The 43,254-nt window shown below is 71.3% G+C and carries 41 protein-coding genes and 1 pseudogene; 19 read left to right on the forward strand and 23 right to left on the reverse strand.

Annotation, left to right across the window (positions count from 1 at the left end; genetic code table 11):
- Positions 1-48: 48 nt before the first annotated feature.
- Both E1292_RS24905 and E1292_RS24910 read right to left on the reverse strand, forming a co-directional pair.
- Entirely contained in the window at positions 49-3,102 is a 3,054-nt protein-coding gene (locus tag E1292_RS24905; protein ID WP_132597633.1) for a WD40/YVTN/BNR-like repeat-containing protein, read from the reverse strand.
- 57 nt (positions 3,103-3,159) lie between these two features.
- Positions 3,160-4,146 carry a CPBP family intramembrane glutamic endopeptidase gene (locus E1292_RS24910; RefSeq protein WP_132597634.1) on the reverse strand — a complete coding sequence of 329 codons (987 nt, stop codon included), beginning with the start codon at positions 4,144-4,146 and terminating at the stop codon, positions 3,160-3,162.
- Positions 4,147-4,244: 98 nt separating this feature from the next.
- Between E1292_RS24910 and E1292_RS24915 the strand changes: the two genes are divergently transcribed.
- The gene (locus E1292_RS24915) at positions 4,245-4,976 is read left to right on the forward strand and encodes a hypothetical protein (RefSeq protein ID WP_132597635.1); all 732 of its coding nucleotides are present in this window, start codon (positions 4,245-4,247) and stop codon (positions 4,974-4,976) included.
- The gene (locus tag E1292_RS24920; RefSeq protein ID WP_132597636.1) at positions 4,973-5,518 is read left to right on the forward strand and encodes a DUF6529 family protein; all 546 of its coding nucleotides are present in this window, start codon (positions 4,973-4,975) and stop codon (positions 5,516-5,518) included. Before E1292_RS24915 ends, E1292_RS24920 begins: the two co-directional genes overlap by 4 nt.
- On the opposite strand, the gene E1292_RS24925 is transcribed toward E1292_RS24920, so the two are convergent.
- Positions 5,508-6,440 (reverse strand): HpcH/HpaI aldolase/citrate lyase family protein, encoded by a 933-nt coding sequence (locus tag E1292_RS24925; protein ID WP_132597637.1) that lies wholly within the window; start codon positions 6,438-6,440, stop codon positions 5,508-5,510. The two genes, E1292_RS24920 and E1292_RS24925, sit on opposite strands and share 11 nt — an antisense overlap.
- Before the next feature lie 49 nt (positions 6,441-6,489).
- On the opposite strand from E1292_RS24925, the gene E1292_RS24930 reads away from it, so the two are divergent.
- On the forward strand, positions 6,490-6,858 hold the full coding sequence (locus E1292_RS24930) for a hypothetical protein (protein WP_132597638.1): 369 nt from the start codon (positions 6,490-6,492) through the stop codon (positions 6,856-6,858).
- Here E1292_RS24930 and E1292_RS24935 read toward each other — a convergent pair.
- Complete coding sequence (locus tag E1292_RS24935; RefSeq protein ID WP_132597639.1) at positions 6,842-7,804, reverse strand: EamA family transporter; 963 nt, start codon at positions 7,802-7,804, stop codon at positions 6,842-6,844. The genes E1292_RS24930 and E1292_RS24935 overlap by 17 nt on opposite strands.
- Before the next feature lie 96 nt (positions 7,805-7,900).
- On the opposite strand from E1292_RS24935, the gene E1292_RS24940 reads away from it, so the two are divergent.
- Together E1292_RS24940 and E1292_RS24945 are read left to right on the forward strand one after the other, a co-directional pair.
- Positions 7,901-9,109, forward strand: coding sequence for a magnesium transporter MgtE N-terminal domain-containing protein (locus E1292_RS24940; protein WP_246090309.1), 1,209 nt, complete (start codon positions 7,901-7,903; stop codon positions 9,107-9,109).
- A complete protein-coding gene (locus E1292_RS24945) occupies positions 9,099-9,566 on the forward strand; it encodes a DUF1003 domain-containing protein (protein WP_132597640.1) in 468 nt (155 codons plus the stop codon). The genes E1292_RS24940 and E1292_RS24945 overlap by 11 nt, the downstream gene beginning before the upstream one ends.
- On the opposite strand, the gene E1292_RS24950 is transcribed toward E1292_RS24945, so the two are convergent.
- The gene (locus E1292_RS24950) at positions 9,550-10,011 is read right to left on the reverse strand and encodes a MarR family winged helix-turn-helix transcriptional regulator (protein WP_246083835.1); all 462 of its coding nucleotides are present in this window, start codon (positions 10,009-10,011) and stop codon (positions 9,550-9,552) included. The two genes, E1292_RS24945 and E1292_RS24950, sit on opposite strands and share 17 nt — an antisense overlap.
- Positions 10,012-10,171: 160 nt before the next feature.
- Here E1292_RS24950 and E1292_RS24955 point away from each other — a divergent pair, with 160 nt between their 5' ends.
- The gene (locus E1292_RS24955) at positions 10,172-11,308 is read left to right on the forward strand and encodes an Mrp/NBP35 family ATP-binding protein (RefSeq protein WP_132597641.1); all 1,137 of its coding nucleotides are present in this window, start codon (positions 10,172-10,174) and stop codon (positions 11,306-11,308) included.
- A gap of 31 nt (positions 11,309-11,339) precedes the next feature.
- Here the strand turns inward: E1292_RS24955 and E1292_RS24960 are convergent, their stop codons facing one another.
- From E1292_RS24960 to sigE, 6 genes are all read right to left on the reverse strand, one after another.
- Positions 11,340-11,954, reverse strand: coding sequence for an NAD(P)-dependent oxidoreductase (locus E1292_RS24960; protein WP_132597642.1), 615 nt, complete (start codon positions 11,952-11,954; stop codon positions 11,340-11,342).
- Positions 11,951-12,418, reverse strand: a complete 468-nt coding sequence (locus E1292_RS24965) for a MarR family winged helix-turn-helix transcriptional regulator (RefSeq protein WP_220447051.1) — start codon at positions 12,416-12,418, stop codon at positions 11,951-11,953. Before E1292_RS24965 ends, E1292_RS24960 begins: the two co-directional genes overlap by 4 nt.
- A 166-nt stretch (positions 12,419-12,584) precedes the next feature.
- Positions 12,585-12,947: a sec-independent translocase gene (locus E1292_RS24970; protein WP_132597643.1), complete on the reverse strand. Its 363-nt coding sequence runs from the start codon at positions 12,945-12,947 to the stop codon at positions 12,585-12,587.
- 452 nt (positions 12,948-13,399) lie between these two features.
- Positions 13,400-15,265, reverse strand: a complete 1,866-nt coding sequence (locus tag E1292_RS54010) for a trypsin-like peptidase domain-containing protein (RefSeq protein ID WP_132597644.1) — start codon at positions 15,263-15,265, stop codon at positions 13,400-13,402.
- 167 nt (positions 15,266-15,432) lie between these two features.
- Entirely contained in the window at positions 15,433-15,960 is a 528-nt protein-coding gene (locus E1292_RS24980) for an anti-sigma factor family protein (RefSeq protein ID WP_132597645.1), read from the reverse strand.
- Position 15,961: 1 nt separating this feature from the next.
- Positions 15,962-16,594 carry an RNA polymerase sigma factor SigE gene (gene sigE / locus E1292_RS24985; protein ID WP_132597646.1) on the reverse strand — a complete coding sequence of 211 codons (633 nt, stop codon included), beginning with the start codon at positions 16,592-16,594 and terminating at the stop codon, positions 15,962-15,964.
- Between the two features lie 185 nt (positions 16,595-16,779).
- Here sigE and E1292_RS24990 point away from each other — a divergent pair, with 185 nt between their 5' ends.
- The gene (locus tag E1292_RS24990; protein WP_132515092.1) at positions 16,780-17,418 is read left to right on the forward strand and encodes an O-methyltransferase; all 639 of its coding nucleotides are present in this window, start codon (positions 16,780-16,782) and stop codon (positions 17,416-17,418) included.
- 6 nt (positions 17,419-17,424) lie between these two features.
- Here E1292_RS24990 and E1292_RS24995 read toward each other — a convergent pair whose 3' ends face one another.
- Positions 17,425-18,834: a leucyl aminopeptidase gene (locus tag E1292_RS24995; protein ID WP_132597647.1), complete on the reverse strand. Its 1,410-nt coding sequence runs from the start codon at positions 18,832-18,834 to the stop codon at positions 17,425-17,427.
- Positions 18,835-18,913: 79 nt separating this feature from the next.
- Entirely contained in the window at positions 18,914-19,081 is a 168-nt protein-coding gene (locus E1292_RS25000) for a DUF3117 domain-containing protein (protein WP_020545024.1), read from the reverse strand.
- A gap of 181 nt (positions 19,082-19,262) precedes the next feature.
- Here E1292_RS25000 and E1292_RS25005 point away from each other — a divergent pair, with 181 nt between their 5' ends.
- Together E1292_RS25005 and E1292_RS25010 are read left to right on the forward strand one after the other, a co-directional pair.
- Complete coding sequence (locus tag E1292_RS25005) at positions 19,263-20,039, forward strand: PaaX family transcriptional regulator (RefSeq protein WP_132597648.1); 777 nt, start codon at positions 19,263-19,265, stop codon at positions 20,037-20,039.
- A complete protein-coding gene (locus tag E1292_RS25010) occupies positions 20,036-20,812 on the forward strand; it encodes an enoyl-CoA hydratase-related protein (RefSeq protein WP_132597649.1) in 777 nt (258 codons plus the stop codon). Before E1292_RS25005 ends, E1292_RS25010 begins: the two co-directional genes overlap by 4 nt.
- A 179-nt stretch (positions 20,813-20,991) precedes the next feature.
- Here E1292_RS25010 and E1292_RS25015 read toward each other — a convergent pair whose 3' ends face one another.
- The 6 genes from E1292_RS25015 to E1292_RS25040 form a co-directional block, all read right to left on the reverse strand.
- A complete protein-coding gene (locus tag E1292_RS25015) occupies positions 20,992-21,552 on the reverse strand; it encodes a DNA-3-methyladenine glycosylase I (RefSeq protein ID WP_132597650.1) in 561 nt (186 codons plus the stop codon).
- Positions 21,549-22,637 carry a hypothetical protein gene (locus tag E1292_RS25020; protein ID WP_132597651.1) on the reverse strand — a complete coding sequence of 363 codons (1,089 nt, stop codon included), beginning with the start codon at positions 22,635-22,637 and terminating at the stop codon, positions 21,549-21,551. The genes E1292_RS25015 and E1292_RS25020 overlap by 4 nt, the downstream gene beginning before the upstream one ends.
- A 60-nt stretch (positions 22,638-22,697) precedes the next feature.
- A complete protein-coding gene (locus tag E1292_RS25025; protein WP_132597652.1) occupies positions 22,698-23,282 on the reverse strand; it encodes an LOG family protein in 585 nt (194 codons plus the stop codon).
- An 11-nt stretch (positions 23,283-23,293) separates the two neighbouring features.
- Complete coding sequence (locus E1292_RS25030; protein WP_132597653.1) at positions 23,294-24,091, reverse strand: LOG family protein; 798 nt, start codon at positions 24,089-24,091, stop codon at positions 23,294-23,296.
- Positions 24,092-24,340: 249 nt separating this feature from the next.
- Positions 24,341-25,396: a succinyl-diaminopimelate desuccinylase gene (dapE, locus tag E1292_RS25035; protein WP_132597654.1), complete on the reverse strand. Its 1,056-nt coding sequence runs from the start codon at positions 25,394-25,396 to the stop codon at positions 24,341-24,343.
- Positions 25,396-26,229 (reverse strand): 2,3,4,5-tetrahydropyridine-2,6-dicarboxylate N-succinyltransferase, encoded by an 834-nt coding sequence (locus E1292_RS25040; RefSeq protein WP_132597655.1) that lies wholly within the window; start codon positions 26,227-26,229, stop codon positions 25,396-25,398. The genes dapE and E1292_RS25040 overlap by 1 nt, the downstream gene beginning before the upstream one ends.
- 37 nt (positions 26,230-26,266) lie before the next feature.
- Between E1292_RS25040 and E1292_RS25045 the strand changes: the two genes are divergently transcribed.
- A complete protein-coding gene (locus E1292_RS25045) occupies positions 26,267-27,082 on the forward strand; it encodes a hypothetical protein (protein WP_246090310.1) in 816 nt (271 codons plus the stop codon).
- Between the two features lie 7 nt (positions 27,083-27,089).
- Here the strand turns inward: E1292_RS25045 and E1292_RS25050 are convergent, their stop codons facing one another.
- From E1292_RS25050 to fdxA, 3 genes are all read right to left on the reverse strand, one after another.
- Positions 27,090-27,746: a DUF4178 domain-containing protein gene (locus tag E1292_RS25050; RefSeq protein ID WP_246090311.1), complete on the reverse strand. Its 657-nt coding sequence runs from the start codon at positions 27,744-27,746 to the stop codon at positions 27,090-27,092.
- A 90-nt stretch (positions 27,747-27,836) separates the two neighbouring features.
- Entirely contained in the window at positions 27,837-28,907 is a 1,071-nt protein-coding gene (dapC, locus tag E1292_RS25055; RefSeq protein ID WP_181958289.1) for a succinyldiaminopimelate transaminase, read from the reverse strand.
- Between the two features lie 100 nt (positions 28,908-29,007).
- On the reverse strand, positions 29,008-29,334 hold the full coding sequence (gene fdxA, locus E1292_RS25060; RefSeq protein ID WP_132335925.1) for a ferredoxin: 327 nt from the start codon (positions 29,332-29,334) through the stop codon (positions 29,008-29,010).
- 104 nt (positions 29,335-29,438) lie between these two features.
- On the opposite strand from fdxA, the gene E1292_RS25065 reads away from it, so the two are divergent.
- From E1292_RS25065 to E1292_RS25100, 8 genes are all read left to right on the forward strand, one after another.
- Complete coding sequence (locus E1292_RS25065; protein WP_132597658.1) at positions 29,439-29,669, forward strand: putative acetyltransferase; 231 nt, start codon at positions 29,439-29,441, stop codon at positions 29,667-29,669.
- Positions 29,670-29,686: 17 nt separating this feature from the next.
- A complete protein-coding gene (locus tag E1292_RS25070) occupies positions 29,687-30,757 on the forward strand; it encodes an ABC transporter substrate-binding protein (protein WP_246090312.1) in 1,071 nt (356 codons plus the stop codon).
- Between the two features lie 102 nt (positions 30,758-30,859).
- On the forward strand, positions 30,860-31,636 hold the full coding sequence (locus E1292_RS25075) for a class I SAM-dependent methyltransferase (RefSeq protein WP_132515105.1): 777 nt from the start codon (positions 30,860-30,862) through the stop codon (positions 31,634-31,636).
- A gap of 226 nt (positions 31,637-31,862) precedes the next feature.
- Positions 31,863-34,427, forward strand: a complete 2,565-nt coding sequence (locus E1292_RS25080; protein WP_132597659.1) for a hypothetical protein — start codon at positions 31,863-31,865, stop codon at positions 34,425-34,427.
- Between the two features lie 4 nt (positions 34,428-34,431).
- The gene (locus E1292_RS25085; RefSeq protein ID WP_132597660.1) at positions 34,432-36,264 is read left to right on the forward strand and encodes a UvrD-helicase domain-containing protein; all 1,833 of its coding nucleotides are present in this window, start codon (positions 34,432-34,434) and stop codon (positions 36,262-36,264) included.
- Positions 36,265-36,314: 50 nt separating this feature from the next.
- A complete protein-coding gene (locus E1292_RS25090) occupies positions 36,315-38,159 on the forward strand; it encodes a sigma factor-like helix-turn-helix DNA-binding protein (RefSeq protein ID WP_132597661.1) in 1,845 nt (614 codons plus the stop codon).
- A 20-nt stretch (positions 38,160-38,179) separates the two neighbouring features.
- Positions 38,180-39,535 carry a cysteine--tRNA ligase gene (gene cysS, locus E1292_RS25095; RefSeq protein WP_132597662.1) on the forward strand — a complete coding sequence of 452 codons (1,356 nt, stop codon included), beginning with the start codon at positions 38,180-38,182 and terminating at the stop codon, positions 39,533-39,535.
- Between the two features lie 130 nt (positions 39,536-39,665).
- The gene (locus E1292_RS25100) at positions 39,666-42,152 is read left to right on the forward strand and encodes a penicillin acylase family protein (protein ID WP_132597668.1); all 2,487 of its coding nucleotides are present in this window, start codon (positions 39,666-39,668) and stop codon (positions 42,150-42,152) included.
- 36 nt (positions 42,153-42,188) lie between these two features.
- Here the strand turns inward: E1292_RS25100 and E1292_RS25105 are convergent, their stop codons facing one another.
- Positions 42,189-42,611, reverse strand: coding sequence for a hypothetical protein (locus E1292_RS25105; RefSeq protein WP_132597663.1), 423 nt, complete (start codon positions 42,609-42,611; stop codon positions 42,189-42,191).
- Positions 42,612-42,686: 75 nt separating this feature from the next.
- On the opposite strand from E1292_RS25105, the pseudogene E1292_RS25110 reads away from it, so the two are divergent.
- A pseudogene (locus E1292_RS25110) lies at positions 42,687-43,254 on the forward strand (hypothetical protein); the annotation flags it as partial.

The raw sequence follows: 43,254 nt of genomic DNA on the forward strand, positions 1-43,254 counted from the left end.
CCCGGTAACCCGCGGCGCCGCCCGCCCCACTCGCCGGGCTCTCGACCCCTACCTGCTGGCGGACAGGCTGGAGGTCCACAGGATCAGATGGTCGGCGTTGTACGTCGTGGACCGGCCGAGGGCCACCACCTCCGCCCCCGACGCGTCCGTGGCCGAGACCGCCACCGCCGACAACCACTGCATGCCCTGCCCCGCCAGCCCGTCCTTCGTCAGCTCCATCCGGTTCCACGACAGCCCGTCCTGCGAGGTCCAGGCCGCGCTGTCGCCCTCGCCGGGCGCGCCGTGCCAGCCGACAGCCACCAGGCCCTCGTCGGCCGCCGCCAGGTCGTAGACCGCCGCCGCCTGCTCCGCGGGCAGCCAGGCCGTACGCCACGTGGCGCCGTCGTCGTCGGAGGCGGCCGCGAACGCCCGCCGCGCGCCGTCCACCAGCGCCGTGCCGATCGCCACCAGCTTGCCCTGGTACGCCGTGACCCGCCGGAGCCCGGCCGAGGTGGCGTCGGGCGGGGACACCGGGTCGCGAGCGGTCCAGTTCACACCGTCCTCCGAGTGCCACACGACGCTGTTCTCCTGGTCGGCGGCGCCCGAGCCGCCCACGGCCACGAAGCCGTCAGAACTGGCGACCGCGTCGTGGACGCGCACGCCGGAGCCGCCGTGCGGCAGCTTCTCCGACCTGGTGAACTTGCGCAGGTCAGGCGTGAACCAGATGGCCGCGCTGGACACGCCCGCCTGGTCCCTGGACTCGCCCACCAGGACGTAACCCTGTTCGCCCGCCGTCACCACGTGCGTCGTCAGGGACGGGTGGTCCTTGTCGCGGGCCAGGTCGCCGGAGACGTCGAGCCTCTTCCAGCTCTCGCCGTCGGCGGAGGTGACGAGGAGGGGGTCGGTGACGGCGACGTTCGTCTCGGTGGCGCCGACCGCCAGCCAGCCCCGCTCCCCATGCGTGACGTCCTCCAGCGACTGCCTGCCCGGCCCGCCGAGGCTCATCGACTTCCAGCTCTGCCAGTTCTTGATCGTCCACAGGCCGGCGTCGCCGGACGCCGAGCCGACGGCGACGTACCTGCCGGAGAAGCTGGTCAGCGCGGTCGTCTCGCGCGCGCTCCGCGCCAGGCCCTCGACCTCGCCGAGCTTGACGCGCGCCGCCTCGCCGCGCGGGGGCGCGGCCATGAGCACGAGCTGGTTGTCGACGTCGGACGCCGCCTGGTCGCCGCCGGCGAACAGGGTGCCGCCGTCGGAGATCGTGAACCCGCGCAGCGTCGCGCCCCGCAGGTCCGCGAAGTCGGCCCGCTTGTCCCAGTCGCGGGCGTTCGTACTGGTCAGCACGGTGTACTTGCCGAGGCCGGCCTGCGTGATCGCCGCGATCCCGGACTTGTGGGAGATCAGCGACTCCACACCTGGGCTCTCGCCGCTCAGGCCGCCGATGGTGCCGCACTGCTCCCACTGCGCCCCTGTCGGCGAGCAGTAGACGCGTACGTCGCCCGTGACCGTGCGCTGCCGCGTCGGCACCAGGACGAACTGCTTGGGCAGCATGCCCAGCGTCCCGGTGCGCGGCACGGCCTCGGGGAGCTGGAAGCCGGTCGCCTGCCAGTGACGCCCGCCGTCAGCCGAGCGCAGCACCCGCGATCCCTCGCCGACCGCGGGTTGCCCGATGGCCACGACCGTGTCGCCCCTGGCCACCACGGCTCTGATCTCCCGTACTTCCAGCCCTCTGGTCTCGATGCGCTCCCAGCCGGCGCCGTCGGTCGAGCGCCAGGCCGCGGGCCCTGACCCGCCGTCCTCCCCCGTCGTACGCCCCACCGCGACGAACCCCGAGGCCGTCCGTGCGATGTCGTGAATGTGGTCACCGGCCCGGAACGCGGTCCCTCCCGACGCCTCGACGGCCGTCCAGCTGAACCCGTCGGTGCTGGTCCACAGGCCGCGCTCGCCCGACAGGCCGTCGCCGCCGCTGGCCAGCCACCGCCCGTCGCCGCCCACCACCCGCTGGACCGTGGGCGAGGAGACGCCGCTCACCTGGCCGAGTTGCCAGGTCTTGCCTCCGTCCGGCGAGAACAGGAACAGCGGGCGCGGCGTGGGGCTCGTCGTGTCGCTGCCGACCGCCACCACCGCGCGGCCCGCCGAGGCCATGTCGTTGAGCTTCTGGTTGACGCCGTCGCCCGCGGCGGGGACGGTGAACAGCTCGTCGCCCGAACGCCCGGTGCCCGCCTCCAGGCGCAGGCCGGGGGCCTCGTCGCCGCTCCACTGCCACACGAGCACGCCGGCGGCCACCAGGACCGCCGCGGCCACGGTCAGCACGATGGGAGTCGCCCTGCTGCCGCGGCGTACGGGGCCCGCCCTGCGGACCGCGGCCGGCGCCGGGCCCCTGTGGTGCCTGCCGCTCGACCCCTGCGGGCGGGGCGGTCCGGTGGCGACGAGGAGGTCGGGGCGCGTGGGGCGGCCCGCGGGCGGCCGTCCGACGCGCCGTACCTCTGGCTCGTCGTCCTCCGGGTGCTGCTCCTCCCGCGGCTCGGGCACCGGCTCGGTCTCGGGAGGCTCCTCGACGGGGTAGACCCGGACGTACGGGGGGATGCGGGTGCCCTGGTAAGGCTCGGCCTCCTCCTCGCCCGGCTCCGGCCCGGGCTCCGGCTCGGGGGGCGGGCCGCCCGCGACCAGCTTGTCGGGGCGGTTGACGATGCGGCGGGGGCGGCGGCGCGGCTCCACCTCGGGCTCCGCGGTCGGCGAGCTGTACGGCCGGCGCCCCTTGGGCGGTTCCGGCGGCTCGTCGTCCGGGACCGGGGCGGCGAACGGCGGCATGTCCCAGGGTGACGCCAGCGGTAACCCCCTGGCCCGGTCGTCGGTGGGCCCTGGCGGCGAATGGCTGATTCTGGGCTCTTCAGAAGATTGCGGTTCCGACGCCCCTTCGGAACGCGGGTCGTCGTCACCCGGCGGTCGCCGTGGCGGTTCGCTGGGGCCGGAGGCCACGCGCCGTACCTCCTCGTCGAACGTGTCGTACGGGTCGAACTCGACGATCAATGCGGTCGTCCGGATCGGGTCTTTCCAGGCATGGGAACGGTCGAAACGACTACCTCCGGGAAACCCTCGCCGTCCCCACAGGATCCAGACCAGCATGACTCAGCCGGAATAGCGAGACCTCTCTAGCGAGATTCCCGGCACCCTACGCCTGATTTATCCAAAGACAGTGCTTATTGACCGCTTTTTGGCTAGATACAACACACCACCCGCGTAAACCGCGAGCTGCACCACGGTCCCCAGCAGCGCCTGCCAGGGCACCGGCACGTTCGGCTGGTCGAGGGCCTCCTCCAGGCTGCCGGCCGCCGCACTCAACCCGAAGGCGAGCAGGTTGTTCATGACGTGCAACGCGATCGCCGCCTCCAAACCCCCGGTCCGCACGGTCAGCCATCCCATCACCGCCCCGAACACGAAAACGTCGACCAGCCCGGCCGGCTGATAGCCGTGCAACGACGCGAACAACGCCGCCCCGATGAGGATCGACCAGATCGGATTGCGCACATGCGCGCCCACCGCCTGCAAGAACCAGCCACGGAAGACGTACTCCTCGGCGGCGGCCTGGAAGGGCACCAGCAGCAGGATCACGACCAGCGCCGGCAGGAAGCCCTCCCAACCGGCCCAGCTGAACATCTGGCTGCTCTCGCCCGACGCCGACATGACGAGCATCTGCGTGCCCTGGCCGGCCGCCAGCGCCACGACCGCCAGCGCCGCGCAGCGCCCCATCCACGACCAGCGCAGCCGCCCGGCCACGGACGAGAGCGTGCCGGGGCGGCGGCGCTGGATGAGCGCCACCGTGCCGAGCACGAGCAGGATCATCGGCGCGAGCGACAGCAGCAGCACCACCAGCGCGAACTCCGGATTGCCCGACAGCCGCCCGCTGGGCTCGATCGTGAACGGGATGCCGGCGAGCAGCGACACCAGCATGCCCGCGAACACCACCACCAGGCCGAGCGTGAAGAACCCGGCGGCGATGACGAGCGTCCCGACGATCGCCCGCCACGGATGGGACGCGGCGGTCCTGGCCATGTGGTCGTAGCGCGCCCCGCGCGGTGCCGGCAGGAACCAGGGCTGACGTTGCGGCGGGTACGGGTAGCCCGGCGGCGGCGCGCCGTACGGGAAGTGGGGCCCTGGGTTCTCCTGCATCCATACATTCTGTCCGCTTGATGCGCAATAGTTCACAGACGGCGCGCTCTTTTAGGCGGATGCTCGGGGTCGTAGGCATTCGACCCTGGGAGCAGTTCATGTCAAGGCTGGGACCTGTCATCACCCTCGCGGCGGGCGCGGTGCTCGCCGCGGGACTCGGTGTCGCCAGCATCAACGCGGCACCCGCGGCCGACAACACGGCCGCGAACACAGCCGCGGAGGCGCCCTCCACGGAGGAGACGACCCCCGCGCAGGAGAACGGCGCAGAGTCGCCCCCCGCGGCGACGAACACCGCGCAGCCCTCCCCCTCGCCCTCCCGCACCGAGCCCAGGAAGATCACCAGGGCGGACTACGGCGGGCGCGTCAAGGGCAACGGCGGCCTCATCGCCATCTCGATCAGGAACGGCAAGGCCATCGGCTACTTCTGCGACGGGCGGACCGAGGCCTGGTTCAAGGGCAAGGAGTCGGCGGGCGAGCTGTCGCTGACCGGCTTCGGCAGCGCCAAGGTCACGGCCGCGGTGGAAGGCGGCAAGGCCAGGGGCACGGTCGCCCTCGGCGGCGAGAAGTGGAGCTTCGTCGCGCCCACGGTCGTCAAGCCGTCGGGCCTCTACCGCGCCACCGCGATCGTCAGGGGTGCCAAGCTCAGGGCGGGCTGGATCGTCCTGAAGAACCCGCAGGGCGGCTTCACCCAGGTCGGCGCCGCCGTCCTCGGCGAGGAGCAGCTCGACATCCCGCGGCTGGACGGCGAGCGGCCCACCACCCCCCTCACCTTGGACGACACCACGGTCTACCCCAAGGACGTCGACGGCTTCATCGAGGAGATGTCATGACCGCCATCCACCAGCGGCCGTCCCGCAGCCTGACCCCGCTGCTCTGGCCGCTGATCGCCGGAGGGCTGGTCGTGGTCGCGCTCGGCGTCTTCGGGCGGGCCCACACGCCCACCGGGTTCGCGGTCGGCGTGGCCGGGTTCTCCGCCGCGCTGCCGATGAAGGTCTGGCTCACCACGGGCGCGTTCGTCCTGGCGATCGTGCAGGTGGTCTCGGCCCTGGCGCTGTGGGGCAGGCTCGGCGTCACCATCCCGCCCGCCGTGCACCGCTGGTCGGGCCGGATCGCGTTCCTGCTGACGATCCCCGTCGCCTTCCACTGCCTCTATGCACTGGGCCTGCAGTACGACGTGCCCAGGGTGCTGGTGCACTCGCTGCTCGGCTGCTTCTTCTACGGGGTGTTCACCGCGAAGATGCTCGCCCTGCCGAAGCGCGGCGCGCCCGGCTGGACGCTGCCGGTGCTCGGCGGGGCGGCGTTCACGGTGCTCGTCGGGCTCTGGCTGACCTCGTCGTTCTGGTTCTTCACCGCCATCGGCTTCAAGGTGTGAAGGAGGTCGTACGGGTGAGCCCGGCGGCCCGCCCCTTGGCCGCCACGACGAGCGCCATCTTGCGGGAGGCCTCGTCGATCATCTCGTCGCCCAGCATGACCGCGCCGCGCTTCTCGACCGAGGTGTAGTAGTCGTACGCCTCCAAGATGAGCTCGGCGTGGTCATAGTCCTCCTGCGCCGGCGAGAACACCTCGTTGGCCGCGTCGACCTGCGAGGGATGCAGCACCCACTTGCCGTCGAACCCGAGCGCGGCCGCCCTGCGCGCCACCTTCGTGAAGCCCTCGACGTCCTTGATCTGCAGGTAGGGGCCGTCGATCACCTGCAGGTCGTGCATCCTCGCCGCCATGAGCAGGCGCATGAGGATGTAGTGGTAGGCGTCGCCCTCGACGTAGCCGGGCGGCTGCTCGCCGACGACGAGCGTGCGCATGTTGATCGAGGCCATGAAGTCGGCCGGGCCGAACACCAGCGTCTCCAGCCGCCGCGACGACCCCGCGATGGCGTCGACGTTGACCAGCCCGCGCGCGTTCTCGATCTGCGCCTCGATGCCGATGCGGCCCACCTCGTGGCCCATGGCCTTCTCGATCTGGGTGAGCAGCGTGTCGAGCCAGACGACCTCGGTGGAGTCCTGGACCTTGGGCAGCATCAGGCAGTCGACGTACTCCCCCGCGCCCTCGACGACCTCGATCACGTCGCGGTAGGTCCATTGCGTGGTGAGGTCGTTGACCCGGACCACCCGCGTCTTGCCCGACCAGTCGCCCTCGCGCAGCGCGGTCATGACGTTCTTGCGCGCCTCCTCCTTGGCCTGGGGCGCGACGGAGTCCTCCAGGTCGAGGAAGACCTCGTCGACGGGCAGGGTCTGGGCCTTCTCGAGGAAGCGGGGGTTGCTGCCTGGCACGGCGAGCACCGAACGACGGGAGCGCATGCGGACACGGTACTCGTCCCCGGCCCGGCTCGGCCGTACAGTCGGAGCTGTGAGCGACAACACCCCTGCGATCGAAGAGGGCGCGAAGAAGTCGGGCATCCTCTGGCTCACCCTCGACCGCCCGCGCCTGGCCTGGCACTCCTGGCACGACGGCGCGATCTACGTGGTGACGGGAGGCGAGGAGCAGCAGCTGCCCGGCCTCGACTCCCTCGACCGGGTGCGCGTCACGCTGCGCAGCAAGGACAACGGCGCCAGGCTGGTGGAGTTCGACGCCGCGGTGTCGGTCGTCGACCAGGCCTCGGCCGGCGACGCCATGGCGGTCCTGGCGAAGGAGCGGCTCAACGCCCGCGACAGCGAGCACCTCACCGAGCGCTGGGCCCGCGAGTGCACCGTCGTGCGCCTCACCCCGGAGCGGTGACCGCGGCCGGCTCTTCGATGACCGGTTCGGGCTCCGCCGGGGGCTGGGCGGAGGCGGTGGCGGTCTGGGCGAGCAGCGCGCCCGAGAGCACGATCAGCCCGCCCACGATCTGGAACACGCCGAGCGTCTCCCCGACCAGCGCCCAGGCCACCACCGCACCCGCGATGACCTCCAGGGACGCCACCGTGGCGCCCACGGCGGCCGACAGCCGCCGCACGGCGTACATGCTCAGGATGTACGCGATCGAGGTCGCGACGACCGCCATGCAGAGGTAGGCCCCGAGCACCGGCAGCGTGACGGCGCCCTCCGGCGTGGCGGAGACCGTGAAGGCCTCCCAGGGGATGTTCCAGGGCCGCGAGAACGGGATCAGCAGGACGGCCGCGCCCAGCAGGCCCCAGGCGATCAGGCCCAGCGGGTCGATGTCATCGCCGAAGCCATCGCACATCAGGAAATATCCGGCGCAGCACGCCCCGGCCAGCAGGCCGAGCAGCAGGCCCAGCGCATCGATCCGCAACCCCTGCCAGGCCTCCACGACGATCGCGAGGCCCGCGACCGCCACGACCGCGCCGACGTACGCGGCCCGGGCGAGCCTGATCCTGCGCACGACCCGCACCCAGGCCACCACCATCACCGGCGCCATGAACTCCAGCAGCAGCGCGACCCCCACCGGCAGCCTGGTGATGGCCACGAAGTACAGGGACTGCACCCCCGCCACGCCCATGAGCGCGTAGAGGCCGAAGAACGGCAGTCTCGACCGGGGGATCCGCAGCGCGCGGGGCCTCACCACGGCGAGCACGGCCACGAGCAGCAGCCCTGCCCCCGCCATCCGCGTCCAGACGGCCTCCATCGGCGCCAGCCCGGCCGCGATGAGGTATTTGGCCATCGGCCCGGCGAACGCGAAACACCAGGACCCCACGAACGCGAGCGCCAGCCCCGCATATCTCATCGCACACCATCCGAACCGTAATGACCGTTAAGCAGGTTTGATACTGACATGTCCAGCGTTCGGGGCGCAATGGGAGCGCCCTGTTAGCCTGGCCACGTGCAGATCTTCGTGGGCCGGCTGCAGGGCACCCCGGTCTTCGACCCCGCCGGCGACCAGATCGGCCGGGTGCGCGACGTCGTGGCAGGCCTGCGCCTCACCCGCCGGCCCAACGTGCACGGCCTGGTGGTCGAGGTGCAGCCGCGCCGCCGGGTGTTCCTGCCCATCACCCGCGTACGCCGCATCGAGGCCGGCGCCGTGGTCTTCACCGGGCGGCTCAACATGCGCAGGTTCGAGCAGCGGGCCACGGAGACGCTGGTCATCGGCCAGATGCTCGACCTCACCGTGACCTGCGACGACCACCCGATGATCGTCTACGACGTGGCCATGGAGGAGGTCAAGCCGTCCACCTGGGAGATCACCAAGGTCGCGCTCCACCGGGGCCGCCGGCGCGACCTCCGGATCGTCGACTGGACCGACGTGTCCGGGTTCGACACGCTGCAGAAGGACCAGGGGGCCGCCGGCCTGATCGCCGCGTTCGAGTCGCTGCGGGCCGCCGACATGGCCAGCGCGCTGCACGGGCTGCCGAGCAAGCGCCGCGTCGAGATCGCCCGCGCCCTCAACGACGACCGGCTGGCCGACGTGCTGGAGGAGCTCCCGCCCACCGACCAGATCGGCATCCTCGGCACGCTGGAGCCCGAGCGGGCCGCCGTCGTGCTGGAGGAGATGGCGCCCGACGACGCCGCCGACCTGCTGCACGACCTGCCTCAGGAGCAGGCCGCCAGGCTGCTGGCGCTGATGGAGCCGGAAGAGGCCGCCCCGGTGCGGCGCCTGCTGACCTACCCCGTCGACAGCGCGGGCGGCGTGATGACCAGCGAGCCGGTGATCCTGCCGCCCACCTCCACGGTGGCCGAGGCCCTCGCCCACATCCGCCAGCAGGATCTGACGCCGGCCGTCGCGGCGCAGGTCTACGTCACCAGGCCGCCCACGGAGACGCCGACGGGCACCTATCTGGGCGTTTCGCACTTCCAGCGGCTGCTGCGCGAGCCGCCGTCCACGATCCTCGGCGGCGTGCTCGACCCCTCGATCGACCCCATCAAGCCGGAGTTCACGCTGCGCGAGGTCACCTCCTACATGGCCAACTACAACCTCGTGGCCGCCCCCGTCGTGGACGAGTTCGGCCGGCTCGTCGGCGCGGTGACCGTCGACGACGTGCTCGACCACTTGCTTCCCGAGGACTGGCGCGAAGGGGCCGACCATGACGTCTGAACGCCTCGACCAGCCCCGTGACCTGCGGCGGTCGTTGCGGCCGCACTACGACCCCGAGGCCTTCGGGCGGCTGTCGGAGCGGATCGCCCGGTTCCTGGGCACCGCCCGGTTCATCGTCTACATGACCGTCTTCGTGGCGGCCTGGGTGGCCTGGAACGTGGCCGCGCCCGAACCTCTGAAGTTCGACCCGTACCCGTTCATCTTCCTCACGCTGATGCTGTCGCTGCAGGCCAGCTACGCCGCGCCGCTGATCCTGCTGGCCCAGAACCGCCAGGACGACCGCGACCGCATCCAGTACGAGCAGGACCGCGAGACAGCCGAGCGCAACCAGGCGGAGATCGAATATCTGACCCGCGAGATCGCCGGGCTCCGCCTGGCCCTGAACGAGGTGGCCACCCGCGACTATCTGCGCTCCGAGCTCGGACGCCTGCTGGAGGAGCTCAGGGAGCGCCGGTGATGTCGAGCTTGGCGAGCATCGACCGCACCTCGCCGATCTCGTCAGGGCCCAGCATGTCGAGGAACTGGGTCCTGATGCCGCGCAGGTAGGTCGGCGTCGCCTCGGCCAGCCTGGCCTCCCCGCGCTCGGTCAGCACCGCGAACAACCCGCGCGCGTCGTCGGCGCAGGCCTCCCGCGCCACCAGGCCGTCGCGCTGCAGCCGGTCAATGAGCCTGGTCAGCCCGCTGCGGGAGAGCAGCACGCGGTCGGCGAGATCGTTCATGCGCAACCGCCGCTCCGGCGCCTCGGCCAGCTGCATGAGCACGTCGTACGACGCCAGCGGCAGGTCGTGGGCGACCAGCAGCTCCGCCTCCAGGTGACGGGTGATGCGCACCTGGGCCCGCTGCAACATCCGCCAGACCGCCAACTCGTCGGCGGTGAGGCCCTCGTGGCGCAGAAGAGTCACGGAGTAACCTTAGGACGTTGTTGCACGAACATCTAACAGCCCGGATTAACTCAGCGAGGCAGCCGGTTCATACGATGGAGGGGCATCCTCACTGGCGTCCAGCGCCTGTCACACATATACCGACAAAGGAGGGACGGCACTCCCTCGTGCCGAGACTTCGATGGCACTAACCCAGGAAAGCGTGACGGCCGCTCTCGCCACCGTCATCGACCCCGAGATCCGCCGCCCGATCACGGACCTCGGCATGGTCAAGAGCATCGAGATCGCTTCCGGCGGCGCGGTGCACGTCGGCGTCTACCTCACCGTGGCCGGCTGTCCGATGAAGGACACCATCAGCCGCGACGTGAAGAACGCCGTCAGCAAGCTCGACGGCGTGACGGACGTGCGACTCGAGCTCGACGTGATGAGCACCGAGCAGCGCAAGGCACTACAGACCAAGCTGAGAGGCAACCGGGGCCCGGAGAAGGAGATCCCCTTCAACCAGCCCGGCTCGCTGACCCGCGTCTTCGCGGTGGCCAGCGGCAAGGGCGGAGTCGGCAAGTCGTCCGTCACCGTCAACCTGGCCGCTTCCATGGCCGCGAGCGGCCTCAAGGTCGGCATCGTCGACGCCGACATCTACGGCCACAGCGTGCCCCGCATGCTGGGCGCCGCCGAGAAGCCCACCAAGGTCGAAGACATGATCATGCCGCCGGTGGCCCACGACATCAAGGTCATCTCGGTCGGCATGTTCAAGCCGGAGGGCAACACGCCGGTGGTGTGGCGCGGGCCGATGCTCGACCGGGCTCTGCACCAGTTCCTCGCCGACGTCTACTGGGGCGACCTCGACGTGCTCCTGCTCGACCTGCCCCCCGGCACCGGCGACATCGCCATCTCGGTGGCGCAGCGGCTGCCGTCGGCGGAGATCCTGGTCGTGACGACGCCCCAGATGGCCGCCGCCGAGGTGGCCGAGCGCGCCGGCTCCATCGCCGCGCAGACGCACCAGCAGATCGCCGGCGTGATCGAGAACATGGCGTGGCTGCCGTGCCCCCACTGCGACGAGCGCATCGCGGTGTTCGGCGAGGGCGGCGGCCAGACGGTCGCCGACGCGCTGACCCGCACCCTCGGCGCCAGGGTGCCGCTGCTCGGCCAGGTGCCGATCGACCTGCGACTGCGCGAGGGCGGCGACGAGGGCAAGCCCCTGGTCCTGACCGACCCCGACTCGCCGGCCGCCACGGAGCTGCGCTCGATCGCGGGCGCCCTGAGCAAGCGCTCATCAAGCCTCAAGGGCCTCCAGCTCGGTCTCGCGCCCCGCGGCTGACCCCACCCCGCCGCCCGGCCCGCGCGTGGGCTCAGGAGCCGCTGATGTTGAGCGCGGATCGGGCGGTATCGGACTCCTCGGCGAGGTCGAGGAGGGTGGCGGCGGTGTCGGCCCGGCTGTGCGGGCGGGGCTTCGCCAGCAGGCCGGTGCTGGTGGTGATGGCGCCGGTCGCAGGCCCGTCGACGAGCCGGTTCAGGCGGGCGACGGTCCAGTCGAGGTCGCAGGCGGAAACGATTTGCTCCATCCGCGACGCGTCGGCGTACGGCGTGGCCAGGACGCGGCGGAGGATCCACATCGGCACGCGGGGCCGCACGCCCACGATCGGATAGGCGCTGACGACGACCAGCCGGCGGACACCGGCGCCGGCCATGGCGGCGGTGACGACGCCGGCCGACTCGGCCGCCAGGTGGGGGTCGCGGCGGCCTCCTCCGGGCAGCAGCGAGATCACCGCGTCGGCGCCGGCCAGGGCGGCGCGCACCGTGTCCGGGTCGCGGCCGTCGTTGTGCACGACCTCGGCCGGCGATGGGACGCCGGCCAATGCGCCGGGGCGGCGGGTGAACGCGACGATGTGGTGACCGCGCCGCCGCGCCTCCGCCAGCAGGCACAGCCCAGTGCGGCTGGTCGCGCCCAGAACCACGATCCTCATGACGGCTTCTCCTTGTCGAGGTGGTGGAGCAGGGTCAGCAGCCGGCCGTGCAGCTGGGCGGTGTCGTCACTGGAGCTCCCGCCCAACGGAGCGAGGATGCGTTCGTCGAGGGCCACGACCTTCTCGCGGGCGGCCGCGACGAGCTCGGCTCCGGAGCCGGTGAGGGTGAGCCGGACGGCCCTGGTGTCGTCGGGGTCGTCCCGGCGCTCGATGAGCCCGGCCTGTTGCAGCGTGCGAGCGAGCTTGGAGACGTACATCGGTTCCAGGCCGGCGAAGTCGGCGAGCTGACGCTGGGAAGGGGGCGGCCCGCTGCGGGACAGCTGAGACAGGGCCGCCAGCAGGCCGTACTGCGCGTTGGTCAGCCCCAACGGGGCCAGTGCCCGATCGAGCGCGGTCCTGCAGCGCAACGCCACCTGCCAGATCAGCCATCCGGTCGAGGGCACCTGCTCCCGCTTGAGATCCATGGCAGATAGTAAACTCGGCTACTGTAATATTGGCAACTATCTGTCGTCGGCAAGCGCTGCCGCACCACCGGCTTCACCACTGGAACGTGCCATCACGGCCGGGACAAGGGCGCGAACGCCGTCGCGAGGCGGGTCGCTCCCAGGCCGGCGGGCGTTACCCCCGCCGTCAGGTGGCTTCGGAGTCGAAAGGGGGGAGTTCGCCGTAGCCGAGCTCGTCCGCCGGGTCGGGCGTGGCGGGGGCCGTGGTGACCGGTTCCAGCTCGCCCGGCTTGTTGTTCCAGTCGTCCTCGATGTCGTCGAGGAGATGCTTGCGGACGAACGTACGCGGGTTGAGGTCGGCGGGGTCGAAGTTCGAGAACTCCGGGCCCAGCCCGGCACGCAGGTCTTCGCGCGCGTTGGTGGCCATGCGCCGCAGGTTTCGCAGCGTTCGGCCCGCCTGCGAGGCGGCCTGAGGCAGTTTGTCGGGGCCGAAGACGAGCAGCGCGATGACGATCAGCGCCGCGAATTCCCCCCACCCGAGTCCGAACACCGTGAGCTCCTACCGCAGTCCAACCTCTCCGAGGACAACCCCGGCCTATCCACAGACTAAGGGCTCTCCGGCGTAGGTCGGTCGCCGCCCCGTGGTCATCTCCGCCGCGAATCCCGTGCCCAGCCGCCCGATCCGCATTCGCGCCCAGCCGCCCTACCGCCACCTGCCCACGAACCACCACATACGGACCGGAACGCCCGAACACCACACGAACAGCCGATCCACCACTGCTCACGAACCGACCGCGCGCGGGCTGGATGCCTCCCCACCACGCGGACGGCCGAGCCCGGTCCGTTACGGCGGCGCGGCGGGGAAGCCGGTGAGCGTCACCCTGGAAGGCCGGTCAGGCACGACGGCGGGCGGGGCCCAGCCGGCTGTGCCGTAAAGGAAGAGCGAGCCCGGCTGTGCCGTAAAGGAAGAGCCGGCCGGGCGGCGGAAGCACCGAGGCGCGGTCACGACGGGGTCGGGGCCGGCTGGTCGTCGGCCTCGACGGTGAGGGTGGCGCTCTGCTCCTGGCCGGCGCGCTGGAACTTGATGTCGATCGTGGAGCCGGGCGCCTTGCTGCGGATGAGCGCGATCAGCTCGTTGCCGTCCTGCAGCGCCAGCCCGTCGATCTCCAGGATGACGTCGCCCGCCTTGAGCCCGGCCTTGCCGGCGGGACCGTCGGCGTCGACCGGCTGCTGGCCGCCGACCGGCTCGGAGGCGATGCGTACGCCCTGGCCCTTGTAGTCGCGGTCGAGGAGGATGCCGATCTTGGGACGCTTGGCCCTGCCGGTGGCGATCAGCTCTTCGGCCACCCGCCGCGTCTGGTTGACGGGGATCGCGAAGCCCAGGCCGATGCTGCCGCTCTGGCTGTTCAGCGAGCGGCTGAGGGTGGCGATCGCCGAGTTGACCCCGACGACCTCGCCGCGGCCGTTGACGAGCGGTCCGCCGGAGTTGCCGGGGTTGATGGCGGCGTCGGTCTGGATCGCGCTGATGTAGGCGGGCTCCTCGGAGCTGGCGCCGGTGTCGTCGCCCGCGATGACCGGGCGGTTGAGCGAGCTGACGATGCCGGTCGTCACCGTGCCGGTCAGGCCCAGCGGGGAGCCGACGGCGATCACGGGGTCGCCGACCACGACCTGGTCGGAGTTGCCGAGGGTGATCTCGGGCGTGCCGAACGTGTCCTCGGGCTTGATCACGGCCAGGTCGGAGCCGGGGTCGCGGCCGACGATGCGGGCCGAGGTGGTCTTGCGGTTGTTGAACATGATCCTGATCTCGCCGCCCTTGGCGGCCGGCGAGACCACGTGGTTGTTGGTCACCACGTAACCGTTCTTGATCACGAAGCCGGATCCCGAGGCGCCTTCGGTGGCCATGCCGTTGCCGGCCTCGATGGAGACCACACTCGGCAGCACCCGGGCGGCCACGCCCGCCACCGAGTCGGGCGCCCGGTTGGTGGCGCCGGTCGGCACCGGGCCCAGGCTGTAGCCGGGGTCGTTGTCGCTGGTCGGCTTGGTGAGCAGGTAGGTGCCGACGCTGCCGAGCAGGGAGGCCACCAGGGCGATGACGACGGCCGTGGAGATGAGAAAGCCGGTGCTCGGGATGCGGCGCGGCCTGCTCCCGTGGCTGTGCGCGCCCGAGGGCGGCGGTGCCCAGCCCGCGCCCATGCCGAGTGCCTGGCGCGGAGGCGGGGGCGGTGGCGTGCCTCCGTAGGGAGGCGGGCCGCCGAAGAGCGGGGCTTCGTACGTCCGCGTGCCGCCGTCAGGACGGCCGAACGCCGGATTCTCCTGCGTGCCACCATCGGGACGGCCGTAGCCGCCCTCACCGCTGTCAGGGCGGCCGAACGCGAGGGGTTCGCCGCCGGGACGGCCGTAGCCACCCTCACCGGCCTCAGGACGGCCGAACGCGGGATTCTCCTGCGTCCCGCTTTCGGCGAGCCCGAAGAACGGACCGTCGTGGGAGCGTGGGTCCCGGTCGGACGGCGGGCCTTCGTAGGGGCGCGCGCCCGGCTCGGACGGCGGATTCTCAGGGGAGCGGGCGCCCGCGTCGGGCGGGCCGAACGAGGGTGCGCCGGACCACGGCCCGGCCTGGCCGGACGTGTCGGGCGCGGCCCCGCCCTCGTTGGGCGAGCCGCCGGGCGGGCGGCTGTCGTACGGTGGCGTGCCGGAACCCTCGGAACGGCCCGACGGGTCTTCCCAGGAGGCGCCGAACGAGGCGGGCGGCTCGGGCCTCTTGCCTTCGTGCTCGGACGCGTCTTCCGCGGGCAGGAAGTCCGGCCGCCCCTGTGGCTCGGGGTAGTCCGACGTCGTGCGTCCTTCGTCGGGGCGCGTCTCGTCGGTCATCTAAGTCTCACCACTCCTTGGCTCGGCCACCGCAATCCTCGCTCTTGCGGCATACGAGGGTCATAAAGCATTTGTCAGGAATCGCTTGTGACAAATCCCGAACCCAGATCGTATGCCCCGCGCGTCGTTGACTACGCCACCCCGAGTATCCCAGGCATGGTGTGACCTCAAGGTGTGGCGGTGGGGGGAGCACTCGTCGGCGAGTTGCGATCGGGCTGCTGGAAGAGCTCGACCGGGGGCGCGGGATTGCTCTGGCCCACGCCGGTGGCTGCGAAGAACGTGCCGAGCGCGACGGCCGCGGAGACCACCCCGACCGCCACGTAGGTCGTGCGCCGCCTACCACCGCGCCCAGGGCCCGTGGCCCCACCAGCGGCGTCCCGGCGCGGGCGGTTGTCGAGAGGCGCGATGCTGTGCGGCCCAGGGATGGGCACCCCGCCGAAGGTGCGCGTGGGGAAAGGGCGCTCCCTCGGAGGCAGCGGCCCTCCCGGCTCCGCCATCCGGAGCAGGGACATCGTCAGGTCGGCCGGCATCGCGGGATCGTCGAGCGAGCGCAGGCGCGACTTCAGCGCCCGCATCGACTCGACCTCTCGCCGGCAGTCAGCACAGAAGGTCAGATGGGCAAGCGCGCGCTCGCGTTCGGTGTGGTTGAGCTCCCCGTCGACGAGCGCGGATACGCGTTCTCCAAGATGGGCCATATCAGTTTTCCTCCCCACGGGTCACGGTCGGGGGGAGTTGAGCATTACGGGGGGCTCGATGGTCGAGCGCCTCCCGCAACTGCGCCCGGCCACGGTGAATCCGGCTTCGGACCGTGCCCAGCTTGACGCCGAGCGTGGCCGCGATCTCTTCATAGGACAGGCCCTCGATGTCGCAGAGCACGATCGCGGCCCGGAACTCCGGGGCGAGCGCGTCGAGGGCGGCCTGGATGTCGGGCTCCAGATGAGCGTCGTCGAGCGCCTGCGCAGGAGACGGCTCACGACCGCGCAGCCGCTCGGCGGCGTCGTCGGCCAGCCCCTCGAACCTGATGCGCTGCTTGCGCCGCGCCATGTCGAGGAACAGGTTGGTCGTGATCCGGTGCAGCCATCCCTCGAAGGTGCCGGGGGTGTAGCTCGACAACGATCTGAAAACCCGGACGAAGACCTCCTGGGTCAGGTCTTCCGCGTCGTGGACATTGCCGGTCAGCCGGTACGCCAGCCGATACACCCGTGCGGAGTGGGTCCGCACCACTTCCTCCCATGTGGGAGGAGTCCAGTCAGACGACACCGGAGTATCTGTCTGGTGGTCGCTTTCGTCCACCAGAACTCCTCTCTCTGGGACCACCGCTACCGCCATAGTGCCTGGTTTCGTCCCTTCGTGCGCACTGCCTGCCTTCCGGACCGGCAAAGCCCGTTTAAACCTGCAACGCCTCAGGTCCCTCCTGAGTTCCCGTCCCGGCGTGTCTCCCATAGGCTGCGATCGGCACCAATCACGTGTATGACCTTTTGCGACAATCGCACGAAAGTGGGGGGAGGCGGCCGATGACCACTCCGGTGGAGGCCACTCTGGCCTATGCGGAGCAGTTCCATCACGAGGATGAGATCGTGCACGCTGCGCGGCAGCGCGGGCTGGAGATGGGGGCCACGCCCATCCTTCCCGGCGGCGGGGCGGCCCTGTGCTTCCTGGCTACCGCGGTCAACGCCAAGTCCGTTGTCGAGATCGGCACGGGCTGCGGCGTCTCCGGTCTGTGGCTGCTGCGCGGCATGCGCACGGACGGCACGCTGACGAGCGTCGACGTCGAGCCCGAGCACCAGCGGCTGGCCCGGCAGGCGTTCGCCGAGGCGGGTTTCTCCGGCGGGCGGGTGCGGCTCATCTCGGGCCGGGCGCTCGACGTGCTGCCACGGCTGTCGGACGGCGGCTACGACATGGTGTTCGCCGACGGCGCCAAGCACGAGTACGCCGACTACCTCTCCGAGGCGGTCCGGCTGCTGCGCGTGGGCGGCATCGTGGCGTTTGACAACATGTTGTGGCACAACCGGGTGGCCGACCCGGCGCAGCGCGACCCCGACACGGTGACGCTGCGCGAGGTGGGCAAGCTGGTGCAGTCGGACGACCGGCTCCGCTCGGTGCTGATGCCGCTGGGCGACGGCCTGCTCGCCGCCATCAAGATCGCCGACTGACGCCCGTCAGGTGCGCGTGAGCCACTCCAGGAGCACGCGCACCCCGAACCCCGTGGCGCCCTTGCTCAGCGTGCCCTCGTCGACCGTGCTGCGCCCCACGCCGGCGATGTCGAGGTGCGCCCACGGCCGCTGCCCCGCGAACTCCCGCAGGAACAACGCCGCCGTGATCGACCCCGCACCGAACTTCGACCCGGACTCGACGTTGCTGAGATCGGCGATCGGCGACTTCAGCGCGGGCGCGTAGTCCTCGATCAGCGGCATCCGCCAGAGCCGGTCGTCCGCGGTCTGACCGGCGTCGACGAGCTGCTTGGCCAGCGCGTCGTCGGTGGAGTAGACGGCCCCGACGTTGCGCCCGAGCGCGACCGTGATCGCCCCGGTGAGCGTGGCGACGTCGACCACCGCGTCGGGGTCGAGGACGGCGTCGGCGTAGGCGAGCGCGTCGGCCAGCACCAGGCGCCCCTCGGCGTCGGTGTTGAGCACCTCGACGGTGCGGCCGCCGTAGTGCTTGATGACGTCGCTGGGCCGCTGCGCCGTGCCGGACGGCATGTTCTCGGCGGCCGCGACCAGCCCGGTGACCCGCACCGGCACGCCCAGCCTGGCCAGCGCGCCGAGCACGGCGATCACCACCGCGCCGCCCGCCATGTCGGTCTTCTGGGTCTTCATGTTGTCCGTCGGCTTCAGCGACAGCCCGCCGGAGTCGAACGTGATGCCCTTGCCCACCAGCACCACGTGCCGGTCGGTCGGCTGGTCGGGCGTGTAGGAGAGCTGGATGAGCCGGGGCGGGCTGGCCGAGCCGCGCCCCACGGCGAGGATGCCGCCGAAGCCTTCGGCCTGCAGGCGCTCTTCGTCCCACACCTTGACCGGCAGGCCGCTCTCGCCGGCCCGCTCGGCGAGCCAGGCGGGGTCCTTCACCGAGGACGGCGTGTTGGCCAGGTCGCGGGCGAGCGCCACCGCATGCGCGACCACCTGCGCGCGGCGCACCTGAGCCTCGTCGGCCCCCGCGAAGGCGAGCGTCCGCACGGCGGGCTTGCCCACCTTACCGATCTTGTACGAGTACGCCGCCAGCAGCGCCGCCTCGGCGAACGCCGCCACGTCGCCGCCGGGCGTCACCACGGTCAGCGTGTCCTTGCCCTTGGCCCTGCGCGTCAACGCGGCACCGGCCCGGCGCAGCGCGCGCGGCGAGCCGTCGCCGACGCCGTAGAGCAGCACGCGGCCCACACCGCCACCCCGTGCCACCGGGACCTCGACGACCTCTCCAGCCTCCCCCTTGGCCTCGTAGTGTGCCAGCAGGTCGGGCACGGGCAGGTGCAGCTCGACCGCGTGCGCTGGGGTGAGATCAGAGGTGTAGGGGACGGCCAGCAGCTCGGGATCGTCGGAAACCTCGGCGACCACCGACGCAGTGGTCTCTATGGGCACGGAATCTCTCCTCGAACGTCAGCGACCCTGGCGCCGGATTATCGCCAGGGTCGTAGAACAAAGTGTCTCTCGGGAGCGCTCAGCCGACGACGTTCTTCAACGCCTCGCCGAGCGCCTTGGCCTCGTCGGCGGAAATCTCCACGACGAGCCGGCCGCCACCTTCCAGGGGGACCCGCATGACAATGCCGCGCCCTTCCTTGGTGACCTCGAGCGGACCATCGCCGGTCCGCGGCTTCATCGCCGCCATGCGTGTTTCCCTTCCTGCCTTGGGCTCCCGCGGCCCGCGATTTCCGACCGCCCATCGGGGGTGGTCGGCGCATACACGTCTTCTGTGATGTCCTATTCTCCCGCATCGAGAGCGCTCATGGGTAACGATCTCCTCCCAGAATGCGTTGTCGAGGTCGGCGATCGCGTCCAAACTGGACTTCGTGCACGCACGCGCCGCTCTGTTCGACCTCTATGGAGACCACCTGCGCTCGCGCGGGGGGCAAGCCACCGTGGCCGCCCTCGTCCGGCTCATGAAACCGCTGGAAATCGCCGCTCCCGCCGTGCGTACGGCGGTTTCGCGCATGGTGCGGCAGGGCTGGCTGCAACCCGTCAGGCTCTCCCAGGGCCCCGGCTACGGGCTGACGCCGAAGTGCGTCAGGCGCCTGGATGAGGCGGCGCTGAGAATTTACCGAGCCGGAACGCTGACCTGGCACGGCAGGTGGCACCTGATCGTCTTCGGACCGGTCAAGGACCGGCCCCGCAGGGAGCGGCTCCGCGCCGATCTGACGTTCCTGGGCTACGCCGCGCTGTCGGAGACGGCCTGGATCGGCCCGCGCTCGTCGATCGAGCTGGACAACCTGCTCGAGAGCGAGGGGGTGCGGGCCGACAGGTTCGACTCGGCGCTGGAGGGCGATCCCCGCGAGCTCGTCGCCAGGGCGTGGGATCTGACCGCCATCGGCGAGGCGTACGAGCATTGGCTGGCCGAGGCTGACACGCTGATCAGCGGGCTCCCGGAGGGGGCACCGGCCGACCAGGTGTTCGCCACCAGGAGCAGGCTCGTGCACGGCTGGCGCAACTTCCTGTTCCGCGACCCGGGGCTGCCGCCCGAGCTGCTGCCCGCCGGCTGGCCGGGCGAGAAGGCCAGGGTCTACTTCGAGCAGGAAGCCGCCCGGTTGCTGCCCGCAGCCGCCGCGTTCGTCGACAGGGAGTTGCTTTGATCCGCTATGACGTGGCCGACGCCGTCGCCACCATCACCCTCGACCGTCCCGACGCGATGAACTCGCTGACCGCCGACACCAAGCAGGCCCTCCTCGACGCGCTGCGCCGGGCGGCGGCCGACCCCGCGGTCAGGGCCGTCCTGCTCACCGGCTCGGGCCGGGCCTTCTGCGCGGGCCAGGACCTGCGCGAGCACGCCGGCAACCTGGAGGCGGGCCGCGGCCTGGCCAACACCGTGCGCGAGCACTACAACCCGATCGTGGAGCTCATCACCACCATGGGCAAGCCGGTGGTGGCCGCCGTCAACGGCGTCGCGGCGGGCGCGGGCGCGTCCCTGGCCTTCGCCTGCGACCTGCGGGTGGCGTCCGAGAAGGCCAAGTTCGCGCTGGCGTTCGCGGGCATCGGGCTGGCTCCCGACTCGGGCGCGTCGTGGACGCTGCAGCGGCTGGTCGGCCAGGGCAGGGCCGCCGAGCTGATGCTGCTCGGCGAGCCAGTCGACGCGGCCCGGGCGCTGGAACTGGGGCTGGTCACGCGCGTGGTCCCCCCGGACGACGTCATGAAGACCGCGCGGGAGCTCGCCGGGTCGCTGGCGCAGGGCCCGACCCTGGCGTACGCCGCCACCAAGCGGGCGCTGGCGTACGCCGCGACGCACACGCTGCCGGACTCGCTGGCGCTGGAGGCCGACCTCCAGGACGCGTGCGCCGCCTCCCGCGACCACCAGAACGCCACCAGAGCCTTCGTCGCCAAGGAACGCCCCACGTTCGAGGGCACGTGACGGCACCACCCGCCAGACACCACCCGCCAGACACCACCCGCCAGGCACCACCCGTCGGGCACCACCCGTCAGGCACCGGCCGACGGACCGCCCGTCGGGTACCGCCCGTCGGGTACCGCCCGTCCGGTACCGCCCGTCGGGCACCAGCCCCGGGCGCCGGCCGTCGGGCGCCGGCCGTGTCAGGCCGGTCGGCGTGAGCGTGCCAGGCAGCCCTCGATGTGGTCGTTGACCAGGCCGATGGCCTGCATCAGCGCGTAGGCCGTGGTCGGGCCGACAAAGGTGAAGCCGCGCCGCTTCAGCTCCTTGGCCAGCGCCTTGGAGCCGGGGGTCGTGGCGGGCACGTCGGCCATCGTCCTCGGCACGGCCGCGTCGGGCTCGGCGAAGCGCCACACCAGGTCCGACAATCCCTCAGGCAGCTCGAGCGCAGCCCTGGCGTTGTTGATCGCGGCCTCGATCTTGGCCCGGTTGCGGACGATGCCGGGGTCGCCCAGCAGCCGTTGGGCGTCCTGCTCGGTGTACGCGGCGACCTTGACGATCGAGAAACCGTCGAAGGCGGCGCGGAAGTTCTCCCTTTTGCGCAGGATCGTCAGCCACGACAGGCCCGACTGGAACGCCTCCAGCGCCACGCGCTCGAAGACCGCGTCGTCACCCTTGACCGGGCGGCCCCACTCCTCATCGTGGTAGGCGAGGTACATCGGGTCGGCCATGCCCGGCCACGTGCAGCGGATCGGCTCCGTCACGGCCGATCGTCTCCCGGCGTGGAGCTCGCGGGCGTCTCCGCCCCTCCACGCGCCTCCCCGGCCGCCGCCTCGCCGAGCGCCTCCCCGGCAGCCGGCTCGCCACCCGTCTCCGAGCCGGTCTCCGGCTCCCCACGCGTCTCCGTACGCGACTCCTGCGCACCACCCGTCTCCGTGCCGCCGGTCTCCGTACCGGGCTCCGGCGCACCGCCCGTCCCCAAGCCGCCAGTCTCCAAGCCGCCCTTTGGCGCAGTGACGGTTTCCGTGCCGCCCGTCATCGTGCCGCCCGTTGGCGTGGTGCCGGTACCCGTGCCGCTCGTTTCCGTGCCGTTCTTCGGCGTGGTGCCGGCCGTCTCCGCCTCGATCGGCTCGGCAGGCGGTTCCTCCCGCTCGCCGTCGCGGGTCATGCCGTGCGGTCCTTCGCCGTCCTGGGTCACGCCCTCCGGCTCCGCGCGCTCTCCACCGTCAGCGGCCCGCCGCCCGTCCGCGGCCCAGTCGCCGTCGCCCTCGCGGTCGCCGTCGCCGGGGCTGGGGCCGTCGCCCGTGCCGGGGCCCTCCCAGGGCTCGTGTGCGGCCGGCGAGGCGCCGTTGGAGGCCTGCTCGACGGCCGCGTCCCGCGGGGGGACACGCCACTGCGTGTACTGCCCGTCCGCGTCGTCGTCCCAGGCCCCTCCGCCGGGCACCGGGTCGCCCGACTCTGGCAGCTCCCTGTATGCGGCAGGAGCCTGCGGCGCGTGGTCTGTGCGCGGACCGGCTCCCGGCGCGGCGTGGATCTCCTGCCGCGCGTACAGCCGGCTCGACAGCAGCTCGGAGACGCGCTGCTCCAGCACCGCGATCCGGGTGTCACGGGCGCTGATCGCGCCGGCGGCCCTGCGCAGGGTCTCGTCGACACTCTGCGTGTGGTAGCCGACCAGGTTGACCGGCAACTGGAGCGCCATGAAATCGACCGCCGTGAGCTGCCCGGGCTCGGGCAGGTCGAGGGGCGGAACGTCCGGCGGGAACTCGGTCAGCTCACCGCCCCTGCCAAGGGAGACCAAGACCACGCATGCCAAGATGGCGATCGCGGCGATGGCGAGTACGACCAGCACATTGGCATCGTACTCATACGGCGGAGCTCGTTCAGCATCACCGCAAGCAGCGCAATCCGGTCAGCCGGTCGCCTCGCCGAGTTCGGCGACGCTGGGCCGCACGGGCTGCGAGCGGGCTTCGAGGTGGGCGAACGCCTCGTCCACGGTGGACGTCCAGGAGATCGCGTCGAAGACGTCGGCCCGGGTGAAGCCCTGGTCGTACATGGTGGTGAGGAGTGTCCTGAGCGGCTCGTACAGGCCCCAGGGGTCGAGGATCACCAAGGGTCGGTCGTGGATGCCGAGCACCCGCGCGGTCCAGATCTCGAAGAGCTCCTCCAGCGTGCCGATCCCGCCCGGCAGCACGAGGAAGGCGTCGGAGCGGGCGTCCATGACGCCCTTGCGCTCGCGCATGCCGTTGGTGACGATCAGCTCGTCGGAGTCCTCGTCGGCCACCTCGATGTCCACCAGGACCTGCGGGATCACGCCGACCGTGCGCCCGCCGGCGGCCCTGGTGGCCGAGGTGACCGCGCCCATGCAGGAGACGGTGGCACCGCCGCTCACCAGCGTGTGGCCGCGCTTGGCGAGCTCGGTGCCGACCTGCCGGGCCAGCTCGATGTATTTCGTGTCGATGCGCAGGCTCGAGGCGCAGAAGACGCAGATGTTCACGGGAGCCCAGCCTATTGGGGTTCCCCGGGCTGGGCGGCGGCGGACGCCAGTTCCTCCTCCTGCTGCTGAGACCGTGCCCGGTCGGCGTCCACGATGATGCGCACGGCCTCGTCGACGTCGTCGGTGACGGTGATCAGTTCGAGGTCCTGGGGAGCGATCTTCGCGGTGCCGAGCAGGGTGCCCTTGACCCACTCGAGCAGCCCGCCCCAGAACTCCGTGCCCATCAGCACCACGGGGAAGGAGGTGACCTTGCGCGTCTGCACCAGCGTGAGCGCCTCGAACAGCTCGTCGAGCGTGCCGAAACCGCCGGGCAGGGCGATGAAGCCGCAGGAGTACTTGACGAACATCGTCTTGCGCACGAAGAAGTAACGGAACTCGATGCCGAGGTCGACGTAGTCGTTCATACGCTGCTCGAACGGCAGCTCGATGCCGAGCCCTACCGACACCGCGCCGTCCACGTCGCGCGCGCCCCGGTTCGCGGCCTCCATGACACCCGGTCCGCCGCCCGTGATGACGGCGTAGCCCGCCTCCGCCAGCGCCCGGCCCAGCCGGCGGCCCTGCGCGTAGTCGGGGGACTCCTCGCCCATGCGCGCCGAGCCGAAGACGGTGACCGCCGGCGGCAGCTCGGCGAGCTGGCCGAAACCCTCCACGAACTCGGCCTGGATGCGCAGCACCCGCCACGGATCCATGTGCACCCAGTCGGAAGACCCCTGGCGGGCGAGCAGGCGCTGGTCGTGCGTGGAGGTGGGGACGAGGCTGCCGCGGAAGACGGCCTGCCCCTGACGGCGTTCCCGACGTGACTGTTCCATGCGGGTCACGCTAGTCGCCTTCGGACGCGGCCGGTTCCACCTCCGCTCGGTGGCCGGAGCCGCACAATGCCGACGGGCAGAGGTGCTTCTCGGGGCAGAAGCGCAGGTAGGAGCCTTGACAAGGGCCGATAAAAAATCTTGGAAGAAGCAGGGAACCGAATTTCGACTCCCCCGCGTCTAACTGCCGAGGGTGCTGCTCGGGACTGAAAGTGGTCTTCCCCGCCAAATGGCCGGCGAGGAAGGCCACTTTCATGTGGAGAGCCAGTCGAGCATGGCCCGCTCGCTCTCGACGATCTTCGGCAGCGACACGTACTCCCCCTGCTGGTGCGCCAGGTTCGGATCGCCCGGCCCGTAGTTGACGGCGGGCACCCCCAGCGCGGAGAAGCGGGCGACGTCGGTCCAGCCCAGCTTGGCGCGCGGCGTCCCGCCGACCGCCTCGGTGAAGGCCGCCGCCACCGGATGGGTCAGGCCCGGCCTGGCCGCCGGCGCGGCGTCGACGAAGGCCACCTCGAAACCGTCGAACACCTCGCGAACGTGTTCCTGGGCTCCCTCGATCGACAGGTCGGGCGCGAAGCGGTAGTTGACGGTCACCACGCACTGGTCCGGGATGACGTTGCCCGCGACCCCGCCGCGCACGCCGACCGCGTTCAGCCCTTCGTGGAACTGGAGACCGTCGACCACCGGCCGCCGCGCCTCGTACGCGTTGAGCCTGGCGAGCACCGGCTCGATCCCGTGAATGGCGTTGACCCCCAACCACGACCTGGCGCTGTGGGCGCGCTTGCCCGTCACGGTGACCTCGGCGCGCAGCGTGCCCTGGCAGCCGCCCTCGATGACGCCGTCGGTCGGCTCCATCAGCACCGCGAAGTCGGCCGCCAGCCAGTCGGGGTGGTCCCTGGCGACCCTGGTGAGGCCGTTGCGCTCGGCCTCGACCTCCTCGCAGTCGTAGAAGACGTACGTGACGTCCCTGCCCGGCGCCGGTACGGACGCCGCCAGCTTGAGCGCGACCGCCACGCCGGCCTTCATGTCGGACGTGCCGCACCCGTACAGCAGGTCTCCCTCCACCCTGCTCGGCAGGTTGGCGGCGACGGGGACGGTGTCGAGGTGCCCGGCGATCAGCACCCGCTCGGGACGGCCCGCCTGGGTCCGGGCCACCACGGTCTCCCCCGACCGGTCGACCTTCAGGTGCGGCAGCGCGGACAGCGCCCGCTCCACCTCGTCGGCCAGCCGCCGCTCGGCGCCGCTGACCGACTCGATGTCCACGATCGCGGCGGTGAGCGCGCGTACGTCCTGCGTCAGGTCAAGCATCAGGTGTTCACTCCGTGTTCGCGCAGCACCTCGTTGAGCGCCGCCTTGTCGTGCCGCTGCCCCGGCTCCAGGTATTTGAGCACGAGCACGCAGGGCAGGCCGAACGTGCCGCCGGGGAACTCCTTCTGGCGGGTGCCGCTGACCGCCACGCACCACGCGGGGATCCGGCCGCGGGCGACCTCTTCGCCCGTCCGCACGTCGATCACCGGGATCGAGCCGGAGAGGATCGTGCCCGCGCCGACCACCGCGCCCTGCCCGACCCGGGAGCCCTCGACGATCATCGCCCGGCTGCCGACCAGCGCGTCGTCCTCGACGACGACCGGAACGGCGCCGGGCGGCTCCAGCACGCCGCCGATGCCCACCCCGCCGGACAGATGCACGTTCCTGCCGATCTGGGCGCAGGATCCGACCGTGGCCCAGGTGTCGACCATGGTGCCCGCGTCCACGTACGCGCCGATGTTCGTGAACGACGGCATCAGCACCACCCCGGGCGCCAGGTAGGAGCCCCACCGGGCGATCGCCCCCGGCACCACCCGCACCCCGTCGAACGAGCTCTTGAGCGGGTGTCTGTCGTGGTGCTGGAAGTCACCCACCTGCGAGCGGGCCATGCCGAGCACCGTGAAGCTGAGCAGGATCGCCCGCTTGGCGCGCTCGTCCACGACGACGTCGCCGTCGATCAGGCGGGCCGCCCTGGCCTCGCCCTTGTCGAGCAGGTCGACCGCGCCGACCACCACGTTGCGCGCGTCGACGTCGGCGGGCGACAGCTCCGCCCTGCGCTCCCACAGCTCGTCCACCACCGGCGATATCGGTGACGAGGTGCTCACGTGACTCATGGCCTCGGAGCTTATCCGTCCGGGTAGGTTCTTCAGCGTGCGCGTTCGCTTCTCCCGTGGGGTCATCACCATCGCGATCATCGTGATCGTGCTCGCCGTGGCCATTTCCGTGGGCCTGTACCACCTTCTCAAGCGGACACCGCAGCTGGCCGAGCGCCACGCGTACTGCGTGGTCAACACGCCCGACGGCGTCCGCAACCTCGATCCCGAGCAGGCGCAGATCTCGGCCACCATCGCGGCGGTCGCGGCGCGCCGCAGGCTCCCGGAGCGGGCCGTGGTGATCGCGTACGCGACGGCGATCCAGGAGTCGAAGCTCTACAACGTCAAATTCGGCGACCGCGACTCGGTGGGCGTGTTCCAGCAGCGCCCGTCGCAGGGCTGGGGCAAGAAGAAGCAGCTCATGGACCCCGTCTACGCCACCAACAAGTTCTTCGCCGCCCTGGTCAAGGTGAAGAACTACCGCAAGATCCCGGTGGCGGAGGCGGCGCAGGCCGTGCAGCGCTCGGCGGGCGGTTACGCCTATGCCGCGCACGAGAGCGAGGCCGAGATTCTCGCCGCGGCGTTCACCGGGCGTGTCCCCCAGGCGGTGCACTGCTGGTATCCCTCCAGCACGACCCCGGCTCCGCAGTCGCGGACCGCCGTGGCGCGCAAGCAGCTCGCCAGGGCGCTCGGCAGCACGGCGATCACCTCGAAGCGGCGCGGCTGGCTGGTGGCCGCGTGGTCGGTGGCCCACGCCGAGAAGTACGCGCTCAACCGCGTCGGCTACAACGGCGCCACCTGGGTCAACGACTTCGAGCGCGACGGCTGGCAGACGGGCGGCCAGGCGAGCGCCCGCCGGGTCGACCTGTCGTAGCGCCGGGTCAGGACGCCCTGCGCACGATGGAGATCGAGCCGGGGGGCAGGGGCTGGGCGTAGCAGGCCGTCCATGAGCGGCCCTGGATGCGTTCGAAGGAGAGCAGCCGCCCGTCCGACGCGCGGTAGTCGGCGAAGTCGAGCAGGCCCCTGTCGGGGTTTCCCGTGTCGCCCTCGCTCCTGAACGCGGCCGTGCCCCGCTCGATCGGGAAGAACTCCACGCCCTCCATGATCAGCATGCTCTTGGCCGGGACCATGCCCTGGGTGGGCACGTCGGTCCAGAGCAGCACCTCCAGGTGCGGCGGGTCGCCGTCGAGCACCTCCACCGACAACCACTGGAAGCGGCGCGAGCCGTCGCGCAGGAGGTATTCGATCCACTGGTTGCCCTGCCACGAGACGTGCATGGCGCCGAGCACGCGCGCGGGCGAGCCCTGCACCTCGATCCGGTCGCCGACCTGGATCGTGCGAGGGTCGGTGTAGTCGGTGCCGGCATGCCCGGGCGCGATCACGGGCGCGGCCAGCGGGGTCTCGACGGGAGCGACCTCAGCCGGCGGCGCGCTCGCCCGGCCCTTCCTGTCCTGCCGCAGGGTGGCCAGGAAGGCACCCAGCAACAGCAGGATGGTGACGATGCTCAGCCCGAGTACGACCATGGAGGTCATGCTCATCGATCAGCTCGCTCCACTCGCGGTCTGTCTCGGCAAAAGCTCTTATCAATTTATGCGTCAAGCCCGCGCGGCGGGCTATTCCGCGCGATCCTACTGGAGGCGGCGCACGGCCGCACCGATCCGCTCATCAGTGGCCGTGACGGCGATGCGGATGTGCCGCTCACCTGCCGGTCCGTAGAACTCGCCCGGCGCGACCAAAATGCCGATTTCGGAGAGCTTGGCCACCTGGTCCCAGGCGCTCTGCCCGTTCGACGCCCAGAAGTACAGCCCGGCCGTCGAGTGGTCGACGCGCCACCCGGCCCGCTTCAGCGCGGGGCGCAGCAGGGCGCGGCGGGCGGAGTAGAGCTCGCGCTGCCGGTCGGCATGCGTGTCGTCGCCGAGCGCGGCCGTCATCGCCGCCTGGACGGGCGCGGGCATGATCATGCCCGCGTGCTTGCGCGTCTCCAGCAGCCGCTTGACCAGGACGGGGTCGCCCGTCACGAACCCGGCGCGGTATCCGGCCAGGTTGGAGCGTTTGGAGAGCGAGTGGACCGCGAGCAGCCCCTCGTGGGAGCCGCCGCAGACGTCGGGGTGCAGGATCGAGACCGGCTCCTCTTCCCAGCCGAGCTCGATGTAGCACTCGTCGGAGGCCACGACCGTGCCGCGCTCGCGCGCCCACGCCACGACCTTGCGCAGGTGCTCGACCGGCAGCACCCGGCCCGTCGGGTTGCCGGGAGAGTTGACCCAGACGAGGTCGACCCGCTCGGGGCCGAGCGCGAGCGTGCTGTCGGCGGCGGTCGCCACCGCACCGGCCAGCCGGGCGCCCACGTCGTACGTGGGGTAGGCCAGCTCGGGGAAGACCACCCGCCGGGCCCCGAGGTAGGTGGGCAGCCAGGCGACGAACTCCTTGGAGCCGATCACCGGGAGCACGTCACGCTGGTCGACGGTGACGCCGTGCCGGCGGCGCAGCCACCCGGCGGCGGCCTCGCGCAGCGCCTTGGTGCCGTGGGTGAAGGGGTAGCCGGGGCTGTTGGCCGCCTGGACCAGCGCGTCCTGGACGTTCTGGGGCACGGGGTCGACGGGCGTGCCGACCGACAGGTCGACGATGCCGCCGGGATGTGCCAGCGCGCGCTCTTTGTACGGCTCCAGCTTGTCCCAGGGGAAGTCGGGCAGGTTGTTCACGGTTCTCCAGGGTGTCACGTTGCCGTATCGAGCGCCGGGCATGCCTCGCGAACGAGGCGCACCCTGATCGGATGCCCCCGCTCGCTCCGTGCCGGGACGGTCAGTGGCCCTCTGCCTGCGGCGGCAGGGCGGCCACCACCGGGTGGTCCTTCTCGATCTTGCCGACCTTCGAGGCGCCCCCGGGTGAGCCGAGGTCCTCGAAGAAGTCCACGTTCGCCTTGTAGTAGTCCTTCCACTGCTCGGGAAGGTCGTCCTCATAGAAAATGGCCTCGACGGGGCATACAGGCTCACACGCGCCGCAGTCCACGCACTCGTCGGGGTGGATGTAAAGCATGCGCTCGCCCTCGTAGATGCAATCAACGGGGCATTCCTCGATGCACGCCTTGTCCAGGACGTCCACGCAAGGCTGCGCGATGACGTAGGTCACCTCGAGCTCCTTCTCTCCGCACCATGGCATGACTCTGACCGCGGTTTGCTACGCCCTAGTATTGCCGTGCTTGCCGACTGGCCGAAACGGAGGGTGGCAAACTCGTGGCGGCACGGCTCGTCATCGCGATCACAAGTCAGGACATCGGCGCACGGATCACCACCCGCAGGCGCGTTCCAGAGGGGTTTCGCGACGCGGTGGGCGTTCTCGTGTCGTGGGAGTCCGGGGTGCTGACCGTCCGTAAGAAAGACGGCACGCTGGTGGAGATCCCCGAAGAGACGCTTGTAGCCGCCAGGGTCGTTCCGGCCGCGCCTCCTCGACCTGGACGGATGTAGCGGTAAGTATTCGTTGTGTGACTGTACGTACCTGCGCCGCCGCAGCAGCCATCCTCGCCAGCGCCGGATGCGGCGCGTCGTCCACCGACTCCGCCTCCACCGAGGCCAAGAACCTGCCGCCCGTCAACGCCCAGGCCGCCTCCATGAAGGCGGGCTTCGGCACCATGGAGCGGCTCGCCGAGGCCGCGGCGCGCGAGGGCGAGCTCAATGTGATCGCCCTGCCCCGCGACTGGGTCAACTACGGCGAGATCATCGACACCTTCGCCGACAAGTACGACATCAAGGTCAACGAGCTCGAGCCCAACGCCGGCAGCAAGCGCCAGCTCGACGTCGCCGCGCAGCTCAAACCCGACGTGTTCGACCTGACGATGGACGTGGCCATCGCCGGAGCCGGGCGGTTCGCCCCGTACAAGGTGCAGGGCTGGCAGGACCTGCCCGACCAGATCAAGGACCCGTCAGGCGGCTGGTACGCCGCCTACGGGGGCTACATGTCCATCGGGTACGACCCGCGCGCCGTCAAGCCGCCCGCCTCCTTCGCCGACCTGCTGAAGCCCGGCTACCGGGTCGCGCTCGACGGCGACCCGCTGCGCTCGGCGTCGGCGTTCGACGGCGTGATGGCCGCCTCCATGCGGGCCGGCGTGCCGCAGCCCGCGCAGGGGGTGTCGCTGTTTGCCAAGCTCAAGCAGGCGGGCAGGCTAACGGAACCGGCCAAGGCCAACACGATCGTCGCCTGGGACCACCTGAACGCGGCCCGCAGCGCGCACCAGCCCGACGCGTGGAAGGTGACGATCCCTCGCGACTCCGCGCTCGGCGGCTACCACGTGCAGGCGATCAGCAAGACGGCGCCGCATCCGGCCGCCGCCAGGCTCTGGCAGGAGTTCGTGTTCTCCGACGAGGGCCAGAACCTGCTCCAGAAGGGGTTCGCCCGGCCCGCGCGCACCGAGGCGATGCGCATGAAGGGCACGCTCGACGCCGAGCAGGCCGCGAAATTGCCCAAGGCGCCCGGCCCTCCGGTCATCCTGACGATTCCGCAGGCAGACGCGGCGAAGGCGTACCTCAAGCGGCAATGGGCGAAGAGCATGGGATGAGTCCGATGTGACTTGATATGTCGTAGGGACGTTCAGGCTCTAAAGTGAACGGACAGCACGGCCACGGGGGCCCGTTGTCTGATCGAATGTGAGCTGATCGTCTTGCGATACGACACGCCGAGTTTGGAGCGGTGGAACAGTCGCGCCTACGACAGCAGCTTCGGCTACGTCTCGACCCAGGGCGCGCCACTGGTCGACCTGCTCGACCCGCGCCCCGGCGAGCGCGTGCTCGACCTCGGGTGCGGCACCGGAGTGCTCACCGCCCAGATCGCCTTCAGAGGCGCCGACGTGCTCGGCATCGACGGCTCCGCCAAGATGATCGAGAAGGCGCTGGCACAGTATCCGGGCATCAACTTCATCGTCGGCGACGGGCACGACTTCACCGTCGTCGAACCGTACGACGCGGTCTTCTCCAACGCGGCGCTGCACTGGATGAGCCGCGACCCCGGCACCGTGATCGCGAACGTCCGCGAGGCGCTCACGCCCGGCGGGCGCTTCGTCGCGGAAATGGGCGGCGCGGGCAACTGCGCCGAGCTGACCGCCGCGATGCTCACCGCCTGGCGCGAGTACGGCCTGCGCGAACCCGACCTGCCGTGGTACTTTCCCACGCCTGCCGAGTACGCCCGGCGTCTCGAACAGGAGGGTTTCGTCGTCAGGTTGCTCGAATACTTCGACCGGCCGACGCCCCTCGACGAGTGTCCGGGCGGAGCCGCCGACTGGGTGAACACGTTCGCCGCCTCGGTGCTCGAGGGGCTCCCGCCGGACATCGTGGGGCCCCTGCTGCGGCGCGTCAACGAACTGGCCGCCCCTGCGCTGCGCAGGGAGAGTGGCTGGATGGCCGACTACGTGCGCCTACGCTTTGCCGCTGTTCGGCGCTGATGCGTAGTGCATGATGCGTAGGGCTGTTTTGCCGGACTATGGTCTGTTCCGTGGGCGGCGAGACTATGGCTGCACCGCTGCGGCGGCGTGAGGGGCTGGTGAACGGAACGGGATGAATTTCTGCCTGAGCGACCTCGTACCACCGTTGAGGTGGAGCGACGCGTCGACGATCACGCTACTCACCGGGCAACCGGACCTGCCGGACGCGTGGTGGCGCACTCTGCCCATGCCACAGGTGCTCGCGGCCATCGGCCCGGAGTCGCTGGGCGAGCTGCTCACGGAGATCGCCCTGGAGCACTGGCCCGCGGCCGCGGTGGGCGACGTCCTGCCGGCACTGCACGTCCTGGACCCCGATGAGGCCGACGAGCCCGCCGTCGCCATCGCGCTCGACCGGGCCGGCTCGTGGACGGGGCTGCTGGCGCTGACCAGCCGGGAGCTGGTCGACCAGCCCTTCGTCCAGGCGCGGCCGGTCCTGAACACGCTGTTCTCCGCGGTCCTGGTACGCCTCGCGCGCCCGCGTCCCGAACACCCGGCACCTGCGGCTGAGGCCGCGGCCACGGTCGGCCCGATCCTGGCCCCCGCACCGGCCGCGCCGGAAACGGCTCACGGGTCCGAGCCCGTCGCCGCCGGCCCGGAACCCGCGCGGCCGGCCGAGGAGCCGTCCCGCAGGACGCGGCGGAGGGAGCCCGCGTCTCAGGCGCCCGCAGCCGAGCACCCAGCGGAGGCCGGGCAGCCGGGCGCGGAACACTTCGTCGCAGCCGAGCAGCCGGGCGCTGAGCGCTTCCACGCGGCCGACACGGCCGACGCGGCCGACGCGGCCGACGCGGCCGGTGAGCGTGCCGCTGAGGCGCCGGCACAGTTCGCCGCCGAAGCGAGCGAAGCCGCGCGGGTGGCCGACCACGACGCCGAGGCCGCGAGTGCCGAGCAGGTGGCGGAACCCGCGGCTGAGGCCGTGAGCCCGGACCCTGCGGCTGAGGCCGTGAGCGCGGAACCGGTCCAGGACCCTCCGGCTGAGGCCGTGAGCCCGGAACCGGTTGCGGAACCCCCGGCTGAGGCCGTGAGTCCTGCGGGGGTCGCGGAGCCCGAGGCCGAAGCCGGCGGTGCCGCGCACGGTATGGAGAGCCCGGGGAAGGGCACGGACCAGCAGGCCGCGCCCCACCCTGAGAACCCGCTGCTCGAGCAGCCCGGACAGCTCCAGGGTGAGCAGGCGCGCCCAGCGGACCTCCCGGCCGAGCGGGCAGAGGCCCAGCAGGCAGAGGTCCAGCAGGCGCAGCCCGAGGCTCAGCCGTCCGGGCAGTACCCCTCCGTCGAGGGTGCGCCCGCCGCGGAGGCGGGGCAGTCGTGGCAGCCGTTCGGGGGACGGGCGGAAAGCGCGGCCGACGCCCTCGCTCCGGGTGAGGACGTGCTGGAGTCCTTCCCTGAGGGTCCGGAGCCGGTGAGCGCGGCCGGGCAGGAGCCCGAGCATCAGCGCAACGCAGCGCCGGAACCCGAGCCTGGGGTCGCGGCAACGCCGCAGCCCGAGCCTGAGGCCGCGGCAACGCCGCAACCCGAGCCTGAGGCCGTGGCGGCGTCCCAGATCGACGCGGCGCCGGAACCCGGGCCACGGGCCGATGCGGCGCCGGAGCCCGGGCCTGAGGGCGATGTGGCGCCGGTGTCCGAGGCGGCGGCCGTGGAGCCCCGGCCGGTGTCCGAGCCGGCCGCCGTGGAGCCCCGGCCGGTGGCGGAGGCGGCCTCCGGGCAGGAGCAGCCGTTGCCGGAGCTCATCGAGGCCGCGTTCGCCGGGCTGGACGACAAGAGCTGGGCGGTGGCACAGAACCGGATCTTCACCGACGAGCCCTCGGCGGTGGACCAGCTGGCCAAGCTCTTCGCCGTCCCCCCGGCGGAGATCGCCGCCACCGAGGACGAGCTGCGTGCCCGCCTCGGCCAGTGGCTGGCCAGCGAGGAGGCGGCGCCGTACCGCGCCCACCTGGACGACCTGGTGCGGACGCTGGGCCCTGCTGTCCCCAAGGAGCAGCTCATCGGCGCGGCCGACTGGCACCGCGTGGAGATCCGCGCGCTGGAGGTGCCCGCCTGGCAGTTCGTCCTGGCGACCCTGGCCCCCCAGCCGCAGCCGCAGCCGCAGCCGCAGGCCGCCCAGGCGCAGCAGGCGCAGTCGGCGTTCGGCCCCCAGGCGGCGTCCCCGCCGGTCGGCCCGCCGCAGTTCCAGGCGTTCGCACCGGTCGCGCCGGCCGGTGAGTCGAACGGCGACTCCGCCGACGAGGCCGGCCAGCCGTACCAGCCGTTGAAGGACGTCTCCCAGACCCGGCGCTGTTTCAGGCAGCCGGACGGGCGCTGGTGGCTGCGCATCGACGTGACCGCCGAGCAGCTCGCGGGCGGCGAGTGCGCGCTGCCGACGGGGTTCGCGGCGTACCTGGGCCTGTCGCCGGGCGAGAGCAGGACGGTCAGGAGCGCCGCTGGCGAGCTGACGATGACGTGGCACGGCAAGCCGGTGCTCGAATCGATCGAGCGTCTCCTGGTCGACGTCGGCGCGCGCGAGGGCGGGCACCTGTTCCTGACCTTGTCGGACGAGGGTGTCCTCAGGGCCAGGCACCTGCCGGTCGCCGCCCAGGGCGCGGAGAGGATCACCAAGGCGCTGCGCCTGGTCGGGTACACCGCCCCGGGAGGCACCAGGGACCAGGCGGCCCGGGTCATCGCCACCAGGATCGGGATGACGGGCCCGGTCAGCCTGCCCGACCTCCTCACCAGGCTCCGCGAGCGCGGGGACCGCGACCTGCTCGCCCTCCTGGACTGAGCCGGTGCCGCGGCTCGCGATCGGCCCTGGGTTCCCCAGGGAGCTCAGCGCACTGGCACCGCCGGTGCGCAGGGATGCCGTGGTGGCGCTGCGCCGGTTCCTGCTGAACGTGGCCGGCGCCCCGCATCCGCAGCGGGTGCGGGGCGCCAGGGACGCGAGGGTCGCGACGCTGCGCCTGGCCGAGGGGCATCGCGGGGTGGTGGTGCGGCAGCGGGACGTGTTCTGGTTGCGTACGGTGCTGCCCGACCCGGAGGCCTGGTCGTACGCGCAGCGCCACAGGTTCGGCGTCAACCCGGTGCTCGGCGTGATCGAGGAGTGGGACGCCGAGGCGCTCGAACGGGTCGAGCCCGCGTTACGCAGGTCGGTGCGCTCGCCCGGGCTGTTCGCCCCGATCTGCGACGGCGACCTGCTCGCGCTCGGCCTGGACCTTCACGCGTTGCCGCTGTTCAGGCTGGTCACGACCGAGGCGGACGTGGCGGCGCTGGAGCCTCTGCTGCCGCCCACCCAGCACGCCCCGCTCGCGGTGCTCGCCCGCGGTGGCACGCTGGCGCAGGCGTGGCGGGAGCTGGACGCCTGGCGCGCCTCGGGCGAGGAGCGGGGGCCGGTCGACCCCGACGACCTGTACGCGGCGCTGCGGCGCAGCCCGGACCGGGCGGTGTTCGTGGCCGACAAGGTGGAGCTCGACCGGGTGTTGCGTGCGCCTGACTGGTGCACGTTCCTGCATCCGCCTCAGCACCGGCTGGCCAGGGCCGCGCGTTACGAGCACCCGGTGCTGGTGGTGGGTGGAGCGGGCACCGGCAAGACCGTCGTCGCCCTGCACAGGGCCGCTCATCTGGCCGCGCACGGCGCGGGACCGGTGCTGCTCGTGACGTTTTCCCAGGGGCTTGCCGAAGAACTCTCTGCGAAACTCGACCTTCTGATCGATGATGAGGTGGTGCGTAAGCGGGTCGAGGTGGACAACGCCGATCGCCTGGCCCTGCGGATCGTGACCAACGCGGAGGGCCGGCGACCGGCGCTGGTCGGGCAGGGGGCGCGCTCGCTGGCCGAGCTGACCGACGAGGCGCTCAGGTTGCTCTTGCGCGCGACGGGCGACCTGCTCGACGACATCGATCCGGGGCACAAGCCGTACCGTCACATCGTGGTGGACGAGGCTCAGGACGTCAGCCCGGCCCAGTGGCGGCTGCTGCGTGCGGCGGCGCCGCACGCGCGCGACGACCTGTTCGTGGTCGGCGACCCGCACCAGCGGGTCACCGACGCGCGGGTGGCGCTGGGCGCGGTCGGCATCTCCGCCGTCCAGCACACGCTCAAGCTCTCCTACCGCCTGCCGCAGGAGCTGCTGTCGTACGTGGTCAGGCTGCGCGGCGGCGGCCTCGCGCCCGGCCTGGTCAAGGGCGCCACCGACATGTACGGCTTGCGCGCGGCGCGCCACGGCGCCCGGCCGGTGGTCAGGGCGTACGCCACCCAGGAGGCGGAGCTGGAAGGGCTGCGGACCGTGATCGAGTCGTGGCTGGCGGACGGCGTGCCCGCCGAAGAGATCGCGGTCGGCGCTCGCGACGTCCGGCACGTGCGCGCCGCCCGGCGGGCGCTGTCGGGCCTGGACGTGCGTGCGTGGACCTTCCCGCACCTGAAAGGGCTCGAGTTCGAGCGGGTGGCGCTCGTCGGCGTGGCGGAGGGCGTGGTGCCCGAGCCGTCGCGGGCGGAGCCTCCGGAGGAACCGCACGCCAGGGCTCGTGCGCTGCAGCGCGAACGGAGCATACTGTTCGTCGCCTGCACCCGTGCCCGCTCGATGCTCTATATCTCCCATTCCGGACGAGGGAGCCCCTTTTTGTCCCTCTGATCACATAGTCTGAACTGCGGATATAACGTCCCATTGCCGGTTGGACCTCAATGAACCTCAGCCTGAGCGACCTCGCGCCACCACTGCGCTGGACCTCTCCTGGTCAGATTGCGCCGATCGTGGAGGAGCCGCAGCTGCCCGAGGCCTGGTGGCAGGCGATCCCTCTCGACCGTGCCTGCGCCATCGCCGGCACGCAGACCGTGGCGGGCCACCTGGCCGGCCTGGCCATGGCCTGCTGGGGCCATCTGATGCTCGGCGACATCCTGCCGCTGCTGCGCTTCTCCGACCCCGCCGAGGCCGAGCGGACGCCGGAGACGCTGGGCAAGGACGTGGTGCAGAAGTTGTTCACCGGCGTGTTCGAGCGGCTGCTCGAACCCCTTCCCGAGGCCGTGCCCGCGCCGTCCAGGGCGGACAAGCCGCTGCCCGAGCTGATCGACGACCTGTTCGGAGCGCTGGACGACCGGCAGCGGGCCATCGCGCGCGACCGGCTGTACGCGACGCAGCGGTCCACGCTCGACGAGCTGGCGCAGCGGTTCTCGGTGACGCGGGAGCGGATCAGGCAGATCGAGCGCGACCTGCGCGAGCACGTGGAGGCCTGGCTCGCCAAGCCGGAGGCCGCCGCGGTGGCCGCGCACGTGTCGTGGCTGCGCGGCCGGCTGGGCTCGGCCGTGCCCGCCGACGACCTGCAGGCCGCGGTCCCGTGGCACGCCACCGAGCTGCGCAGCCTGGGCATCCCGGCGTGGCGGTTCGTACGCACGCTGCTGACCGGCTACGAGCAGTCCGACGGCTGGCTCGTGGCGGGCGGGGCCGACGACCTGAGGGAGAAGACCCGCCAGCTGTTCGCCGACGGGCCGCACCCGCTCGCCGAGGCCGTGACCATGGTCGCCCAGCTCGGCGTGCGGGAGGACGTCGCGGAGCGGTGGATCCTGGGCGTGCCGCAACTGCGCGTGCTGGGCACGCACGTGGTGCCGTGGCCGCGCAGCATCAACGAGAAGGCGGAGGCGGTGCTGGCGGTGGCCGGCACGCCGCTGTCGCCGGAGGAGATCCAGGAACGCATCGGCGAGGACTACAGCCTGGTCGGCATCCGCAACCAGCTCACCGCCGACGACCGCTTCCGCCGGATCGACCGCAACAAGTACGGCCTGACCCGCTGGGGCGGCGACGAGTACCTGGGGATCAGGGAAATGATCGCCCGGGAGATCGAGCGGGCCGGCGGCGAGGCGTCGGTGAGCACGATCGTGACGAACCTGACCTCCCGCTACGAGGTGAGCGAGAGCTCGGTGCGGGCGTACTCCGGCGGCCCCGGGTTCGAGCGGACGCAGCGGGGCTGGATCCGGGTGGCGGGCACCTCGCCGAGCGGGGAGGTGGAGCCGTACCAGCCGCGCAAGGACGTGTCGGAGACGCGGCGCAGCTTCCGCTCCCGCGACGGGCGCTGGTGGCACCGCGTGGACATCAACGCCGAGCACCTGCGCGGCTCCGGCTCGCCGCTGCCGACCGGGTTCGCGGCGTACCTGGGGATGGCGCCCGGCGGGTCGCTGACCGCCTCCACGCCCTCCGGTGACGTGGTGATCAGCTGGCACAACCAGCCCACCATGGGGTCGATCCGCAACGTGCTGGCCGACTTCAAGGCGAGCGAGGGCGACCACGTGTTCCTGACCGTGTCGGACGGCGGCGAGCTGCTGACGCGCCACATGCCCGCCGCTCCCCCCGGCATGCCGCCGCTCAACCGGGCCCTCTACCTCATCGGGATCACCGCGCCGGTCAACTCGGAGATCGAGGGGCTGCGGCTGATCGGGGCCAGGATCGGGGCGTCCGACCTCGCCACGCGCGACGAGATCCTGAACAGGCTGCGCGAGCGCGGCGACAGGGACATCCTCGGTTTCCTGGGCGGATGACCTCCGGCTAAGCTCGGGAGATGTTGCGGATCTACGACACGCGCACCCGGCAGGTCGAGGAGGTCGCCGCCGGGCCGGCGGTGCGGATGTACACGTGCGGGCCGACGGTCTACCGCCACGCGCACGTGGGCAACCTGCGCACCTACCTGCTGTCCGACCTGATCAGACGGGTCCTGGAGCTGCGGCGGGTGCGCGTTCTGGTCTGCCAGAACATCACCGACGTCGGCCACCTCGCCGACGAGGGCGAGGACAAGGTCCTCGCGCAGGCGCGGGCCGAGGGCCGATCGGTGAGCGAGCTCGCCCGCTTCTACGAGGACGCCTTCAGGCGTGACACCGCCGCGCTCGGCCTCCGGCCTCCTGAGCACATGCCGCGCGCGAGCGAGCACATCGACCTGATGATCGAGCTGATCGCCGAGCTGGTCGAGAAGGGGCACGCGTACGCGGTGCCGGACGGCTCGGTCTTCTTCGACGTACGGACATTTCCTTCGTACGGTGAAATTTCCGGAAACCGCCTGGATGCGCTCAAGCCCGCCCACCGCATCGACGCCGTCGACCCCCGCAAACGTTTCCACGCCGACTGGGCCCTGTGGAAACCCGCCACGGGCGAGCTGAGCTGGGACGCGCCGTGGGGGCGCGGCTTCCCCGGCTGGCACGTGGAGTGCTCGGCCATGTCGCTGCGCTATCTCGGGTCGCGCTTCGAGATCCACACCGGCGGCATCGATCTGAGGTTCCCGCACCACGAGGACGAGCGGGCGCAGTCCGACGCGGCAGCCGGGCACGAGGTCGTGCGCCACTGGGTGCACGGTGAGCACCTGTTGTTCGACGGGCGCAAGATGGCCAAGTCCACCGGCAACGTGGTGCTGCTCTCCGACGTGGTGGAGGCCGGCCTCGACCCGCTGGCGCTGCGCCTGGCCTTCATGGAGCACCGCTACCGCCAGCAGCTCAACCTGACCTGGGACACGTTGCGGGCCGCCGACCGCACGCTGCGCAGGTGGCGGTCGCGGGTGGCCGAGTGGTCGGAGTCGGTCAGCGCGCCCATGCCCCGCGACCACGTGGCGCGGGTGGAGGCGGCCTTCGAGGACGACCTCGACACGCCGTCGGCGCTGCGCGCCCTGCGGGAGCTGGAGCGGGACGAGTCGGTGGCGCCCGGCGCGAAGCTCGAGGCGTTCCTGCACCTGGACCAGGTGCTGGCGCTGGACCTGCCGAGCGAGATCGGCAGGACGCGGGTGCTGCCGCCCGGGGCCGGGGAGTTGCTGGAGGCCCGCGCCCGGGCCCGCGAGGCGAAGGACTGGGCGGCGTCCGACCGTCTCAGGGACGAACTCGCCGAGATGGGGGTCCGCGTGGCCGACACCCCGGAGGGGCAGACCTGGGCTTGATCTTTGGTGCTTGACTCCAGGGGCCGGCGCTCCGCGCGTCCGTTGAGACGGTCCAAGCAGTGATCTTCGGCTGTCAGACTTGATGCCAGTTTCGGCATGATGGAGGTAGTCGGTGAGGCCCTATGCGTGGATGCCGTGGCCGTTGCGGTGGTTCGCTCGGGTGTTGACCGTTCTGCTCTCGCTGGCGCTGGTGCTTGCGGGGGTGCTTGTCGTCACGGTGCGGACGTCGTTCCCTCAGGTGGATGGATCGCTACGGTTGCCGGGATTATCCGGGAATGTGGAGATTTATCGCGATAAATCAGGGATTCCACACATCTATGCTGACTCTGCCGCGGACCTGTTCATGGCCCAGGGGTTCGTCCACGCCCAGGACCGCTTCTTCGAGATGGACTTCCGGCGCCACATGACCGCCGGACGCCTCTCGGAGCTCTTCGGAGCCGCCACGCTCAAGACCGACAAGGCGCTCAGGACCATGGGCTGGCGCCGGGTCGCCGAGCAGGAGCTGGGCGGGCTGGCCCAGGAGACGCGCGCCAACCTCAACGCGTACGCCAAGGGCGTGAACACCTGGCTCGCCGCCAACCCCAACGCCTCCGACCGCAGCCTCGAATACTCCGTGCTGAAGCTCCAGAACGGTGCCTACCAGCCGGAGAAGTGGACCGCGGCCGACTCCGTGGCCTGGCTCAAGGCCATGGCGTGGGACCTGCGCTCCAACGTGGAGAGCGAGATCGACCGCGCGCTCGCGCTCACCAAGCTGCCCAAGGAGCGGGTCGACCAGCTCCACCCCGGCTACCCGTACGACCGCCACTCCCCGATCGTCACCCAGGGCGCCCTCGCCAAAGGCCGCTTCGACCAGGAGGCGGAGCCGCGGCGGCGGGCCGGCCGGCTGCTCACCCAGGCGGCCGAGGCCCTTGACGCGGTGCCGGACACCATGAGCACCGAGGACCGCGAGGGCGTCGGGTCCAACTCGTGGGTGGTCTCCGGCGCGAACACGGCCACCGGCAAGCCGCTGCTGGCCAACGACCCGCACCTGGCCCCGCAGATGCCGTCCGTCTGGTATCAGGCGGGGCTGCACTGCAGGAAGCTCACGGAGGAGTGCCCGTACGACGTGACCGGGTTCACCTTCTCCGGCGTGCCCGGCGTGATCATCGGGCACACCGACAAGATTTCGTGGGGCTTCACCAACCTCGGGCCCGACGTGGCCGACCTCTTCCTCGAGCAGGTGGAGGGCGACACGTACCTCTACCGGGGCGAGCGGCTGAAGCTGGCCACCAGAAAGGAGCAGATCAAGGTGGCCGGCGGCGACCCGGTCACGATCACGGTCAGGAGCACCAGGCACGGGCCGCTGATCAACGAGGTGATCGAGACCGCCCGGCCCAGCGGCGAGGCCAACGCGGTGGCGCTGCAGTGGACGGCGCTGACGCCGGGGCGGACGGCCGACGCCGTCTTCGAGCTCAACAGGGCGAGCGACTGGGAGCAGTTCAAGGCGGCGGCGGCGCTGTTCGAGGTGCCCGCCCAGAACCTGATTTATGCCGACACATCAGGCAAGATCGGCTACCAGGCCCCCGGACGCATCCCCGTACGCGAGAACGGCGACGGCACCTGGCCGGTCCCCGGATGGACGGGTGAGTACGACTGGAAGCCGGAGCCGATCCCGTTCGACCGGCTGCCGTCCGTGGAGGACCCGGCCGACGGGTTCATCGTCACGGCGAACAACGCCGTCATCGACCCCGCACGCTACCGTCCCCTGCTGACCAGGGACTGGGCGTACGGCTACCGCTCAGAACGCATCCGCGACCTCATCGAGGAGGCGCTCGGGAAGGGCCCGATCGACGCGGCGGCCATGGCGCGCGTCCAGCAGGACACCTACAACGGCTTCGCGGAGACGCTGATCCCGGCGCTCATGCAGGTCGACCTGGCGGGGCCCGGCGGCCGGGCCAGGCAGCTGCTGAAGACGTGGGACAGGAGGGAGGACCTCGACTCCGCGGCGGCCGCGTACTTCAACGCCGTGTGGCGCCAGGTGCTCGTGCTGACCTTCAACGACGACCTGCCCGAGCAGGCCAGGCCGGCCGGCGGCGACCGATGGTACGAGGTCGTCAGGCGGCTGCTCGCCGCCCCCGGCGACCCCTTCTGGGACGACGTCACCACGAAGAACCGTAAGGAGACCCGCGACGACATCCTGCGCCAGGCGATGGCTTCGGCGCACCAGGAGCTGGCCGACCGGCTCGGCGACGACGTCACGTCATGGCGCTGGGGCGACCTGCACCAGCTGGAGCTGGTCAACGGCTCGCTGGGGACCTCGGGCCTCGCGCCCGTCGAGGCGCTGTTCAACCGCGGCCCGCTGTCCGTGCCCGGCGGCAAGGACGCGGTCAACGCCACGGGGTGGAACGTGCAGAGAGGGTACGAGATCACCGCCGTCCCGTCGATGCGCATGATCGTCGACCTGTCCGACCTGGACAAATCCCAGTGGATCAACCTGACGGGCGCCTCCGGGCACGCCTTCCACGACAACTACGTGGACCAGGCGGAGGCGTGGGCGCGAGGAGACCTGCTGCCGATGCTCTCCACGCGGGAGGCGGTCAAGAAGGCGGCGGTGCACACGCTCCGGCTCAACCCCTGACGGCGTGCGTACCCTGCGTGTTCCTTACAGCGACTGTCAATCGCCGCTCCTGCGCGCTCGCCACCGGAGGGGAGCGCGCGGGTAGCCGCCGTCTTCCAGATCGGCGAGGCGCTCGAAAACGTTGTACGAAGCCCGGTCCCCGCAGACGATCGCCGAGACGAGCATGGCGATCAGATAGAGCAGCACCATGGGCAGCCCTGCGCACCACGCCCACTGCGTGGCGTGCCGGTCCTCGTGCAGAACGAGCCGATGGTTCAGCGCGTTGCTCCTGGTCAGGACCACGTTTCCGATGGTGAACGCGCTCGCGGCGGGGAACCGGTAGCGGTAGCCGAAGGCCAGGATGAGCCCGTTGGGGCCGGGTTGCCTGGTGGCGCCGCCGATGCGCGAGATGAGCAGGCCGAGCGGTGTGGCGAGGTTCAAAGAGTTCGCCACGCGCCGGAACCGGAAGCGCTTGTCCATGCGTCTCAGTCTTGACCGATCTTGACAACTCGGAATAATGGCCAGGGTCCTGAAATCTCCCACAAGAGCAGGATTATGAAACTCTCCATCCTGGGCGCGCTGCTGAGCACCGTCGCACTGGCAGGAGCCGGCGGAGCCGCAATTTCCCAGACGTCAGCGACCGAACCCCTATCCACTGGCAGCCCACTAGGCGCGAGGGTCGCGTTAACCAACGGCCCGAGCGAGACTCCGGTCCCATCGGAAAGTCCCACGACCGGGGAGTACACCGCCAAGACCAAGGTGGTCAAGAAGAGAGGCGTCTCCTATCTGGACGTCTCCATCACCCACGAAGGGCCCGCGCTCTTCACCGTCAAGCAGAGAGTGTGCAAGAGGGGGTCGTGCAAGACCGCGACCGCCGACATCCCCGTCGTCGACGGTGCGGCCGAGTCCACGAAGAGGCTGGGCCGGGGCACGTACAAGAAGCGTGGCAAGGCGCGCGTCGAGGTGACGCCCATCCCCTTGCCGACCGTCACGGAGAGGGTCACGGTGACCGTCACCGAGCCCGGCCCGACGGTCACGTTCACCTGCCGGCCCGGTGACCCGCCGACGGAGACGCCGCCGCCGACCGACGCACCGACCGACACGCCGCCGCCTACCGAGACCC

This window comes from Nonomuraea deserti, from assembly GCF_004348685.1.
Classification (GTDB): Bacteria; Actinomycetota; Actinomycetes; order Streptosporangiales; family Streptosporangiaceae; genus Nonomuraea; species Nonomuraea deserti.

What these genes read in the sequence shown, in the direction of transcription:
- E1292_RS24910 (WP_132597634.1), bottom strand. Translation starts at nt 4,146, where the DNA reads ATGCAGGAGAACCCAGGGCCCCACTTCCCGTACGGCGCGCCGCCGCCG.
- E1292_RS25000 (WP_020545024.1), bottom strand. Translation starts at nt 19,081, where the DNA reads ATGGCGGCGATGAAGCCGCGGACCGGCGATGGTCCGCTCGAGGTCACC.
- E1292_RS24935 (WP_132597639.1), bottom strand. Translation starts at nt 7,804, where the DNA reads ATGAGATATGCGGGGCTGGCGCTCGCGTTCGTGGGGTCCTGGTGTTTC.
- E1292_RS24990 (WP_132515092.1), top strand. Translation starts at nt 16,780, where the DNA reads ATGACCACTCCGGTGGAGGCCACTCTGGCCTATGCGGAGCAGTTCCAT.
- E1292_RS25090 (WP_132597661.1), top strand. Translation starts at nt 36,315, where the DNA reads ATGAACCTCAGCCTGAGCGACCTCGCGCCACCACTGCGCTGGACCTCT.
- E1292_RS24965 (WP_220447051.1), bottom strand. Translation starts at nt 12,418, where the DNA reads ATGGATCTCAAGCGGGAGCAGGTGCCCTCGACCGGATGGCTGATCTGG.
- E1292_RS24960 (WP_132597642.1), bottom strand. Translation starts at nt 11,954, where the DNA reads ATGAGGATCGTGGTTCTGGGCGCGACCAGCCGCACTGGGCTGTGCCTG.
- E1292_RS25040 (WP_132597655.1), bottom strand. Translation starts at nt 26,229, where the DNA reads ATGAGTCACGTGAGCACCTCGTCACCGATATCGCCGGTGGTGGACGAG.
- E1292_RS25050 (WP_246090311.1), bottom strand. Translation starts at nt 27,746, where the DNA reads ATGAGCATGACCTCCATGGTCGTACTCGGGCTGAGCATCGTCACCATC.
- E1292_RS24925 (WP_132597637.1), bottom strand. Translation starts at nt 6,440, where the DNA reads ATGCGCTCCCGTCGTTCGGTGCTCGCCGTGCCAGGCAGCAACCCCCGC.
- E1292_RS24955 (WP_132597641.1), top strand. Translation starts at nt 10,172, where the DNA reads ATGGCACTAACCCAGGAAAGCGTGACGGCCGCTCTCGCCACCGTCATC.
- E1292_RS24980 (WP_132597645.1), bottom strand. Translation starts at nt 15,960, where the DNA reads ATGGCCCATCTTGGAGAACGCGTATCCGCGCTCGTCGACGGGGAGCTC.
- E1292_RS24945 (WP_132597640.1), top strand. Translation starts at nt 9,099, where the DNA reads ATGACGTCTGAACGCCTCGACCAGCCCCGTGACCTGCGGCGGTCGTTG.
- E1292_RS25080 (WP_132597659.1), top strand. Translation starts at nt 31,863, where the DNA reads ATGCCACAGGTGCTCGCGGCCATCGGCCCGGAGTCGCTGGGCGAGCTG.
- dapE (WP_132597654.1), bottom strand. Translation starts at nt 25,396, where the DNA reads ATGCTTGACCTGACGCAGGACGTACGCGCGCTCACCGCCGCGATCGTG.
- E1292_RS25100 (WP_132597668.1), top strand. Translation starts at nt 39,666, where the DNA reads ATGCCGTGGCCGTTGCGGTGGTTCGCTCGGGTGTTGACCGTTCTGCTC.
- E1292_RS24915 (WP_132597635.1), top strand. Translation starts at nt 4,245, where the DNA reads ATGTCAAGGCTGGGACCTGTCATCACCCTCGCGGCGGGCGCGGTGCTC.
- E1292_RS24905 (WP_132597633.1), bottom strand. Translation starts at nt 3,102, where the DNA reads ATGCTGGTCTGGATCCTGTGGGGACGGCGAGGGTTTCCCGGAGGTAGT.
- E1292_RS25105 (WP_132597663.1), bottom strand. Translation starts at nt 42,611, where the DNA reads ATGGACAAGCGCTTCCGGTTCCGGCGCGTGGCGAACTCTTTGAACCTC.
- cysS (WP_132597662.1), top strand. Translation starts at nt 38,180, where the DNA reads ATGTTGCGGATCTACGACACGCGCACCCGGCAGGTCGAGGAGGTCGCC.
- E1292_RS54010 (WP_132597644.1), bottom strand. Translation starts at nt 15,265, where the DNA reads ATGACCGACGAGACGCGCCCCGACGAAGGACGCACGACGTCGGACTAC.
- E1292_RS24920 (WP_132597636.1), top strand. Translation starts at nt 4,973, where the DNA reads ATGACCGCCATCCACCAGCGGCCGTCCCGCAGCCTGACCCCGCTGCTC.
- E1292_RS25030 (WP_132597653.1), bottom strand. Translation starts at nt 24,091, where the DNA reads ATGGAACAGTCACGTCGGGAACGCCGTCAGGGGCAGGCCGTCTTCCGC.
- sigE (WP_132597646.1), bottom strand. Translation starts at nt 16,594, where the DNA reads ATGGCGGTAGCGGTGGTCCCAGAGAGAGGAGTTCTGGTGGACGAAAGC.